55 protein-coding genes, 1 tRNA gene and 1 pseudogene (1 of these 57 cut by a window edge) are annotated in these 57,217 nt (G+C 52.4%); 43 read left to right on the top strand and 14 right to left on the bottom strand.

What is annotated here, in order from left to right; genetic code table 11:
• Positions 1–314, top strand: partial view of a DHA2 family efflux MFS transporter permease subunit gene (locus C812_RS09855; protein WP_016312505.1) — the final stretch only. Its footprint begins 1,207 nt before the window's first position; only the last 314 of its 1,521 coding nucleotides appear in the window; the start codon falls outside the window, past its left edge; it ends in the stop codon at positions 312–314.
• Between the two features lie 63 nt (positions 315–377).
• Here C812_RS09855 and C812_RS09850 read toward each other — a convergent pair whose 3' ends face one another.
• The 4 genes from C812_RS09850 to C812_RS09835 form a co-directional block, all read right to left on the bottom strand.
• Entirely contained in the window at positions 378–2,819 is a 2,442-nt protein-coding gene (locus tag C812_RS09850; protein ID WP_036625045.1) for a glycoside hydrolase family 94 protein, read from the bottom strand.
• 102 nt (positions 2,820–2,921) lie between these two features.
• Positions 2,922–3,974: a LacI family DNA-binding transcriptional regulator gene (locus C812_RS09845; protein ID WP_016312503.1), complete on the bottom strand. Its 1,053-nt coding sequence runs from the start codon at positions 3,972–3,974 to the stop codon at positions 2,922–2,924.
• Between the two features lie 100 nt (positions 3,975–4,074).
• Positions 4,075–4,992, bottom strand: coding sequence for a type 2 periplasmic-binding domain-containing protein (locus tag C812_RS09840; RefSeq protein WP_016312502.1), 918 nt, complete (start codon positions 4,990–4,992; stop codon positions 4,075–4,077).
• 172 nt (positions 4,993–5,164) lie between these two features.
• Entirely contained in the window at positions 5,165–5,926 is a 762-nt protein-coding gene (locus C812_RS09835) for a C40 family peptidase (RefSeq protein ID WP_244268300.1), read from the bottom strand.
• A gap of 231 nt (positions 5,927–6,157) precedes the next feature.
• On the opposite strand from C812_RS09835, the gene C812_RS09830 reads away from it, so the two are divergent.
• Positions 6,158–7,420: an MFS transporter gene (locus tag C812_RS09830; RefSeq protein ID WP_016312500.1), complete on the top strand. Its 1,263-nt coding sequence runs from the start codon at positions 6,158–6,160 to the stop codon at positions 7,418–7,420.
• A 122-nt stretch (positions 7,421–7,542) separates the two neighbouring features.
• Complete coding sequence (locus tag C812_RS09825) at positions 7,543–8,535, top strand: aldose 1-epimerase (protein WP_016312499.1); 993 nt, start codon at positions 7,543–7,545, stop codon at positions 8,533–8,535.
• Positions 8,536–8,629: 94 nt separating this feature from the next.
• On the opposite strand, the gene C812_RS09820 is transcribed toward C812_RS09825, so the two are convergent.
• A complete protein-coding gene (locus C812_RS09820) occupies positions 8,630–8,986 on the bottom strand; it encodes a LytTR family transcriptional regulator DNA-binding domain-containing protein (protein ID WP_036625041.1) in 357 nt (118 codons plus the stop codon).
• Between the two features lie 179 nt (positions 8,987–9,165).
• On the opposite strand from C812_RS09820, the gene C812_RS09815 reads away from it, so the two are divergent.
• Complete coding sequence (locus tag C812_RS09815) at positions 9,166–10,260, top strand: lactonase family protein (protein WP_084770678.1); 1,095 nt, start codon at positions 9,166–9,168, stop codon at positions 10,258–10,260.
• Between the two features lie 88 nt (positions 10,261–10,348).
• Complete coding sequence (locus C812_RS09810; protein ID WP_036625035.1) at positions 10,349–11,425, top strand: AI-2E family transporter; 1,077 nt, start codon at positions 10,349–10,351, stop codon at positions 11,423–11,425.
• An 87-nt stretch (positions 11,426–11,512) separates the two neighbouring features.
• On the opposite strand, the gene C812_RS21515 is transcribed toward C812_RS09810, so the two are convergent.
• Entirely contained in the window at positions 11,513–12,055 is a 543-nt protein-coding gene (locus C812_RS21515; RefSeq protein ID WP_016312495.1) for a hypothetical protein, read from the bottom strand.
• Between the two features lie 141 nt (positions 12,056–12,196).
• Between C812_RS21515 and C812_RS09800 the strand changes: the two genes are divergently transcribed.
• The 7 genes from C812_RS09800 (at position 12,197) to C812_RS09770 (ending at position 22,177) form a co-directional block, all read left to right on the top strand.
• Positions 12,197–13,225 (top strand): FUSC family protein, encoded by a 1,029-nt coding sequence (locus C812_RS09800; protein WP_036625033.1) that lies wholly within the window; start codon positions 12,197–12,199, stop codon positions 13,223–13,225.
• Positions 13,226–13,442: 217 nt separating this feature from the next.
• Positions 13,443–15,788 (top strand): RNA polymerase recycling motor HelD, encoded by a 2,346-nt coding sequence (gene helD / locus C812_RS09795; RefSeq protein ID WP_016312493.1) that lies wholly within the window; start codon positions 13,443–13,445, stop codon positions 15,786–15,788.
• A gap of 81 nt (positions 15,789–15,869) precedes the next feature.
• A complete protein-coding gene (gene bcbE, locus C812_RS09790; protein WP_016312492.1) occupies positions 15,870–17,135 on the top strand; it encodes a bacillibactin exporter BcbE in 1,266 nt (421 codons plus the stop codon).
• A 154-nt stretch (positions 17,136–17,289) separates the two neighbouring features.
• Positions 17,290–17,976, top strand: coding sequence for a ribose-5-phosphate isomerase RpiA (gene rpiA / locus C812_RS09785; protein ID WP_016312491.1), 687 nt, complete (start codon positions 17,290–17,292; stop codon positions 17,974–17,976).
• The gene (locus C812_RS09780; RefSeq protein ID WP_016312490.1) at positions 17,961–18,401 is read left to right on the top strand and encodes a GNAT family N-acetyltransferase; all 441 of its coding nucleotides are present in this window, start codon (positions 17,961–17,963) and stop codon (positions 18,399–18,401) included. Before rpiA ends, C812_RS09780 begins: the two co-directional genes overlap by 16 nt.
• 168 nt (positions 18,402–18,569) lie before the next feature.
• Positions 18,570–19,019, top strand: a complete 450-nt coding sequence (locus C812_RS09775) for a MarR family winged helix-turn-helix transcriptional regulator (protein ID WP_016312489.1) — start codon at positions 18,570–18,572, stop codon at positions 19,017–19,019.
• Positions 19,016–22,177, top strand: coding sequence for an MMPL family transporter (locus C812_RS09770; RefSeq protein WP_016312488.1), 3,162 nt, complete (start codon positions 19,016–19,018; stop codon positions 22,175–22,177). The genes C812_RS09775 and C812_RS09770 overlap by 4 nt, the downstream gene beginning before the upstream one ends.
• 79 nt (positions 22,178–22,256) lie before the next feature.
• Here the strand turns inward: C812_RS09770 and C812_RS09765 are convergent, their stop codons facing one another.
• Both C812_RS09765 and C812_RS22830 read right to left on the bottom strand, forming a co-directional pair.
• The gene (locus C812_RS09765; RefSeq protein WP_016312487.1) at positions 22,257–22,934 is read right to left on the bottom strand and encodes a tetratricopeptide repeat protein; all 678 of its coding nucleotides are present in this window, start codon (positions 22,932–22,934) and stop codon (positions 22,257–22,259) included.
• Between the two features lie 229 nt (positions 22,935–23,163).
• On the bottom strand, positions 23,164–23,721 hold the full coding sequence (locus tag C812_RS22830) for a hypothetical protein (protein ID WP_016312486.1): 558 nt from the start codon (positions 23,719–23,721) through the stop codon (positions 23,164–23,166).
• A 160-nt stretch (positions 23,722–23,881) separates the two neighbouring features.
• On the opposite strand from C812_RS22830, the gene C812_RS09755 reads away from it, so the two are divergent.
• From C812_RS09755 to coaD, 4 genes are all read left to right on the top strand, one after another.
• Positions 23,882–24,595: a glycoside hydrolase family 73 protein gene (locus tag C812_RS09755; RefSeq protein WP_036625030.1), complete on the top strand. Its 714-nt coding sequence runs from the start codon at positions 23,882–23,884 to the stop codon at positions 24,593–24,595.
• 129 nt (positions 24,596–24,724) lie between these two features.
• A complete protein-coding gene (locus C812_RS09750) occupies positions 24,725–25,180 on the top strand; it encodes a hypothetical protein (RefSeq protein ID WP_016312484.1) in 456 nt (151 codons plus the stop codon).
• 301 nt (positions 25,181–25,481) lie between these two features.
• Positions 25,482–26,084, top strand: coding sequence for a 16S rRNA (guanine(966)-N(2))-methyltransferase RsmD (gene rsmD / locus C812_RS09740; protein ID WP_009222955.1), 603 nt, complete (start codon positions 25,482–25,484; stop codon positions 26,082–26,084).
• Positions 26,077–26,589 (top strand): pantetheine-phosphate adenylyltransferase, encoded by a 513-nt coding sequence (coaD, locus tag C812_RS09735; protein WP_009222956.1) that lies wholly within the window; start codon positions 26,077–26,079, stop codon positions 26,587–26,589. The genes rsmD and coaD overlap by 8 nt, the downstream gene beginning before the upstream one ends.
• Before the next feature lie 15 nt (positions 26,590–26,604).
• Here coaD and C812_RS09730 read toward each other — a convergent pair whose 3' ends face one another.
• Positions 26,605–27,825, bottom strand: a complete 1,221-nt coding sequence (locus C812_RS09730; protein ID WP_016312483.1) for a nucleoside recognition domain-containing protein — start codon at positions 27,823–27,825, stop codon at positions 26,605–26,607.
• A 178-nt stretch (positions 27,826–28,003) separates the two neighbouring features.
• On the opposite strand from C812_RS09730, the gene C812_RS09725 reads away from it, so the two are divergent.
• Positions 28,004–29,032 carry a SepM family pheromone-processing serine protease gene (locus tag C812_RS09725; RefSeq protein WP_016312482.1) on the top strand — a complete coding sequence of 343 codons (1,029 nt, stop codon included), beginning with the start codon at positions 28,004–28,006 and terminating at the stop codon, positions 29,030–29,032.
• Between the two features lie 56 nt (positions 29,033–29,088).
• Here the strand turns inward: C812_RS09725 and C812_RS09720 are convergent, their stop codons facing one another.
• Positions 29,089–30,330, bottom strand: coding sequence for a nucleotidyltransferase (locus C812_RS09720; protein WP_016312481.1), 1,242 nt, complete (start codon positions 30,328–30,330; stop codon positions 29,089–29,091).
• A gap of 194 nt (positions 30,331–30,524) precedes the next feature.
• Here C812_RS09720 and C812_RS09715 point away from each other — a divergent pair, with 194 nt between their 5' ends.
• The 10 genes from C812_RS09715 (at position 30,525) to rnc (ending at position 38,390) form a co-directional block, all read left to right on the top strand.
• Positions 30,525–31,046, top strand: coding sequence for a YceD family protein (locus tag C812_RS09715; RefSeq protein ID WP_016312480.1), 522 nt, complete (start codon positions 30,525–30,527; stop codon positions 31,044–31,046).
• Positions 31,047–31,105: 59 nt separating this feature from the next.
• Positions 31,106–31,279, top strand: a complete 174-nt coding sequence (gene rpmF / locus C812_RS21845) for a 50S ribosomal protein L32 (protein WP_009222962.1) — start codon at positions 31,106–31,108, stop codon at positions 31,277–31,279.
• A gap of 257 nt (positions 31,280–31,536) precedes the next feature.
• Entirely contained in the window at positions 31,537–32,133 is a 597-nt protein-coding gene (gene fapR, locus C812_RS09710; RefSeq protein ID WP_028537792.1) for a transcription factor FapR, read from the top strand.
• Complete coding sequence (plsX, locus tag C812_RS09705; RefSeq protein ID WP_016312478.1) at positions 32,117–33,103, top strand: phosphate acyltransferase PlsX; 987 nt, start codon at positions 32,117–32,119, stop codon at positions 33,101–33,103. Before fapR ends, plsX begins: the two co-directional genes overlap by 17 nt.
• Positions 33,104–33,112: 9 nt before the next feature.
• A complete protein-coding gene (locus C812_RS09700) occupies positions 33,113–34,102 on the top strand; it encodes a beta-ketoacyl-ACP synthase III (RefSeq protein WP_016312477.1) in 990 nt (329 codons plus the stop codon).
• A gap of 73 nt (positions 34,103–34,175) precedes the next feature.
• The gene (gene fabD / locus C812_RS09695) at positions 34,176–35,114 is read left to right on the top strand and encodes an ACP S-malonyltransferase (protein WP_016312476.1); all 939 of its coding nucleotides are present in this window, start codon (positions 34,176–34,178) and stop codon (positions 35,112–35,114) included.
• A gap of 143 nt (positions 35,115–35,257) precedes the next feature.
• Positions 35,258–36,007, top strand: a complete 750-nt coding sequence (gene fabG / locus C812_RS09690; RefSeq protein WP_009222967.1) for a 3-oxoacyl-ACP reductase FabG — start codon at positions 35,258–35,260, stop codon at positions 36,005–36,007.
• A 71-nt stretch (positions 36,008–36,078) separates the two neighbouring features.
• Positions 36,079–36,312 carry an acyl carrier protein gene (acpP, locus tag C812_RS09685; protein WP_009222968.1) on the top strand — a complete coding sequence of 78 codons (234 nt, stop codon included), beginning with the start codon at positions 36,079–36,081 and terminating at the stop codon, positions 36,310–36,312.
• Positions 36,313–36,439: 127 nt separating this feature from the next.
• Positions 36,440–37,678: a beta-ketoacyl-ACP synthase II gene (gene fabF, locus C812_RS09680; protein WP_016312475.1), complete on the top strand. Its 1,239-nt coding sequence runs from the start codon at positions 36,440–36,442 to the stop codon at positions 37,676–37,678.
• Positions 37,679–37,691: 13 nt separating this feature from the next.
• On the top strand, positions 37,692–38,390 hold the full coding sequence (rnc, locus tag C812_RS09675) for a ribonuclease III (RefSeq protein WP_016312474.1): 699 nt from the start codon (positions 37,692–37,694) through the stop codon (positions 38,388–38,390).
• Positions 38,391–38,508: 118 nt separating this feature from the next.
• Here rnc and C812_RS09670 read toward each other — a convergent pair whose 3' ends face one another.
• The 3 genes from C812_RS09670 to C812_RS09660 form a co-directional block, all read right to left on the bottom strand.
• Positions 38,509–38,787, bottom strand: coding sequence for a hypothetical protein (locus tag C812_RS09670; protein ID WP_016312473.1), 279 nt, complete (start codon positions 38,785–38,787; stop codon positions 38,509–38,511).
• Between the two features lie 340 nt (positions 38,788–39,127).
• The gene (locus C812_RS09665) at positions 39,128–39,652 is read right to left on the bottom strand and encodes a hypothetical protein (RefSeq protein WP_016312472.1); all 525 of its coding nucleotides are present in this window, start codon (positions 39,650–39,652) and stop codon (positions 39,128–39,130) included.
• A 330-nt stretch (positions 39,653–39,982) separates the two neighbouring features.
• On the bottom strand, positions 39,983–41,395 hold the full coding sequence (locus C812_RS09660; protein ID WP_016312471.1) for a serine hydrolase domain-containing protein: 1,413 nt from the start codon (positions 41,393–41,395) through the stop codon (positions 39,983–39,985).
• Between the two features lie 178 nt (positions 41,396–41,573).
• Here C812_RS09660 and smc point away from each other — a divergent pair, with 178 nt between their 5' ends.
• From smc to trmD, 9 genes are all read left to right on the top strand, one after another.
• Entirely contained in the window at positions 41,574–45,146 is a 3,573-nt protein-coding gene (gene smc, locus C812_RS09655; RefSeq protein WP_009222972.1) for a chromosome segregation protein SMC, read from the top strand.
• 167 nt (positions 45,147–45,313) lie between these two features.
• Positions 45,314–46,321 carry a signal recognition particle-docking protein FtsY gene (ftsY, locus tag C812_RS09650; RefSeq protein ID WP_016312470.1) on the top strand — a complete coding sequence of 336 codons (1,008 nt, stop codon included), beginning with the start codon at positions 45,314–45,316 and terminating at the stop codon, positions 46,319–46,321.
• Between the two features lie 103 nt (positions 46,322–46,424).
• Positions 46,425–47,072, top strand: a complete 648-nt coding sequence (trhA, locus tag C812_RS09645; protein WP_009222974.1) for a PAQR family membrane homeostasis protein TrhA — start codon at positions 46,425–46,427, stop codon at positions 47,070–47,072.
• Positions 47,073–47,254: 182 nt separating this feature from the next.
• Entirely contained in the window at positions 47,255–47,608 is a 354-nt protein-coding gene (locus tag C812_RS09640; RefSeq protein ID WP_016312469.1) for a putative DNA-binding protein, read from the top strand.
• 50 nt (positions 47,609–47,658) lie between these two features.
• On the top strand, positions 47,659–49,035 hold the full coding sequence (ffh, locus tag C812_RS09635) for a signal recognition particle protein (protein WP_016312468.1): 1,377 nt from the start codon (positions 47,659–47,661) through the stop codon (positions 49,033–49,035).
• Positions 49,036–49,074: 39 nt separating this feature from the next.
• Positions 49,075–49,347 carry a 30S ribosomal protein S16 gene (gene rpsP, locus C812_RS09630; protein WP_009222977.1) on the top strand — a complete coding sequence of 91 codons (273 nt, stop codon included), beginning with the start codon at positions 49,075–49,077 and terminating at the stop codon, positions 49,345–49,347.
• Positions 49,348–49,369: 22 nt separating this feature from the next.
• On the top strand, positions 49,370–49,600 hold the full coding sequence (locus tag C812_RS09625; RefSeq protein ID WP_009222978.1) for a KH domain-containing protein: 231 nt from the start codon (positions 49,370–49,372) through the stop codon (positions 49,598–49,600).
• A 138-nt stretch (positions 49,601–49,738) separates the two neighbouring features.
• Positions 49,739–50,257, top strand: a complete 519-nt coding sequence (gene rimM, locus C812_RS09620; protein ID WP_016312467.1) for a ribosome maturation factor RimM — start codon at positions 49,739–49,741, stop codon at positions 50,255–50,257.
• A 1-nt stretch (position 50,258) separates the two neighbouring features.
• On the top strand, positions 50,259–51,083 hold the full coding sequence (trmD, locus tag C812_RS09615; RefSeq protein WP_016312466.1) for a tRNA (guanosine(37)-N1)-methyltransferase TrmD: 825 nt from the start codon (positions 50,259–50,261) through the stop codon (positions 51,081–51,083).
• Here trmD and C812_RS09610 read toward each other — a convergent pair.
• Positions 51,058–51,984 carry a polysaccharide deacetylase family protein gene (locus C812_RS09610; protein WP_016312465.1) on the bottom strand — a complete coding sequence of 309 codons (927 nt, stop codon included), beginning with the start codon at positions 51,982–51,984 and terminating at the stop codon, positions 51,058–51,060. The genes trmD and C812_RS09610 overlap by 26 nt on opposite strands.
• Before the next feature lie 304 nt (positions 51,985–52,288).
• On the opposite strand from C812_RS09610, the gene C812_RS09605 reads away from it, so the two are divergent.
• The 7 genes and pseudogenes from C812_RS09605 to C812_RS21840 all read left to right on the top strand — a co-directional run.
• Positions 52,289–52,362: transfer RNA gene (locus C812_RS09605), tRNA-Pro, on the top strand.
• A gap of 167 nt (positions 52,363–52,529) precedes the next feature.
• Positions 52,530–52,790, top strand: coding sequence for a hypothetical protein (locus C812_RS09600; protein WP_016312464.1), 261 nt, complete (start codon positions 52,530–52,532; stop codon positions 52,788–52,790).
• A 242-nt stretch (positions 52,791–53,032) separates the two neighbouring features.
• Positions 53,033–53,377: a 50S ribosomal protein L19 gene (gene rplS, locus C812_RS09595; RefSeq protein ID WP_009222984.1), complete on the top strand. Its 345-nt coding sequence runs from the start codon at positions 53,033–53,035 to the stop codon at positions 53,375–53,377.
• A gap of 119 nt (positions 53,378–53,496) precedes the next feature.
• A complete protein-coding gene (lepB, locus tag C812_RS09590; protein WP_016312463.1) occupies positions 53,497–54,165 on the top strand; it encodes a signal peptidase I in 669 nt (222 codons plus the stop codon).
• A gap of 68 nt (positions 54,166–54,233) precedes the next feature.
• Complete coding sequence (ylqF, locus tag C812_RS09585; protein WP_009222986.1) at positions 54,234–55,097, top strand: ribosome biogenesis GTPase YlqF; 864 nt, start codon at positions 54,234–54,236, stop codon at positions 55,095–55,097.
• A 246-nt stretch (positions 55,098–55,343) separates the two neighbouring features.
• On the top strand, positions 55,344–55,964 hold the full coding sequence (locus C812_RS09580; protein WP_016312462.1) for a ribonuclease HII: 621 nt from the start codon (positions 55,344–55,346) through the stop codon (positions 55,962–55,964).
• A 71-nt stretch (positions 55,965–56,035) separates the two neighbouring features.
• A pseudogene (locus C812_RS21840) lies at positions 56,036–57,217 on the top strand (flagellar hook-length control protein FliK); the annotation flags it as partial.

Raw genomic sequence — 57,217 nt, 5'->3', positions numbered from 1 at the left:
ATACGCTGCGGACCATCTCCGGCGCGCTCGGAACCGCGCTGCTCGTAACGATTATGTCCTCGCGTACCAAGGATAAGGTGGCTGAGATGATTCTCGCAGCTGGAATTAATCCGAAAGACCCGGCTAATGCGCAACAAGTCGCATTGATCACCCGGGATGCGACCATCAACGGGATTGATTTTGCCTTTGTCGTGGCGACAGGAATTACGCTGGTGGCTCTCATCTTATCGTTCTTTATCCGCAAAGTGCAGGTCAATAAAGAAGGTCAGGGTACAGGGAAAGAGGAAAACGGCATGAAGCCCGCGAAAGCTTAACTCCATAATGAGAAAAGGTACAACCGCTCGATTAGAGCAGTTGTACCTTTTTTATTTTTGTACTTAGCCAAGTACTACTTCGACTTGATGGACGCCGCCATCGCCAGCCGGCGGAATGATGTTGCCTTGAATTGGCTGGCCATCCACCGTAATGCTGGCCACTCCTTTTTCCACATGATTCGGATTGCTTACGCGGATGACGTACGTGTCTCCACGGAAAACGCGGGTGATTTCGAATCCGTCCCATGCCGATGGAATGCAAGGATCCACTTTCAGTCCCTTGAAGTCCGCTTGCACGCCAAGAATGGCTTGCGTGATCGCTACGTAGTTCCAGGCTGCTGTCCCGGTGAGCCAGGAGTTCTTCGCTTCGCCGTGACGTACTGCGTCTTTACCAGCAATCATCTGCGAGTATACATACGGCTCCATCCGGTGGATTTCGCTGATATCCTCAAGGTAGGCCGGGGCGATTTTTTTGTAGACTTCAAACGCCCGATCACCGTGGCCCAATACGGTTTCCGCAATCATAATCCACGGGTTGTTATGGCAGAAGATCCCAGCGTTCTCTTTATACCCTGGCGGGTAACTGGAGATTTCGCCCAGATTCAGATAATACTTCGAGTACGGCGGCTGCTGCAGCACGATCCCGTATTTCGTATCAAGGCGCTTCTCAACAGAAGCAAGCGCTTTGGCGGCCAGGCCCTCTTCAACGCCAATACCTGCCATGACGCACATGCCTTGCGGCTCAATGAAGATTTGGCCTTCAGCGTTTTCTTTGCTGCCGACCTTCTCGCCGTAATGATCGTAAGCGCGCAGGAACCAGTCGCCGTCAAAGCCGTGTTCCAGCGTCGTTTTACGCATTTTCTCCGTCCAATCCAGCGCTTCCTTCGCTTCGGATTCCAGCCCGCGGATCCGGCAGATTTCAGCGAAGTCTGGGCCAACGAAGACGAACAAGCCGGCGATAAATACGGACTCCGCGACGCGGCCTTCGATGTTCGCGGTCGTTTGGAACGATTCACCCGGCTCCTTGGAGAAGCAGTTCAGGTTGAGGCAATCGTTCCAGTCTGCGCGGCCGATGAGCGGCAAGCCATGCGGTCCCAGGTTGTGTACGACGTGGTAGAAGGAACGCTTCAAATGCTCGAACAGCGTTGCGGTATTGTCTGGATTGTTATCGAACGGTACCTGTTCATCCAGGATACTGATGTCGCCAGTCTCCTTGATGTAAGCCGCCGTCCCCAGAACGAGCCACAATGGGTCATCGTTGAAGCCGCTGCCGATTTCGTTATTTCCTTTCTTGGTCAGCGGTTGATATTGGTGGTACGCGCTGCCGTCCTCAAATTGCGTAGCAGCGATGTCGAGAATCCGTTCGCGAGCCCGTTCCGGGATTTGATGCACAAAGCCTAGCAGGTCCTGGTTGGAATCGCGGAAGCCCATCCCGCGGCCAATCCCAGATTCGAAATAGGAAGCCGAACGGGACATATTAAACGTCACCATACATTGATACGGATTCCAAATGTTGACCATGCGATTCAGTTTGTCGTCGCTGCTTTGGATTTGATACTTGGACAACAGGCCGTCCCAGTACGCAGCAAGATCAGCCAAAGCGCGGTCAACGTCGGCGTCTGTTGCGAACTTCTCGATCATCTCAAGCGCTGGTTTTTTGTTGATGACGCCAGGGGATTCCCATTTCTCTTCTTCCGGCACTTCTACGTAACCGAGTATAAAGATCAGGCTTTGCGTTTCGCCTGGAGCAAGCTTCAGCGTCACTTCATGCGAGCCGATCGGGGACCAACCGCTGGCGATGGAGTTGGAAGCTCTTCCGGCAACAACAACCTGCGGTTCGTGCAAGCCATTATACAGCCCTACAAACGATTCGCGGTCCGTATCAAAGCCATCGATGTCGCGGTTCACAGAATAGAAGGCATAGTGATTGCGGCGCTCACGGTATTCCGTTTTATGGTAGATGACGGAATCCAGCACTTCGACTTCGCCGGTGCTCAGGTTGCGTTGGAAGTTAGTCATGTCGTCCTGAGCGTTCCACAGGCAGAACTCGGCAAAAGAGAAGAGAGAGACCTTCTTCGTCTCGGTACTCGTATTTTTCACCGTTAAGCGATGTACTTCACCGTTGTAACCCAGCGGAATAAACGCCAGTTGCGTGACCGAAATGCCGCCGCGTTCTCCGGTGATCGACGTATAGCCCAAACCGTGCCGGCATTCGTAGAAATCCAGCTCGCGTTTGACCGGCATCCAGCCCGGTGTCCAGAAATCGCCGTTGTCATGGTCGCGGAGATAGTAGTAACGTCCACCGGTATCCAGCGGAATGTTGTTGTAGCGATAGCGGGTCAAACGACGCAGGCGCGCATCGCGATAGAACGTGTAACCGCCGGCCGTATTGGAGATCAGACCGAAAAATTGCTCATTTCCAAGGTAGTTAATCCACGGGTAAGGGGTTTGCGGCGTATGAATCACATACTCTTTACGCTGATCGTCAAATGCTCCAAATTTCATGAACAGGAACTCTCCCTTCGTTTGTGAACGCGCGTTTATTATCATGAGAAAAGGTTCCTCCGGCGATCCCTTGAAGATCGGGGAGGAGGGTAGGGTGTTTGGTTATTTCGCCGGGGGTTGACAGGAATCCCGGATCACCAGACGAGTTGGAAAGCTGACGGTGCTGAAGGTGGGCTGCTCTGCTTCGCATAGCTCGATCACTTTCAAAACGGCAGCCTTGGCCATCTCATCGATGGGCAGCCGAATGGTCGTCAGCTTCGGCGTTACCCGGGAAGCGATTTCGACATCGTCAAAGCCGATGATCGACACATGCTCCGGAACGCTGATCCCTTTTTCCGCAAACGCTTCCATTGCTGCGATGGCCATATCGTCGTTAGCGCAGAATATGGCGGTTGGCCAATTTCCTTGCTCGATCAGCCGATGAGTCTCGCGGTAGGCGCTATCCTTCAGAAATTCGCCTTCAAGGATATACGCTTCATTCAGCGGCAATCCGTGCTTCTTAAGCGTGTGCTCATAAGCTAAGTATCGCTCACGACCCGAGTAAGTATTCATGCTGCCTTTCAAAATGCCGATGTCACGATGCCCGAGCTCGATCAAATATTCAATCGCTTGGACCGTACCTTCGTAATCATTGGAGTTGATGACTGCCAGATGATTTTTGTTCAGGCGTTCGGTCATAATTTCTGCAATGTCATAATCGACGAGCACTAACGGCGCTTCCTGATCCACCATTTCCCGAACCAGCTCGATGTCCTTCTGCGTACCGACTAGAATTCCGCCATCAATCCGCTTCTGCAGGAACGCTTGCTTCACCTTTTGGAAGTCGCCCGGCGAATAAACGGTATGAATCAGTACATAAAATCCGCGGGCATTGGCCGTGTCGACGACCATGTCGACGATTGGGGCAAAATAGCTGTTCTGATAGATGCGGCTAGTATCTTCTTTCTCTGTCATGCTGATGGCGAACAGGCCGATCGTATCCGTCCGTTTGCCGGCGAGCGCCCGGGCAAAGCTGTTCGGTTCATAATGGTGCTGCTCAATGACGCGGAGCACCTTAGCCCTCGTTGCTTCCGGAACGTTCGGATAGTTGTTGATCACCCGTGAGACGGTGCTGCGGGACACCCCGGCCAGTTTGGCGATGTCTTCACTGCGCATAAAGGTTTGTCCCCACTTTCGTAAACGCGCGTTTATAGGGTTATTGTATAGCATCCCCTGCAATTAATCAATTATGAAAAATGCACGAAAAAAAAGGCGGCTATTCCGCCGCCTTCGGGACATTTTCCAAGTAAGTCTTGATCATTGTGATCGCTTTGTCTTTGTTCTTCGCGTCAACGCGGAGCGAAATAATTAAGTCTGTATAACCTAACGGCAGATCCTTGACGAGACGGCTGTTGGTAACTTTAATGCCGTACACATGCTCCGTATTGTCTTCATCGGACACATCCTTGACAAGGGAGTCCTCCGTCAGAAAATCCTTTAGTTCTCCGTTAACCAAATCGTCAAGGCTGAGGAAGGCGCCGCCATTTGATAACCACTCAAAGGTAGGTTCATCGGTAATATAAATATCCGGACTTGTAGAAGCGATCACGGCCATCGCCTTTTGCTGATAAGCGATATCTGCAGTCGTCAGGGCTTCTCCTTGCATGGGTAAGTACAGCATTTCAATTTCCACCCTTTGGAATCCGGGGATTTGTGCTGTCATCGCTTGCTCTAGAGCGTCGACACCGCCGTTCTGGTCATCGGTCATATAATTGCCCGCCATGATGATCGACAGATCGATCGGAGGCAGGGCGGCCAGCCGTCTTTGTTCCTCGAGATGATTAAGATAAGCGTTAGTCCCCCAAATAATTGCTGCGATAGCGATGATTCCAATAATCACATAATTGCGATAAAGCCGGAAAAAATCGTCAACCTTCTCAGCGGTCCCTGCAAACTTGCCCCACTTCTCATAACGCCTGCGGGTTAACTCCGCGAGCTTGCGCTGTTCCTCCGTCTCCACGATCTGCTTGTAAGCCTGGATCTTACGCTCAATTTCCTCGGCTTCGCCGGGATCGAGGTTGCGTGAACGGGATCTGCGCAGCAAAATGTCGAATTCTCTCTCCAGTTCTTCGCGGGAAGCGTTTTCGGGCAGTCCAAGCACCTCATAAGCCTGTTTCAGATTGTCGTTGTCCATCGTCTTTCTCCTCTAAATCCATCAGGTTTTAATGTATAAATTATTATATGGAAAGTGATGCCTACTTTCATTATACTTTGTATTTGTATCGAAGGGAAATCGCTGATTGGCAGGAAAAAAGCCGGGTGAACCTTACGGTTTCCCGACCTTAGCTTTAGGCTCTGGGGCAGAATTAACGAACCCGGCGCATGGAAAGAATCACCGTGCTCCAGTACCCGCTGTCCAGCGGGCTGATTTGAACTCCGGGTTCCCCCCAGGTATGAATAAACTTGCCGTCGCCGATATAGATGCCGACATGGCCTGGAATTTTGTCGGATTGAAATCGACCGGGGACTGTGAAGAAGATCAAATCTCCCACTTGCAGTTGATCCCGCGTCACCGGTACGCCTTCTTTGGCTTGATCCCGAGCCAGCCGCGGCAAATCTTGGCCAAACTTCTTAAAGACATGACGAGTGAAGGACGAACAATCGAACGCTTTGGACTGTTCGTAAGGTGCGGCGCCAAATTCATAAGGTACGCCCAAAAATTGCTTGGCATAAGCGACCATTTCATCCTGTTGATCGGCGACGCTTAGAACTCCGTATCGGCTCGTTCCTGTCTGCGGCGGCATGTTGCTGCCCGCCGGGGTGATGCGGTCAAAGCTAAGCTTCCCTGTGCGGGTATCCATCTTTGCTTTCGTTTGAAGCAAGGCGGATACGGCATCCATCGTCATATAGAGCTGGCCGTTCTCACGCACCGGCGCTTGGGGCAGTGCGATCGGCTGTCCGAAGGAGATCGCATGCCTTTGGCTGGGCTGAACGGTAAACATCACATCGCTATAACCGAGATTCGCGCTGTCCCTGTTCTCCTGCAGTCGCAAGCCAAGGCTCTGAGCCACCAGCTTTAACGGCACCCAAGTTGTGCCGTTGGATTCGGTGATCGCTTCTGTTTTCACGGGGGGATTGCCGGACGGAGGGACGGAATTTGTTCGGACTCGATCCTGCTGGCCGCAGGAAGTGATCATGGTCAGCGGCAGAGTCAGACTAACAAGGAGCATCCCAAACCTCAAGGGTATCCGCATACGTTCATTAGCACTCCATTCCTTCAGATTAACGAATCACTTGAAGTATGTAAAAAAAGAGACAGAACTATTCGGAGAGAGAAACCAAAGGAGTATCCAACAAACATGAAGAGCAGTATCATGCAAAAATCGTTGGTATCGCGAAAGCCGTCCCGCCAGCGCCGCAACTTGGCGATCGCGACCTGGGAGGGTGTTCCCTCCACGATCTTCCAAACGTTGCTTGGCGGTCAGTTTCTGACGGGATTCCTGCTGTACCTTGGGGCGAATTCAGCCCAAATTGGCTTTGTTTTAGCGATCACGACGTTCGTGAATATTGCCCAGATCGCTGTCGCTTATCTCATCCAGCGTTTAACCAGCCGCAAATGGGCTCTGGTGCTGTTCGTTGGTCTGCATCGTATTCTGTGGGGGGCAACGGGCCTTGTTCCGTTTGTTTTACCGCATCAGTATTGGGTAACCGGATTCATTGCTCTATATATCGCGGCGTTTATTTTTAATACGGTTGGAGCGATGTTGTGGAACTCGCTAATAAGCGATATCGTGCCAGCGCGCGTACGGGGAAGATATTTTGGCATCCGTAATACGTTTCTGAATGCGCTGAACACGTTGGTGATGTTTTTGGGCGGGATGGTGCTGGACCATTATCCGGAGGCGCAAGGGTTCTTCTACTTGTATATCGTGATTTGGATTTGTGCGATCGCCAACATTATTGTGTTTATGTTCTATCCCGATGCTGCTTTCGAGCGTTCCGCGGAAAGCAAGTTCATGCCGATGCTGCGCAAACCGCTCCAGGACGGAGCCTTTATGAAGGCTACGTTGTTTCTGGCCGGCTTCCTGCTGCTGCAAAACCTGGTCGTGCCGCTGTACTCGTATGTGATGCTGGAGCTGCTGAACATTAATTATCAGACCATTTCACTCTTAAATGTGACGCAGACGATCTTTATGATGGCAAGCTTTTACGTATGGGGAAATCTGAATGCGCGATACAGCAATCGTCGCTTGCTGTTCTGGACGCTGCCGATTATTGCACTGGCGATTTTGTGCTGGGGCGGACTGTCTATACTGCCTGTGTTGCCCGTGCTCTTCCTGGCTCATATGATCTTTGGGGTTGGTGTCGGCGGCTTTAACCAACTGGCCTTTAACTTTATGATTGGCGACACACCCAAATCGGAGCGTCCGATGTATATGGCGATGTATTCGGCGATCACGGGGGTAGCTTCATTCTTTGGTCCACTGATTGGCGGGCAGGTGCTGGAATGGATTGAATCCTGGCCGCTGTGGACGCAAATTTTTGGCATGCAACTGATCGTTGGAGCGTCCATGATCGTTTTGGCTGCAAGCTTCGGGCGCAAAATTTTGCGCGATGCATGATGTATGGCAGATGGAGGCAGAATGATCTGCAGCCTATGGTGTGATGGACAGGGGTGACTTTTGAAGGCGCTTTAAGGTATATTACAATATGAGCGCTAAGCAATGAAGGGAGATTATCATCCATGGCACAAAGAACGGCTTATGAAGGAACATATCAAGGAGAAAAGGCAGTTTGGCTCAAATCCGGGCGTTATGAGGCAGTATTGCTGCCGGAAATCGGCGGCAATTTGATCGCTTTCCGCGATGTCGAAAGCGGTTACCGTTTCTTGCGGGAGCCGGGCGAGCAGGAGATGGACGCATTCAAGAGCAATCCCGGCGTCCACGGGATCCCGGTGCTGTTCCCGCCCAACCGGTATGAAGACGGACAATTCCCTTGGAAAGGTGAAGTTCTTCAATTCCCGGTGAACGAGGCTGCAACCCACAACCATTTGCACGGATTTCTACATACGACGGCTTGGGAGGTTGAGGACTTCGGACAGACACCGGTGGAGAGCTATGTTTCCGTTAAAGTCTCAGTTGACGAGAACCACGAGGTGTATCGGTACCTTCCTTTTAAATTTACAATTCGACTCAGATATTCGTTGAGCGATGATGGCTTGGCTCAGCAAGTGTTCATTCGCAATGAAGGCGACAAAGAGATGCCATGCTTACTGGCCTTCCATACTGCCGTGAATGCACCGTTTGCACCAGAAAGTACGGCGAAGGATTACAAGGTTAAACTGACGATCGGGCAGCGTTGGCAAATGAGCGAGCGGATGCTCCCGACCGGATCCTTCCAACCGCTGACGGCTGAAGAGGAGCAGATGAAAGGGGAGGGCGTCTATCCGTTCTTCGCTTCGATGGATAACCATTATACGGCGGTGCCGCAAAACGGCAGAAATCGGATGGAGCTGACTGATACGAAGCTGGGCAAGACGCTTGTGTATGATGTGGGGACCTCCTACAAGCAATGGATGATTTGGAATAACGGGGCGACGGAAGGCTTCTTCTGTCCAGAGCCGCAGATCAATCTGGTGAATGCACCGAAGTCGAATTTACCGGCTGAGGAGATCGGTCTGTTTAGCTTGCTTCCCGGTGAGATTTGGGAAGAACGCGCCCGTCTCTACGTGAAATAATCAGGAATAACGGAAAAAGCAGCCGACCCGTCCGTCTTCCGACGGTGCGAGTCAGGCTGCTTTTTTGCCGTTGGCTGGGCAGGTCAGCGGAGGGTTAGTTCACTCCAGCAGTGACTTTGCCACGTTGAGACGGGATCAGCCGTTTCAATTGCTCCAGATTACGTCTGGGGACCGAAATCGTCTTAATCCCATGCCGTTCATCCCGGAACCAAACAACGTTATCGCGAATTTCCGAGACTTGGGTCAGGTTCACATAGCAGTTTGTGCTGATGCGGTAAAAGCGAGGGTCTGAGATCAACTTCGAGGTCTGTTCGGCGGATAATCTCTGTTTAATACTGTAATTCCGTCCATGGAAGCAAACCAGTCCGTGAGCTCCGATCTTGAAGAAATACGTCTCGTAAGGATTAAAATCCTCATAAACGCCTCTTTCTTCGAGTCCGACGTTCATCATTCCAAATCCCCCTTTAGAAGATGCTTTCGGAAGCGCTTACAGTATATCATATTTTAACTGTTTTGGGTAGCTGGCCTCATTTGAAGTTTCGATATTTCATTTTATCCCGGGTGAGACACTGGACTTTTTAGATGAATTACGGAAAAATATAGGGGACATCATTTAAACATGCTTCATCGATGAAGGAGGAATTTTACTTGTCAGTCTCACAACAACGATTGCTGATTTTTGTGGGATCGTATGCTGAAGCGAGCGATCCCGGAGTTTACACATATGAAATGAATTTGGATACAGGGGAGCTCCATTTACTGGATCAAGTGTCGGGATTAAAGAACCCTACATTTCTAGGCATCCGGCAAGATTCCCGGAAGGTGTACGCCATTTCCGAAACGACGCTGGAAGGGGAGCGGATCGGGGAGATTGTTGCATTTGATGTGGATTCAGGCGGCAAGCTTTCTGAATTAAACCGGGGAGTAACGATTCGCCCTTCTTCCTCGCACATTCAACTGGACCGCAGTGGCAAATTTGCCGCCGTATCGGGGTATCACGGCGGGAACGTAGGCCTTGTTGCGCTTCAGGCAGACGGAACAGCAGGCAAGTTGGTTGACGAGCGTCAGCATGAAGGTCACGGGGCTGATCCGGTGCGCCAAGATCGTCCGCATCCCCATTCCGTTACGTTCAGCCCGGATAACCGTTACGCGCTGGTCGCCGACTTGGGGTTGGATCGTATTTTCGTATACTCGTTTGAACCGGAGTCCGGAAAGTTGGTATATCAGAGTGAAGCGTCTACGCCGCCAGGAGCAGGTCCGCGACATCTTGCTTTCCATCCGAACGGGCAGTGGCTCTATTCCATCAATGAGGTGAACTCCTCGCTCTCTCTGTTCACTTATCACGCAGCAACGGGTGAATTGGCCTTGCAGGACACCGTCCCAACGCTTCCGCCTGATTACACGGGAGAGAACACCACCGCAGAGGTCGCCATTTCGGCAGATGGCCGTTACCTATACGGATCTAATCGCGGTCATGACAGCATCGTACAATATGCGATCGATCCTGAGAGTGGACGGCTCACTTTGGTTGAACATGTCTCTAGTGAAGGTGGTCATCCACGTCATTTTGCGCTGACTCCTGACGGTAAATATCTGATAGCGGCGAACCGGGATAACAACTTGTTGGCAGTCTTTACAGTGGATTCCGATAGCGGTCGCTTAATGTTTACGGGCCAGACCGCATCCGTATCCAAACCGGTTTGCGTTAAGCCGGTATGGTTCTAACTATTTTATTTGCAAAGTCTTAATGGCTCGCTTAAGATAAACGCAGGGGAATATCCTCCAGTAACTGTGAAGGGGCCGTTTGTGACTCATGACGTTTTTTAAGGAACTGTTTCAAATGGCGGGATTCCGCAGGGTGCTTGCCCTGCTGTTTGTCGTCCTCGTCTTGTATTTCGCCCGCAGTATGCTGAATATGCTGCTCATTACGTTTATTTTGACGTATTTAATCAATCGGCTGCACAACTTCATCAGCCGGAACGTAGCTAAGGTGATTCGCATCAATCGAACCATCACCGTGCTGTTTATTTACGTCTTGCTCATTTCCTTGCTTGGTTCGGCCGTCTACTACTATATGCCGGTGCTGCTTACCGAGCTGACCGACTTGGTCAACCAGGTGATCTCGTTCTATTCGAATCCACCGATGTTACCGGATAACCCGATCTTGAATTACATCGTGGAATATTTGAAGGATATCGATCTGTCGGCATATATTAACAACGGGTTTACCTTCTTGCTCAGCACGTTAACCGATATCGGCGAATGGAGCTTAAATCTGTTCATCGCGATCGTGCTCAGCTTGTTCTTCCTGCTGGAGAAAGAGAAGGTGACGAACTTTACCGTTCAGTTTCGAGAAAGCAAAATCGGGGGATTGTTCAAGGAACTGGAGTACTTCGGACGTAAATTCGTTCAGTCCTTCGGTAAAGTGATTGAAGTTCAATTTCTGATTGCAACGGTAAATGCAGTGTTATCGACGATTTTCCTATGGATTCTAGGGTTTCCGAATTTGATCGCTCTGGCGATAATGATCTTCTTGCTCGGGCTCGTTCCGGTCATGGGGGTTATCATTTCGCTGATTCCATTGTGTGCGATTGCTTTTAAAATTGGCGGATTGATCAAAATCGTTTATGTCCTGATCATGATTGCACTGGTTCATGCCGTTGAAACCTACTTCCTAAACCCGAAATTTATGTCCAATAAAACGCACTTGCCGATCTTTTTCACCTTCCTCATTCTGCTGGTCTCTGAGCATTTCCTAGGGGTCTGGGGACTGATCGTGGGTGTACCAATCTTCATCTTCCTGCTGGACATCGTTGAGGTTCCCGTAGGGGTGGTTCCGCATCAAACAACGGAAGCTGCAGTGGATACAGGATCGTCGGAAGAGAAATAATTCATTCGATAAATGCAAAACCGCTGAACGTGCCTTTTTGGCCGCCCAGCGGTTTTTTCACGGTTGTCTTGTCCGTGGTGTCCGTCATCAATGATACATATGGGTCCAGTTGACCTTGTTATTTTGGTAATCTGTTGCTGGCTGTCCCGGGATCCGGTCCTTCCAGTTGCGGTTGATGATTTTCTTCAGCTTGTCCGGAAGCTTGGACTTCATTTTGTCCGCTTTTTCCTGATCGATTTTGCCTTCAGCCAGCGCTTTGTCGATATTTTTGTTCGCCGATTCGGTCAGCTTCTTCAGATACTCCTCTTCGCTCCAGCTTTTTTCGGCTTGCACAACCTGAAGCAATGTTTTGCCTTGCTTCAGTTGGTCGACCAGAGCCTTGGGATCCATTCCCAGCATTTCGGCGGTAACTTTGACGATGTGCCCGCCGCGGAAATGGCCGTGGGGATGATGCTTAAGCGGCTTGCTTTCCGTCTGAGACGGATTTGGGCTCACCTGCGGTGTTTGATCCGCCGGAGCGCCGGCTTCCGCATACGCGGTTCCTGCCGAAGCAGCCGAACTGGCAGCCAGCAGGAGTGCAAGGGTCAATTTGCCAGCTATCGGTTTCAAGTTCTCCATAAACATGGACATTTTTCACCTCTTCGTATAGAATTATTTGGTCCTTGCCTTTATCAGTTTTGACCAAAAACAGGCAGGATATCTGAGTTGAACCTTAATATTAGTTAAAATTTTGCTTAAAATAATTGGAATGTGCTGGGGGACGTAGGGGGAATGGAAGTGACATTTGGCGCGAGAATGCTAAAGACGGGGGTTGCGGTAACACTGGCTTTATATGCCGGTACCTTACTCGGCTTATCTTCGCCGGTAATTGCGGCAATCGCTGCGATTTTTGCCATGCAACCAACCATTTATCGTTCCTGGCGTTACTTGATCGATCAACTGCAGACGAATACGTTGGGGGCTGTGTTAGCGATGCTGGGCGGCATGGTCTTCTCGAATGAACCCATCGCCGTAGGTTTGGTTTGCATTATAGTGATCATGATCTGTCTGCAGCTGAAAATGGGGGATACGATCGGTATTACACTGGTTACGGTCGTGTCCGTAATGGAAGCGTCGGGCCAGTGGGAATTTGCGTTAAACCGTTTTTTGCTTAGCTTAATTGGTATTTTTTCAGCGTTTATCATTAACATCGTCTTGTTCCCGCCTAAGCCGAAGGTACAGTTCGAGCAACAGGTTCGGCAGACGTTTGATCAGCTGTCGTTGCTGCTAAGAACGGCGATCTCCGATGAGATTAAAGAAGCGGTATTCCGGTCTGATAAGCGTAAACTTGAGGATACGATCACTCAATTAGCGGATAAGTATAAGCTGATGGAAGAAGATCAGAAGAAAATCAAAGCACCGAAATTTAGCGATCATCGTCAGCTGGTGGTGTATAAGCAAATGCTGCGTACGCTTCGTCAAGGACTTGAAGTGCTGAATGCGGTAGAGCAGCATTATTTCCAGGCCGCCCGTACACCGGAACTAAATCAGCAATTCGACGAGCATTTGGAGAAGTTGACCAAATTCCACGAACATGTCATGCTGAAGTTTGATGACAAGCTGAAGCCAGGCTATATTGAAGCGATGCAGTTTGAAACGGAGAATGACGAATTCCTGCGACGGATGCTGGACCGGTATGCGGCCGAGCGGACGGGGGTATTGCGCTTATCTATCGTGTCAGCCGAAATGTACGAATACGGCCACCAATTGGAGCGGCTTAACCGGTTGGCTGATCACTCCACAGCAGCAACCGGAGAGTAAAGGCAAATCAAAAAGTCCTGCCAACAAGGCAGGACTTTCATGTCGTTCATCGTGTAAACATAGATTGATAAGTAAAGTTTAACTTGGTACAATAAAAGATAGTCCATTAATCAACTTATGATCAGATTTCATCCGAATCAATCATATCATAATTCTTATCATTTGTCAAGATATAAGGTGCTGATAAAGTAGGATATTATTCAAGGGAGCGATTTCATTGGACCATACAGATCAAGCATGGCAGGAAGAACAACGCCGCGTGGAGTACGTGGCAGACCAAATCGACGCCAGAATCCGCAAGCTGGAGCGGGAGGTTGGCAGTGTACGCGGCGACGTCGTTGAGATGCGGAAGAACTTCTGGGACGAAGTAACGGTGAACTTTAGCGAAGCGGATGATGTCGGTGAAACGTCAACCAGCTTACGGCAGCAATCCCAGGTGCTTGCAGAACGGGAGAAAAGCCATCAGCATGCGTCTAAAGCGCTTGGGAAGCTGAAACGTTTGAAGCAATCGCCTTATTTCGGGCGCATTGATTTCGCGGAAGAAGGCGAGCCGGTAGAAGCCATCTATCTTGGGATTGCTTCCTTGCTCGAAGATGGGGATGAAACGTTCCTCGTCTATGATTGGCGGGCGCCGATTTCCAATCTTTATTATGACAGCGTTCCAGGACCGGCTTCCTATGAGACTCCGTCCGGCACAATCAAAGGAACGATGACGCTTAAGCGTCAGTTCGTGATTAACGGACGCCGCATCAAGGTGATGTTCGACACCGGTGTCACGATTGGCGACGAGCTGCTGCAGCAGGTGCTTAGCCGTACCTCCGATGCGCAAATGAAGAGCATTGTGGCTACGATTCAGCGCGAGCAAAATAAAATCATCCGTAACGATCGCAGTCGGATGCTCATCGTGCAAGGGGCTGCTGGCAGCGGCAAAACATCGGCGGCCTTACAGCGGGTCGCTTACTTGCTCTACAAGCACCGTGAGGTGCTGCAGGCAGATCAGATGATTTTGTTCTCCCCCAACCCGATGTTTAACAGTTATGTTTCAACGGTATTACCCGAGCTGGGCGAAGAAAATATGCTGCAAACAACGTTCCAGGAGTATCTGGAGCATCGGCTCGGGAGAGAATTCCAGCTTGAGGATCCGTTTGTACAAATTGAATATGTCCTTTCTGCTCCTGAGGATGAGGCTTATCAAGCTCGGGTCAGCGGAATCCGGTTTAAATCGTCAGTTCAATTTCTGCATGCAATCACACGGTATAAGGAATTGCTGGAGCAGAAAGGGATGATTTTTAAACCGCTTCGCTTTCAGGGCAAGGAGATTGTTGGCGTGGAGGAAATTGCCCGGCAATTTTATTCTTATGATCCGGCGATCCGGCTGGCCAACCGTTGTGAGCTGTTAAAAGATTGGCTGCTCAAGGCCATCGCCGCTTTTGCCAAGTCCGAATTGGATCAGCCTTGGGTAGAGGAACAAATTCAGCTGCTTGATGCGGAAGACTACCAGCGGGCTTACCAGCGCATGCGGCGCAAGCAACATGGCAAAACTCCTTCATTTACCGATTATGAGGATGAGAAGACGATTTTGGCCAAAATGGTAGTCAGCGATCGGCTTAAACCGCTTCGCAAATGGGTGAAATCGCTGCGTTTCGTTGATGTGACGCGGCTATACACCCAGCTGTTCAGCGACTTGGCGATCTTCCGAGAAGTTCATCAAGAAGAGCTTCCGGATCAGTGGGAAGAGATATGCGAGCAGACGCTGCAGAAAATTGCGGGAGGCGAGCTGTTCTATGAAGATATTACGCCTTTCCTCTATTTAAAAGAGCTGCTGCTGGGCTTCCGGTCCAACACCTCGATCCGTCACGTCATTATTGACGAAGCGCAGGACTATTCGCCGTTCCAGCTGTTTTTCTTGAAGCGTCTGTTCCCGCGGGCCAAAATGACAGCGCTGGGTGACTTGAACCAGGCGATATATGCGCATGCCTCGGTGCTTCAGCAGTCCTCTGTATTCAGCGATTTGTACGGTGCGGAGGAGAGCGAGTTGATTACACTGGAGCAAAGCTATCGTTCCACCCGCCAAATTGTGGAGTTCACCCGTGAGATGATCCCTGGCGGGGAGGCGATCGTTCCGTTTAACCGGGAAGGCGAGATGCCGGAGGTTCACCTGGTTGACGATGCAGATAAGCTCCACGCTTCGCTGGAGGCAACGATCGGTCAGCTGCGCGCGGACGGATATGAATCGATTGCCGTCATCTGTAAAACGGCGGAGGAAAGCAAGCAAGCCTACGATCGGCTTAGCGCTAAGCTGCCGGCCAAGCTGATCAAGAAGACGACGTTATCCTTTGAGAAAGGGGTTCATGTCATTCCGGCGTATTTGGCCAAAGGTGTGGAGTTCGATGCGGTACTGATTTACGACGGTTCCGACCGGAAGTACACGAGAGAAGCCGAACGGAAGCTGTTTTATACGGCCTGCACAAGAGCGATGCACTTGCTGCGCATTTACTCCGTAGGCGAACCTAGCCGGTTTATCCGGGAAGCTTCGAAATCAACCTATATTCTGGTTCCTTGACAGCGGTATAATTTCGGCTAAATGTATCACACTAACCGGGTCTGTTTAAACTTCATTCGTGAAGGGTGGCCTGATGGTTAGATGCTCGGCAAAAAAGGCGATTTGATTGCATTGGCCTCCATACCGCTTATTATGACGCTGGGAAATTCCATGCTGATTCCGATATTGCCACAGATTGCCCGTGAGCTTCATGTCAACTCCTTTCAGGTCAGTATGCTGATCACCGTGTATGCGGTGGTTGCGATCTTGCTGATTCCGATTGCCGGCTATCTTTCCGATAAATTCGGCCGTAAAGCGATCATTGTGCCCAGCTTGATTATCGCGGGAATCGGCGGCTTTATTTCTGGCGTGGCGGATTGGTTTGTGAACGGGCTAACCGTATACTGGATCATCTTAGGCGGGCGTTTCTTACAAGGCATCGGAGCAGCCGGCGCCTTTCCGATCGTATTGCCGCTGGTCGGTGATCTGTATGAAAGTGAGGAGGAAGTCAGCCGCAGTTTAGGCATCATCGAAACCTCCAATACCTTTGGCAAAGTGCTCAGCCCGATCTTAGGTGCACTGCTTGGCGCTTGGATCTGGTATGTACCGCTACTTTCCATTCCGGTCTTATGTTTGATTTCGTTGTTGCTGGTGGTGTTTCTGGTGCGGGAACCCAAAGACCGTGAAGCAGCCAAGCCGCTGGGTGAATTTATCTCTGCCGTCAAAAAGGTACTGAAGCAAAAAGGCCGCTGGCTCTACGCCATCTTTGCAATCGGCTGCATTTCGATGTTCCTGTTGTTTGGTGTGCTGTTTTATCTGTCGGAGCAATTGGAAGTCAAACACGGCCTGGACGGCGTGATGAAGGGATTGGTGCTGGCGATTCCATTAGCCGCTTTATGTCTGGCTTCTTACGTGACCGGGAAGAAAATCGGCGATGATAAAAAGCTGATGAAATGGTCTGGTGTCGCAGGCTTAATCCTATCCACGGGAGCCTTATTTGGCATCGGCTTTCTGAACAACATCTATTTCGTAATCGCTTGTCTGATCATCTGCGGCGCCGGCATCGGTATCGTCCTGCCCAGCTCTGATGCCTTGATCACCGAAGGTGTCGATAAGGTAATGCGCGGAACGATCACTTCGATCTACAGCAGCATGCGGTTTATCGGCGTATCGGCAGGGCCGCCGGTGATGTCGCTGTTGATGAAGGCTGGCCATATGACGATGTTTTTTGTTATTTCCGCTGTGTCCCTGGTGGCGGTCATCTTGCTGCTGATAATGGTTAAGCCGGAATCCGGTCCCGGTGGTGCGATCAAACCGAAGGAGCCTGAAAAACGTACGAAAACGGTACGAGCATTACACCACAGCTAGCTTGAGAGATGGTTTCTTAGAAGCAGCGGACCGAATCGGTTACGCTGCTGTTCTATTGTCCGGGCTTTTTTGGTATGATAGGAGCGATAGTGCCGCTGGAACAGCCTGTTCGAGCGGATAAAGGTACGAACACCAAGACTTTGGAGGGGTAGACATGAATGCCAAACAAGCAGCGGGTTACCGCGCTGCAGAATGGGTTAAGGACGGAATGACCATTGGTCTCGGAACGGGATCAACCGCTTATTATGCGATCGAGAAAATCGGCGAGATGGTGGGGAACGGGTTGCAAATTCGTGCCATTGCAACATCGAAGGCTTCGGAAGAACTGGCTGCGAAATACCGCATCCCGCTCATTGAGGCGAAGGATGTGGACCGATTGGATCTAGCCATTGACGGGGCCGATGAGGTAGATCCGCAAATGGCGTTGATCAAAGGCGGCGGGGGCGCGTTGCTTCGGGAGAAGCTCGTTGCGATCAACAGCGATCGATTTATCGTTATCGCCGATAACGGGAAGATGGTCTCTACATTAGGGCGTTTCAAACTGCCAATTGAGCTGGTTCCGTTTTGTTACGAATGGACGCTGCGGGAGTTGAAGAGCCGTTATGGTGTGCCGTTCGAGATGCGGATGCAAGGGGATCAGTTGTACGTGACGGATAACGGCAACTACATTGTCGATGCGGCCTTCGGACAGATAACCGACCCAGCCCGGTTAAGCGACGAGTTGAAGGCGATGACGGGCGTTGTTGAGCATGGATTGTTCGTGGGTATTGCACACACGGTTGTGATTGGTTACGAGGATGGGCGTACGGAAATCAAGGAGGCTTCATGTTCAAATCAATAAAAGCAAGAGTGGACGAGCCTGCCATTCGGGAGCTGCTGGAATATGCCGTGATGTTTGACCCGGATGCTCTGGAGGATGCGGCTCGTTTGTACCGGGAAGAGGATACATATCAGCTGTTTGGATATGAGGAAGAGGAAGCAGGGATTACCGGAATTATCGGCTATCGGGTTAATGCTTCGCAGACGCTTGAAATTATCCACCTGGCTGTCCATCCGGAGCAGCGAATGAAAGGGTATGGACGTGCCTTGGTGCTGCTCGCCCTCACGGAAGCATCTCCTGAGCGGATGGAGGCTATTACGGATGAGGCAGGAGCAGATTTCTTCCGGAACATTGGGTTTCAAATTACCGGGTTTTGGGATGAAGTTGCTGGGGAAGAACGGTTTCGTTGCATCTATGAAGTGGAAGAGAACGAAGAGGACGAGTAAGGTCTGGATGAAAGGCTGCGGGAAATCCGCGGCTTTTTTTGCTATTCATCGCAAGGATAAATTTGACTTTCAGGCGGCAATCGCCTATAGTTTCATTTGTAGTTTGATTATCGAACTATTCGACTATAGAACTAATTGGACAGGTTTGAGCTGGAGGGATGTAAGGCAGTGAATATTGAAACGATGCAGTTAATTGAACGTTATTTGGCCGCTTATTTCGAGGTCACGAAACGGTTGAACGGGCAAATCCGCGACATGATTCAAGAGGATGTCACCATGGAGCAATTTCAGATCTTGAAGTATATTGCCTCTCGCGGCCGGTGTACCTCTACGGAACTGGCAGACACGTTTGGCGTCGGCAAAAGCTCCATTACTGCGATGACCACGCGAATGGTTGATAAAGGGGTGTTACAGCGAACTCGGGATGAAGAGGACCGTCGGGTCGTATATTTAACGATGACGGAGCAGGGAGAGCGCAATTACGCAATCGTTCAAGAACAAATCATGAGCACGGTCTCCAAGTATTTGGTGCATTTTAGTGCGGAAGAGGTTGAAGGGGTTATCAGCGCTTTCGAAAAATTAGCCAGATTGATCAGCGAAGGGAGTTCAGAGAAATGAGATTCATACTGAAGGCAAGATGGTGGATATTGCTGCTGTGGATCGCTTTAGCAGCGGCATTGATGCTAACAGCGCCTTCCATGGCAGATTTAGTGCGGGAGAACGGGGAGATCACCGTTCCAGACGGGTATTCCTCCTCTGAAGCTTCTGCCATTCTGGCGGAGGCGGCTAAGCTGAAGGGAGGAGCGGCAGAGACACAAATCGCCCTCGTCTTTCATGATGAGCAAGGCATCGATGAGGCCGATCAGAAGGAGATTGAACAAGGCATCTCCGCGCTGCACGACAAGATGGAGGAGATCGGCATCGCTTCGATTACCGATCCGTACAGCACGCCGGAAGCGAAAGATAAATTAATCTCCAAGGACGGCAAAACGATATTAACCTCTTTGTCGGTACTTGATGAGCAGCGTCCGCTTAAGGACATCGAGCAAGATATCCATCAAACCCTTGATTCGCTGAAGGTTGAGCACTATTTGACCGGGCAAAAGCAAATTAACGAGGATATGATCGTCAGCTCGGAGCAGGGGCTGAAGAAATCGGAATATTTTACTGTCATCTTTATTCTGTTGATCCTGTTTGTAGTTTTCCGCTCGGTGGTGGCGCCGTTTATTCCTTTGCTGACGGTTGGGCTCAGCTATCTGGTGTCCCAATCCATCGTTGCGTTTCTGGTGGATACGGTGAACTTCCCGATTTCAACGTATACACAGATTTTTATGGTGGCGGTGATGTTTGGGATCGGGACAGACTATTGCATTCTGCTGATCAGCCGCTATAAGGAAGAACTGCAGCATACAGACGACCAATGGGAGGCGATTGTCCAGACGTACCGTAAAGCAGGGAAGACGGTGCTCTTCTCCGGACTGGCCGTCCTGGTCGGCTTCACGACAATTGGCTTATCGCAGTTTATGTTGTACCGTTCGGCGGTGGCGGTAGCGGTCGGCATCGCGGTGATGCTGATCGCCTTGGTAACGGTTGTACCGTTCTTTATGGCTGTGCTGGGCACAAAGTTGTTCTGGCCTGTCCGCGGTTCACTGGAACATAAGGAGAACCGCTTCTGGGGCGCCATCGGCCGCTTCTCCTTGAAGCGTCCCTGGGCAGCGCTGCTGATCGTTGCTGCGGTAACGGTACCTTTCGTAATTTCGTATACCGGCAATGTGTCCTTCAACAGCATGGAGGAAATCGGTGACGAATATGAATCGGTCAAAGCGTATAACATCATCTCCGAAAGCTTTGAACCCGGCGAGTCGTTGCCGTCCACCATCGTAATTAAAAATGACGAGCCCATGGATAATGCGGAATATATGGCGCTCGCTGAGAAGATCAGCCGTGAGGTTGAGAAGACGGACGGAGTAGCCAGCATTCGAGGGATGAGCCGCCCAACAGGGGAAGTGCTCAAGGATTTTGCATTAAGTAATCAGGTGAAGACCGTTGGTGAAGGATTAGGCGAAGGCGGCGAAGGGCTGGGCAAGATTCAAAACGGATTGGCGGAAGCCAGCCAGGCCCTGTCGGAAAACGCCCCTAAACTCAAGGAAGCAGCCGACAGCACCGGGCAGCTGGTGGACGGCACCGCGAAGCTGAAGGACGGGATCTCTCAGCTGTCTGGAGGTCTTGCCGCGATTGAGAAAGGGATTCGGGAAGGTTCGGTTGGGGCTGGCCAGTTGAAGCAAGGATTACAACAAGCGCAAAAAAGTGCTGAGGATTTGGCGAACGCCCATAATCAATTGCTTGCCTCGTATCAGCAGTTGGCTCAAGGGGCTTCCGGCTTGGGCAACGGCCTGACGCAAATCCGCGAACCTTTAGGCGCTGCATCGCAAGGGCTAGCCGCTTTGACGGGGCGATTTACTAGCCTGGAGGACAAATATCCGGATTTGGCGTCAGATCCAGATTATTTGACGATTCGCACGACGGTTATGGAAACCAGCAAAGGTCTGGAGCAACTGACGGCCGGACTTCAGCAGATCGAGGCTCAGCTGGAGCAAGTCGCGTCAGGATTGAACCAGGCGAACCAAGGCTACGCACAGGCGGCAGCCGGTGGGAAGCAGCTGGCCGATGGTTTGAACCAGATCATCGCAGGCCTGGCGAAATTACAATCGGGGTTGGATCAAGCTGCAAATGGCCAAGGAAAGATCGTGGGTCAGCTGCCCGAAGTCGAATCCGGCCTGGCCCAAATTCAATCCGGGCAACAGCAAATTCAAACCGGATTCAGCGAGTTTTCGGGTCAAATCACGCAGTTAACTGATGGGCTGAATCAAAGTGTTGACGGCCTGGAACAAGTGTCCGGCGGATTAACAACTGCCAAGGATTACTTGACTGAGGTTGGAAGCACGGACAACGGTCTGGATGGCTGGTACGTTCCGAAGGAAGCGTTGGAGAACGAGCAAATCCAGCAGGTGTTCGATACGTATCTATCCGCAGACCGCAAAGTGATGAAGCTTGAGGTTGTCTTCTCCAGCAATCCTTATGGACGGGAAGCGATTGACCAGATCGGTGCCGTGGAATCTGCGGTGCAAACGGCAGTGAAAGGGACGTCGCTGGAAAACGCCGACATCGCGATCGGCGGCGTATCGAGTACGTTTAACGACCTGAAGACGATTTCGGGGAACGACTATACGCGCACGGTGTTCTTAATGCTGGCTGGGATCTTCATTATCCTGGTGGTGCTGCTCCGTTCGTTGGTCATGCCGGTTTACATCATTTTGTCCCTGGTGTTGACGTTCTACGCTTCGATTGGGTTTACGGAATGGGTCTTCGTCGATATCTTTGGCTACTCCGGTGTCAGCTGGGCGACGCCATTCTTCGGCTTCGTTCTGTTGGTAGCGCTGGGCGTTGACTACAGCATCTTCCTGATGGACCGCTTTAACGAGAACAAAGAGTGGAACGTCAGCGACGCGATCTTGCATTCGATGCGCAATATGGGGACGGTGATTTTGTCCGCAGCGATCATTCTTGGCGGGACGATGGCCTCGATGTATCCGTCCGGCGTGCTGTCCATGCTGCAAATCGCCACGCTGGTGTTAACCGGCCTGGTGCTGTACTCCGTAGTCGTTTTGCCGTTCCTCATCCCGGTGATGGTGAAGCTTTTTGGGCAAGCGAACTGGTGGCCGTTTCACCGCCGCTTCGGCGAAGGGACGCAGCAAGAGAACAGTGTAAATTTGTAAACCGCAGGTGTACAAAAGCAACGCCGGCTTCTTCTCCAATTTGGAGGGAAGCCGGCGTTTTGTTGTGGATACCTTGACCTTAACCAAGCGTGCTGCGTTTGAGGAAGCTGCGCAGCGCCCATCCGCGCTCTTGACGCTTCTTATATTTCGGTAGAGAACGGTACACCTCAATCGACTCCTTGTAAGCGCGTTTTGCCTCTTCCTTGCTGCCCAGCGACTGATACAAGCAGCCAAGCAAATAATACGCTTCACTGGAGGAGGATTGGATTTCGCCAAACCGAGCGGCGTATTGCAGCGCTTTCTGCGGATCTCGCTCACGGAAGGCGGAGGCGAGGCGCAGGTAAGGTTGACCGTATTTCACCCGTTCGTTCAGGCTTAGGGCGTGCAAAATATGCGCTTCCCCTTCCTCGATCCGTCCCAGTCCTAAGCAGGCTGCCCCAAGGTCATCCCAAAACTCGGCAGATGACTCAGAGAAGTCCTTCGCCTCTTCGAGCAAGCGATGAGCTTCGGCATATTTCTTGCGTTCCAGCAGTAAGCGGGCAAGCTCGCGTTTGGCAGAGACGTCGAAGGGGCTTGCGGCCAACTGCTGCCGGAGACGACCTATATTGCGGCTGCGTTTGAAGGGCCTGCTCAGGCTCGGAAACAACCCTACATATCGGCGATCAATGAAGTAAAGAATGAGCAACAAGATGATGATGGCGAGGAAAGGATTGCCTAACAGCCAAGATAAGAGAAAAAACAGGAAAATCTTACTCATGATAAGTCCTCCGCAATCACATGATAATTTCCAATTATATCACAAGGGAAGGAGGACGAGGGAAAGTCTAGGCGTGTTTCCGCGATTCCTGCAAAAATACAGTTATTTTGAGGAGGAATCGCTGTTTTGCTGTGGACGATGCCAAGTGAAAAGGTCAGACATCTAGACCAACGGAGAATAACAAACGGCCATGGATAGAAGATCCCTGGCCGTTTATTTATACCTGTTATTATTGGAAGTTGCGCATCGAGCCTGTGGTTCCGATCGAGCCCGCGCCGGAGATGGAACCCGAGTAGTGCGATCCCGTGGAGTTCATGGAGCCTGCGGAACCCGTGGACCCGATAGAACTCATGGAGCTGGAGCCGATAGAGCTTATAGAACCGGTGTGCGTGGAGCTTGGCTGGTGACTGTTCATGGAAGAGCCGATGCTGCCACCGCTATAGCTGCTTTGACCGATTCCTTGCGTGCTGTAGGAGGTTTGACCGATGCCAGGCTGGGTATAACTCGTGCTGAATCCAGACATCGAGTGTACGCTGCTTTCCAGTTGATTCGCAAGTTGGGCTACGCGTTGATATTGTTGCATCGCTGTTTGATGTCCTTGGAGCGCGGATTGAATCACTTGCACGGCTCTACGCTCACGTTGAGCCAACTCTTCCAGCTGCATCGCGTTTTGTTGTTCCTGCTGCAGCATTTGCTGGTACATCATCGTAGCTTGGCGGGTTTGCTGTTCAAGTTGGCGCATCGATTGTTCGATCTCACGAAGTTGTTGACTGACATTGTTGTACATCTGCTTAAGTATCCTCCTCTAGTTAAGTTAGGTTGTGAAACCAACGTTAGGTTACCCCTCGAACTCTCCGCTATACATCGAACTAAGCGGACCTCCGAGCTCGTCAAGGTAAGGGTCCAAACCCTCGTCCAACCAAATTCATAAACTATACTGGAGGTGAATGCGATTGGACAAAAACGGGTTTATTCAGAAAATCGCCCCCCTTGCCGCTGCCAACTCGAAGGAAAGCGGGATACCGGCTTCATTGACGATCGCCCAAGCGATTTTGGAATCGAACTGGGGGACAAGTCGCTTAGCTGTTCAAGGCAATAATCTGTTTGGGCTAAAAGGCACCGGTCCAGCAGGCAGCTTGATTCTGCCCACAACCGAGTATCGGAGCGGCAAAGCGGTGGTGGTGAACGCGGCTTTCCGTAAATACCGTTCGTGGGCCGAGTCGATTACAGATCACGCCCGTTTATTATCGGCGCCGCGCTATGCCGGGGCGATTGGAAAGACAGGTCCGGAAGCGGCGCGGGCCGTTGCAGCGGCCGGATACGCGACGGATCCGCAATATGCCAACAAGCTGATCCAGTTGATGAATACCTACAGCTTGACGCAATATGATGCAACGAAGGGAGATGAACCGATGACTGCAGAGGAGAAAAAACAATTTGCTGCGCTTCAAGACCTCGTCCAAGCGCAGGCGAAGAAAATCGCCGAGTTGGAGAAATGGACAAAGCCGGGGATTCCCGCCTGGGCCAAGGAAGCGGTGGAGGCGGCGGTGAAATACAGCAAAGACGATCCGCTGTTGATGAACCCGGAGCAGGGCAGCGTGGATTTTTACCGAATCATTACCGTGATGCACCGTCGGGGCTTGTTTGACAAGGGGATATAAGCCAGGACTTAGACGGTTGTCATCAGCGTCCCCCGGTGGTACGATGGGTTGGAAGATTAAGGAACTGCCGCGAGGGAGGGAGTAACGATTCGCAAGCGATTATGGATATCCGCGGTTGCCGGATTGGTTTTGTTGCTGGCAATGTATACATGGTGGTATATCGAGAACGTATCTCCAGTGAAGGTGACGAAAACCTTTGACGGTGCGGCCTGGATGGAGGAGGACCCGACTTTTGCACCGCCGGTCCATCTTTCGTTAGACGGGTATTATGACAAACGAAACGCCCAATTTAAGGGTGCAGTAAAGATTAACGGACAGGTGTATGACAATTGCTTCCTCGTCAACGGGTCCGGACATCGTTATGAAGGCGCTAACTTGATTCGGCTTGGGGCAAGCTATTTCGATGCAGAGATGGTACGCATCGCGTGGTCCATTCCTCAGTCAGAGCTCCCTCCTGAGTTGACCCACCCGAAGTTCCCCGATGCGGAGATTTGGTTAATTAGCCCGGCTTCATCCGGTGAAGAGGCGAGCAACTTACGACAGGAGTTAGTAGATTGTTACTTCGCGAAGCTAAAGCTGAAATAAAAAAAGGACAAAAGCCCTCGTAGAATTCCTTGCTACAAGGGCTTTTGTCCGGGCATCCCTTGCGGGATGCCCATCATGGGAGAGGAGAAACCGGACGAAGAGCTTATGGGGAAACGTAAGTCTTCTCCGCGGTTGTCTACGACATTTGGTGATGTCGATACTCTAAGTGTGTCCGGGCAGAGGGGTTTTATACCTCCATTCGCAAAAAAGTTCGATGATTTTTTCATTTTTCATTCCAAGGCGGATTATGGTACGATATCGACAGGAATTTTCCAGGCATAAAAGGTGAGTGAACAAATCGATGAGAGTTATTTCGGGCCGAGCCCGGGGCAGGTCGCTCAAAGCCGTACCCGGCATGGGGACCAGGCCAACCACAGACAAAGTCAAAGAAGCGATATTCAGCATGATCGGTCCGTATTTCGACGGCGGCTCCGCGCTGGACTTGTTTGCCGGAACCGGCGGTCTCGGGATTGAGGCGTTAAGCCGCGGCATGGACAAGGCGGTGTTTATCGATAAAGATTTTAAGAGCATTGAGACGATCCGTCAGAATTTGAAGGCGACCGGATTCGAGACCATGGCTGAAGTCTACAAAAACGACGCTGAACGTGCGCTGAAAGCTCTGGCGAAACGGGAGGCGTCATTTGATCTGGTGTTCTTGGATCCGCCGTACCGCCTGAAACACGGGGATGCGCTGATGACCCAGATGGACGAGCTGCAGCTGCTCAAGCCGGAGGCAACGATCGTGCTCGAATACGAAGCCTCGTATGTTTATCCTGAGCGGTTTGGGCCTTTTGTGCAAATACGTAAAGCGGAATACGGGGAGACTTCCGTATCCATTTATACTTACGATACCGAGTTGAACACGGTTCAAACCGACGATCAGGAGGAAAAACAACATGAGTGAACAGCGGCAACCGCGAGTGGCGGTATATCCGGGCAGCTTTGATCCTGTAACGAAAGGGCATATGGACATCATCCAGCGGGCCTCGCGCCAGTTTGACAAGCTGATCGTGGCCGTGCTGAACAATTTGAGCAAGAAGCCGTTATTTACGGTCGATGAGCGCAAGGCCTTGCTCAGAGAGGTGACCGGGCATCTTCCTAATGTCGAAATTGACAGCTTCCGGGATCTGCTGGTCAATTACATGGACTACAAACAAGCCCATGTGATCGTCCGGGGCATTCGCTCCGTCACCGACTTTGAATATGAGCTGCAGCTGGCTTCTACGAATCATAAGCTGAACAGTGAGGTGGAGACGATCTTTATGATGACGCATCCCAAATATTCGTATTTGAGCTCCAGCGTCGTCAAGGAGATAGCCAGCTTCCACGGCGATGTCAGCGATCTCGTTCCGCCGGAGGTTGAGATGGCGTTGCGTGAGAAGTTCAAGGATAAGCTGGGGCCGAGCTAAGCAAGGCTCAGAGCTTTAAGGTTTCTCTTGTCGCCGCCACAGGAGCGCGATGGACAAGAAGCCAACCGTCAGCAATGTCAGCATCCACAGCTGCCATTCCATCACCCCGAACGCTTGCTGCCAGCTGGGCAGCTTGACGGCCGGGGTGTCGCTTCCTATTGGGGAGGCTTCGCTGCCGCCAAATGCGGGGAGAACGCTTGGCAGCCAGCGGGTGACCGGCTTCCACAGCAGCAGGGTCAGGACATAAGCATAAGCTGCATGGAGCAGACGGCTGAGCAGGAACGACCGTTCTCCGATGCCTGCGGGCCCGAGGATAGCTCGCACTTGCAGGTAAGCGCATAGGCCGCTCCACCCTAGCACCGCACCCAGTAACGAGGCGCTGAGGGCCGGAGGAAGGGAAGGGGCCAGCCCGGACAGGGCATAGGAGCCTAAATGGACCTCGAGAGCGCTTTTCACTGCAACGGCCATTGTTTGATTAGGGAACGCGAGCAGAATAACGTGAATCACGACTGCGAAAATAAGCATATATCCGCCGATAATCATCAGCGTTTGAACGCCCGAGGCGACCGCGTCGCCCAGCAGCTTGCCAAAGCTGCGGCCGTCTTCGCGGCGGGCCTCCTCCATCCGGCGCATGGCCAGGCGCAGGATGGATTCACGCGGCCTGGCTGCAGGCTTTACCGGCGGAGACACCGCTGATTTCGAGCGGTCTGGGAACACCAACTGCAGCGTAACGCCGGCGGCGAGGCCGGCAATCCAGTGCACGGCGAGCAAGAGCAAGCCGACCTCAGGGCGGCTTAAGAAGCCTGCGCCAATCACAACGACGAGCAGCATCGGGCTGCAGAAGTGAGCTGCCGCGGCGAGACGTTCGGCTTCACGAGCGGTGATCTTGCCCTGCTTATGCAGGGTTACCGCAGCTTCGGCTGCAGCAGGGAAGCCGGCCGTCATCCCCAGCGGCAGCACCCAGCCGAAGGAGCCGGGAAGACCCAGGGCGCGGCGGGTGAAAGGCTCGAGCAACGCGCCCAGACCATGGGCGAATCCTGAGGCGATCAGCATTTGCGACAGAACGATAAATGGCAGCAAGGCTGGGAATACGATGCGCCACCATATGGTCAAGCCTTCCCCCGAAGCTTTGAACGCTTCGCCGGGGGCGTAAACGACGCAGATCACGAGCAAAACGGCCAAAAATCCGGTTAACCATGTGGAGAGCGGGCTGGCAGCCAAACGTCGGAAATTCATATGTATAGATCCACCTTCTTTGTCTTTAGATAAAGATCGATAGCGAATATACGCATAGTACATGCTATGCATCAGCGGCGAAGGACAGACTACCGGTTTCGCATGGCAGGTGCAGGCAGAGGAGCGGCGGCTGAGAAGATGCGAAAGCGCCGCCACACAGGAAGGGAGGAGAAACGGGATGCGACCATCCAGAACCAAAGCGTTAAAATCGGGACTGTATGTGCTGATCCTTGCGGTGATCGTCTATGTTGTCGTCTATATGTCTACCCCGTATATGATCAATCAGCCGGGGACGGCAGAGGAAATCAAACCGATGGTTTCCATCCCGTCGGGAGATCCTGAGGAGAAGGGCACTTTTATGCTCACAACGGTTTCCGTCAGTTACGCCAACGTATGGATGCTGGCGACGGCTCGCTTCAACAAGCATGCCGAGATCGTGAAGAAGGAACCTGATCGCAATGACGAGGAATACGAAACGCAACAGCGATACTATATGAACAGCTCCCAATCCAATGCGATTATGGCGGCCTATAATAAAGCCGGCGTCAAGTACGGTATCGTCCCGGAGTACGTATTTATCATCGGCTTGTCTAAGGATAGCCCGCCCAAGGGAGATTTTCACTCCGGGGATATAATTCGAGCGGTGAAGGGACAGCCGGTCAATCGGTTTGAAGACCTTGGCGCCTTGCTGCAGGACAATCAACCGGGGGATGTGGTTGATGTCCGTCTGGAACGGGGAGGCAAATCGGTCGACCAGCAGGTGGAGCTGGTAGAGATTAAGGCGGCTGACGGCGCGCGCAAGGCTGGATTAGGTGTATCGGTAGGCGAACTGCGGAAGATACAGGCCGCGGATCAGGCTAAGGAAGTGAAGTTTGCCGACACGCGGATTGGCGGTCCGTCGGCCGGCTTAATGTTTGCGCTTGAGATTTATAATCAGCTGACACCAGGGGACTTAAGCAAAGGCTACCGGGTGGCTGGCACCGGCACGATCGCCGAGGACGGCACCGTAGGAGCGATCGGCGGCGTCCAGTTTAAGATTGTGGCGTCGGATCGGGAGAAGGCGGAAATATTTTTTGTTCCAGAGGCAAATTATAAGGTTGCGAAGGCCAAAGCAGAGGAAATCGGTTCGAAGATGAAGCTCGTTCCGGTGAAGACGCTGGACGATGCCTTGGATTATTTGGCTTCGTTGGAGCCGAAGGCGCCATAATCCAGGGCAAGCGATTCCAGGTTTGGCGGCGTGAGGCTTGGAGCGTAACGGCGCGATTAATCCGTCAGGCGAATAGGGGCTTGACGGTACTCGCGCAGCAGCTCCTCCGCGCTGCGCTTTGGCATAGCATTCGCATATACGGCAGCGGCCCGAATGTCGAGATTCAGCTGCGGGTGCTCCAATTCAGCAGCCCGGGTGATGATCGGCAGCCGGGCCGTTTGTTTCATCCGCTTTAGCAGCTGCTGCCCGGCCGCGCTAAAGCCAAGCACGCGCAGATACCCCGGGCCTTGAGCGAGCGCCTCTGGCGCCAGCAACTCGCGGGGATGCTGCAAGAGAATATGCAGCAGCGTGCGCTGCAGTTTCGTATGCGTGTAGCGTTTCGTCTTGAGCTGCGCGAGCAGCTCGGCGACGGTGGGCTCTGCCAAGCGGGGCAGCGTCTTTTTGATCCGGTATTCCAGCCCTTCGGTCACCTCGTGAAGGGCGGCCAGCTGCTCCGGTGACGCCAGGAGCAGCTGATGGAAGAGCGGCGCGGCCAAGCTCTCCCACGTCACGGGCCCGCGTCCCGCCGCGAACTCGCGGGCGAGGATGTCCACCGTGGACGGCGGGAGATACGGCGCGGCCGCGGCGAGGCCGCCGCCGGCGATCAGCCGCCGCACGGCGGTGGCGCTGGCGATGCTCGCGTCCGTCGGCGCGACATCGCCGTATCCCGCGGCCCGGCGCCGGACGGTGGCCGGCGCGATGCCGCTGCCCAGCCGCCGCAGCGCGATCAGGTAGTGCAGCCCCAAACTGTTGTTGGGCTGCTCCAAGAGCGCTCGCGCTGCGGCGGCATCAAGGGCGCTGCCGCCGAGCGTACGCGCGGCTGCGGCCGCATAGGCCGCGGGGTAGCTCGCCCCGGTGGCGAGCTCCTCCGCGAGGGCCGCCCGCAGCGCTTGCGGTTCGGCGGCCAGCCGCTCGGCCAGCGGCAGCAGCGCCGTCAGCGCGCCGGCTTCGCTGCCGAAGCACAGATGCGACGTGATTCCCGTCGCATCGAGCAAGGCCACGGCTCCGTAGGCGAACCACTCCGCCGGCTGGGCCGCGTAGGCGACCGGCAGCTCCAGTACGACGTCGACGCCGAGGCGGAGGGCCATCTCGGCCCGAGCCCATTTGTCGACAAGTGCCGGCTCGCCGCGCTGCAGGAAATCGCCGCTCATCACGGCGATGACCGCGTCCGCCTGCGTCAACCGTTTCGCCTCGGCGAAATGGTAAGCGTGACCGTTATGGAGCGGATTATATTCAACGATGATCCCTACAATCTTCAAAGGACTCGACTCCTTATTCTCCGGGGTGATAGTTTCAAATTTTCATTTATGAATATACCACAATATACCATGAAACCGGCGCGATACGGCAAGGATGAAGCGGACGATGGCTTTTCTTCGGGATCATCGCTTTATTGTTGACAAAACTTACTTAAAATCGGTATAATAACTTTTGTTTGTTTGGAGTGATGCTGATGATTATTCATTTACGTCAGGTGAACTCGTCCGGAGCTCCGGTGAAGATTCATCAAGCCTTGGACGTAAGCCATGTCGTTAAAGGTCGCAGGGACATTACCGCGATCAGTCCGCTTCAGGTCGATTTGCAGGCGGAAGCTGCCGGCGGAGACGTAGTCGATGTCAAGGGTCAGCTGACCGCAGAGCTCGATATGACCTGTTCCCGGTGTCTGAAGCCCTTGAAGCAGGTCGTGCAAGCGGAGTTTTCAGAGAGCTTCAAACAAGGCGACGATCCCGAGACAGACGTACAGGCGCAGGAAGAAGACGATGACTTGCATTATGTCGCCGACGACAAAGTCGATCTCGTGCCGTACGTGGAAGAGACGCTGTTGCTTCATCTTCCGTATGCCGCTCTGTGCGAGGAATCCTGCAAAGGGCTATGCCCGGTTTGCGGAACGGATCGGAACGAGCGGGATTGCGGCTGCAATACGGACAAGATCGATCCGCGACTCGCAGCGCTCGGCGATTTTTTCAAAAAATAAGCAAGTAAACAAGAAATAAAGCCCCGGTTAGGGTTGACTTGAATAAGGAGGTGGGAACCATGGCAGTACCTCAACGGAGAACGTCCAAAACGCGCCGCGACAAACGCCGCACGCATTTCAAATTGGCTGTGCCGGGCATGGTAAAATGTGAACAATGCGGAGAATTGAAGCTTGCTCACCACGTTTGCAAAGTTTGCGGAACTTACAAATCTAGAGAAATTATTGGCCAATAAGCTTTAAGCAACAACTCAAAGTAGTACTTCATTTCGATGAGGTGCTATTTTTTTTGTCTTTGTTGTTGCCGCCTCCCGTGCCGCCTCCCGTCAGGTTTATGGCAATTTCGCTTTTCTTTTGGGACGGGATGCTTTATACTACATTTTAGTACCAGGTTCTAAAGAATAGCTTCGCCAACTATTACATATAAGGGAACGTTGATATTATAGATAGACCATCATTGCTTGCTGAAGAGGGGGGGATACCCATCGAACGTTTGCCGAAGCGGGCGAGGCAGCAACAGCTCGTCCAAATGATAGAAGCTAACCCGTTTATTACGGACCAAGAGCTGACCCGTCAGCTGAAAGTCAGCATTCAGACAATCCGTCTTGACCGCATGGAGCTGGGCATCCCGGAGCTCCGGGAGCGGATGAAGCTGATGGCGGAACGGTCGTATGACCAGGTTCGTTCCTTGCCGCTGCATGAGGTCATCGGGGAGATCGTCGATCTGCAGCTGGACAAGAGTGGGATCTCCATCTTTGAAATCCGTGAGGAGCATGTGTTCTCCCGGACGGGGATCGCCCGTGGACATCATGTGTTTGCCCAGGCGAACTCCTTGGCGGTGGCTGTGATCAACGACGAAATCGCTTTGACATTCTCTGCAGACATCCGGTTTATCCGTTCGGTGCATCTCGGTGAGAAATGCATTGCGAAAGCTTATGTCAGACCCAATTCCGGCCAAAAAGGCAAAGCGAAGGTTGAGGTCTTTACTTACGTAGGCGAAGAAATGGTATTCCAAGGGAATTTCGTCATCTACCGGTCCACCGGAGAGGACACTTCAGAAGGAGGAAGTCAGCATGAGAATCGCCATTGATGCGATGGGCGGAGATCACGCGCCGCAGAGCACGGTCGAAGGTGCACTGGCCGCAGCCAAGGAATGGAGCGATACCGAAATCATTCTGGTTGGTAATGAGCAAGTGCTGAAGCCGATGCTGCAAGGAGCGCCGGCAAATTTACGAATTTATCACGCGTCCGAAGTGATCGAAGCGGAGGACGAGCCGGTTAAGGCGGTTCGCCGCAAAAAGGACTCTTCGATGGTTGTCGCCGGACGGCTTGTCCGCGAAGGGGAAGCGGAGGCGATGATCTCCGCCGGCAACACCGGTGCATTGATGACTACGGGACTGCTGGTGGTCGGGCGGATGGAAGGGATTGAGCGGCCCGCGCTTGCGCCGATGATCCCGACGGTGGATGAGCGCGGCGTGTTAGCGCTTGATCTTGGTGCCAATATGGATGCCAAGCCGGAGCATCTAGCCCAGTACGCCCTGATGGGAAGCATCTATCGCGAGAAGGTGCACGGCATTAGCAAGCCGCGGGTGGGTCTGCTGAATGTCGGCACCGAAGCGAAGAAGGGCAATGAGCTTACCAAATCGGCTTTCCCGCTGTTAGAGACGATGCCGATTAACTTTGTTGGGAACGTGGAAGCTAGGGATATTTTGACCGGTGCTTGCGATGTACTGGTGTGTGACGGCTTTGCGGGAAATATTTTGCTGAAATCGCTGGAAGGTACGGCGGGCACGATGTTCTCGATTCTGAAGAAGGAATTTTCAAAATCGTTAAAGAACAAGCTGGCTGCAGCCGTATTAATGCCGTCCCTGCGCGGATTGAAGAAGACGATGGACTACAAGGAGCATGGCGGAGCGCCGCTTCTTGGTTTAAGTGGTTTGGTCGTGAAGGGGCATGGATCCTCTGACGGAGGTGCCATTAAGAATGCTGTACGCCAAGCGCGTACGGCGTTGCAAAGCAAATTGACGGAAAGTATAGCACGTGAAATCAGCGGGGAGTGAATGAGGATCGTGACAAAATTACGTTCGGTTGGAATTATCGGGACCGGGAAGTACGTTCCGGAAAAGGTGCTGACGAATGCCGATTTGGAGAAAATCGTAGATACGAATGACGAATGGATCGTTTCGCGTACAGGAATTAAAGAACGGCATATCGCCGCACCGGACCAAGCGTCCTCCGACTTGGCTTATGAAGCGGCCGTTCGGGCGTTGGATTCCGCGGGTTTGAAAGCGGAAGAGCTGGATTTGATCATTGTGGCAACGATCACCCCGGACATGGCGTTTCCTTCGACCGCTTGCATTTTGCAGGACAAGCTCGGTGCGAAGAAAGCGGCTGCCTTTGATTTATCCGCCGCTTGTTCAGGGTTTGTTTACGGAATGGCCACGGCGAACGGATTTATTCAGACTGGAATGTACCGGAATGCACTGGTGATCGGTGTGGATACCTTGTCCCGCATCACGGACTATACGGACCGGAACACTTGTGTTCTGTTTGGGGATGGGGCCGGGGCTGTCGTGCTCGGCGAGGTGCCGGAAGGCCGCGGATTCTTGTCCTTTGATCTCGGCGCGGAAGGGGCCGGCGGCGAGTTGCTGAAGCTCGAAGCGGGCGGTTCTCGCCTTCCTGCTTCGGAGGCGACCGTGGCGGATCGCAAGCATTACATTTATATGAATGGCCGCGAGGTGTTCAAGTTTGCCGTACGCGTGATGGGAACGGCAACCGAAGAAGTGCTTCGCAAAGCAGGGAAGACCAAAGAGGACATCGATCTCTTCGTCCCTCACCAGGCGAATATCCGAATCATCCAATCGGCGAGAGAGCGTCTGAATTTGCCGGAAGAGAAGTGCGTGATCAATGTGGATAAATACGCCAACACTTCGGCGGCTTCGATTCCGCTGGCGCTGGTTGAAGCAGCAGAGGATGGACGCATGAAGGAAGGCGACACCATCCTGCTCGTTGGCTTCGGAGGCGGACTAACCTGGGGAGCATCCGTGCTCGTGTGGTGATCTAGGCGATCGCCAGCGGATACGCAAGGATGGATGTTCATTCACCGGACTTTTACGATAGGGAGTGCACAGGATGGGCAAAATCGCTTTTGTTTTTCCGGGACAGGGTTCCCAAAGCGTTGGAATGGGCAAGGATATATATGACGCGCTGCCGGAAGCACGGGCGCGGTTCGAAACTGCAGATGAGCAGCTGGGCTTCAAGCTCACCGATCTGATCTTCGGCGGACCGGACACGGAGCTGAAGCAGACGGCCAATACACAGCCGGCGCTCTTGACGACTAGCGTGGCGCTATATGAGGCATTTGCCGCCAAAGGCGTTCAACCGGATTATGTTGCCGGTCACAGTCTGGGCGAATACAGCGCGCTGACCGCAGCCGGTGTTCTTCACTTTGAAGATGCCGTGAAGCTTGTTCGGGCGCGCGGCGAATTTATGGAGCAAGCGGTGCCGGGCGGGCAAGGCGCGATGGCAGCCGTCCTTGGCGGCGAGCGTGACGCACTTGCTAAGCTGTGCGCCGACATTACTGCTGGCGGTGCGCTGGTTGAGCTGGCGAATGTGAACTGCCCTGGGCAGATTGTGGTCTCGGGAAGCCGAGAAGGGGTCGACCTTGTTATTGAACGGGTGAAGGAAATCGGAGCCAAACGGGCGATCCCGCTGGAAGTCAGCGGTCCGTTCCACTCTTCTTTGATGAAGACGGCTGCGGAACGGCTCGGCGAACGACTGGCTGCGGCTTCGTTTCAAGATGCCAAGGTGCCGGTGGTCGCGAACGTGACAGCTCGCCCCGTTCAAAACGGCGTAGAGATTGCCGAATTGCTGGTTCGTCAAGTGTATTCCCCAGTGCTTTGGGAGGACAGCGTGAGCTGGCTCCTGTCCCAAGGCGTGGATACCTTCGTAGAAATCGGCCCTGGCAGTGTCTTAACCGGTTTAATCAAGAAAATCGATAAATCGGCACGTCTGTTTAACGTCAGCGGATTGGACAGCCTGGAACAGACGGCTGCAGCTTTCGCTGAATAGGTAATAGCTCGATTTAACCTTCGGTTTTACCTCGCCGCAAAGGTGCCGCTTGGCGCAAAGAATGGCGATAGGATCATAGAGGCAAACTAGAGCTTTGATTTTTTAAATGCTTCGCATATGTTAGGCGAAAGGAGATGAACCGTATGAGCAAACCGCTGCAAGGGAAAACCGCTTTGGTCACGGGAGCTTCTCGTGGAATTGGCCGCAGTATTGCACTTGCTTTGGCTGAGGCGGGAGCTGATGTCGTTGTCAACTATGCGGGAAATGAAGAAGCCGCCGCCCGCGTCGTTTCTGAAATTGAGGCGCTTGGTGTGAAATCCTACGCGGTGAAAGCCCATGTAGGCAGCAGCGAGCAGTTCGAGGAAATGGTGAAATCCATGCTGGATGCGTGGGGCCGGATTGATATTCTCGTGAATAACGCAGGGATTACAAGAGATAATTTAATTATGCGTATGAAGGAAGAAGAGTTTGATCAAGTCATCGAGACGAATCTCAAAGGCGTATTTAACGGCATCAAAGCCGTAACCCGCCCGATGATGAAGCAGCGCTCGGGACGAATTATCAATATCTCTTCGGTGGTTGGCGTGCTCGGCAATGCGGGTCAAGCGAACTATGTCGCTGCCAAAGCCGGGGTGATTGGCTTGACCAAATCTTCGGCACGCGAGTTGGCTTCGCGCGGGATCACCGTGAATTGCGTCGCTCCCGGATTTATCGATACCGATATGACGGGCGAGCTTCCGGAGGAGTATCGCCAGAAGCTGCTGGCGGATATCCCATTGGCCCGCTTGGGACAACCTGAGGAGATCGCCAGCGTGGTTCTGTTCCTCGCCTCGGACAGCGCGGCATATATGACCGGTCAGACGCTGCACGTAGACGGCGGAATGTACATGTAAAAATCACGCCTTTCGCTTCTATGGCATTTTAACTTCAAATCTCTTATAATACCAAAGAGGAGGTGAACCGGATGTCCGATATCTTGGATCGCGTAAAACGCATTGTTGTGGATCGCCTCGGCGCTGATGAAGCCGAAGTGACACTGGAAGCGTCTTTCAAAGACGACTTGGGTGCGGATTCGCTTGACGTAGTTGAGTTGGTCATGGAATTGGAAGATGAATTCGATCTGGAAATTTCCGACGAAGATGCAGAGAAGATTACGACTGTAGGTGAAGTTGTAAACTACATACAATCTCATACCTAATGTCATCCCAAAGTCCCGTACCTCCTACATAGCAGGCGGGACTTCTCCTCATCTTCAGCTCTTCAAGCATTCGTGCTTAAGACTTAGAATGATTAGTACACATGAAGTCCATACGAGGTGAATGTGTTTGAAGCATAGAGTAGTAGTTACAGGAATGGGGGTCGTGACCGCGCTTGGACAAGACCTTGATACGCTGTGGAATAACCTTGTTCAGGGGAAGTCTGGCGTTTCAAGAATCGAAGCGTTTGATGTCAGCGAATACCCGACGCAAATTGCCGCCTCCGTGAAAGATTTTAATCCAGAGGATTATGTGGACCGGAAGGAAGCGCGGAAGATGGACCGCTTCGTGCAATTTGCCGCCGCTGCGGCGGTCAGCGCCATGAAAGACAGCGGCCTCACCATCGGTGAGACGGCCGATCCGGAACGGGTTGGCGTGATGATTGGTTCAGGGATCGGCGGTCTTGGAACTTGGGAAGACCAGCACAATATTTTGCTGGAGAAAGGTCCAAAACGCGTCAGCCCATTTTTTATTCCGATGATGATTGCGAATATGGCATCGGGCCATGTATCGATCATGTTTGGAGCGAAGGGTCCGAACACGACGGCGGTGACTGCGTGCGCGACCGGAACTCATTCCATCGGCGATTCGTACAAGCTGATCCAGCGGGGAGATGCCGATGTGATGATTTGCGGAGGCGCGGAAGCAACGATCCGTCCGACCGGTATGGCAGGGTTCTGCTCGATGCGGGCGATGTCGACCCGCAACGACGAACCGGAGAAGGCCAGCCGGCCGTTCGATCTGGAACGAGACGGTTTTGTCATGGGCGAAGGCGCCGGGATTCTGATTTTGGAATCGCTGGAGCATGCACAGAAGCGCGGTGCTAAAATCTACGGTGAAGTGATCGGCTACGGCTTGAGCGGAGATGCTCACCATATGACCGAGCCGGATCCGAACGGGCCGGAGCGCTGCATGAAGATGGCGATCCGTGATGCCGGGATTGCGCCGGAAGAAGTGGATTATATTAACGCCCACGGGACATCGACTCCGGTTGGTGATCGCTCGGAGACGATTGCGATCAAGCGGGCGTTTGGCGACCATGCTTATAAATTGGCGGTCAGCTCGACGAAATCGATGACCGGCCATTTGCTTGGGGCTGCCGGCGGGGTGGAAGGGGTCATTTGCGGGCTCACCTTGAAGCATGGCATCATTCCGCCAACGATCAACTTGGAGCATCCGGATCCAGAATGTGATCTGGACTACGTTCCGAACGAAGCCAGACGTGCGGATGTCCGCGTCGCGATGTCCAACTCGTTTGGATTCGGTGGACACAATGCCACGATCATCATGAAGAAATACGAAGCATAAGGGGTTAAGTCCGGTGAATGGAGATCTGAAGCAGTTACAGCAAAAACTTGAACTGGTATTCCAAAATCGGCAGCTTCTGAAACAAGCCTTCACTCATGCGTCATACGTGAATGAGCATCGCTTCAGTCAATATGAGGATAACGAACGGCTGGAGTTCTTGGGCGATGCCGTTCTCGAATTGACCGTTTCGGAGCATTTATATCGGTTATTCCCGGATCGTCCTGAAGGCGAGCTGACCAAATTGCGCGCCGCGATCGTCTGTGAACCGTCGCTTGTGAAATTCGCCGAAAACCTGGAGTTTGGCAAATACGTCCTGCTAGGCAAAGGCGAGGAATTGACGGGTGGGCGAACTCGTCCTGCTCTGCTCGCGGATGTGTTCGAATCCTTTATTGGCGCTTTGTACTTGGACCAGGGCCTGGAAGCAGTTACTGCGTTCCTTCATCGCCATGTATTCCCTAATTTGACCCTTGATGGCAAGCTGTCAACCGGCGACTTCAAAACGGAGCTGCAGGAGCTGACGCAGCATCATGGCATGGGCACATTGGAATACCGGATCATTGAAGAACGGGGACCGGCCCATGAGCGCGAATTCGTTGCGGAGGTCCGCATGGATGGGCGTCCACTTGGCCAGGGTACTGGCAGATCCAAGAAGGAAGCCGAGCAGCAGGCCGCCGCCGTGGCGCTGGAGTTGCTTAAGAGCTCTGAGCTTTGAACATTGCATGAGAAGTGAATATGGAAGAGAAGAAGGCATCCCAAGATTGATCAGGGAGGCCTTCTTCTCTTAGATCAGACCGATCGTGCTGTTAGTTACTTTAAACCACTGGAGATATTCAATCCTTATCGGTTTTATTTTGTTCTGAGTGATTTATTTTTGAGGTACAACATTGAGTATCTACTGTGGGGATCCCACTTAATGGGTCAAATTGATACAGGGAAATATAAAGTCTCCGTAATTCTTGTAACTGCACGGCTAGCTCCAATCCGAACTTAAAAAAAATTTCCTTTTCCTTTTCAGAAATATCTTCACAGACACAGTTGGCATAAGAAATTACGGCGCCGTGAACCGCCTGAATGCTTTTTAATAGTTTATGTCTACATAAACTTGACATAGAAATGTTCTCCTTTAAGATGATTTTGAAATAGAATATAATGTTACGTAATAAAAAAATAAAACGGATAAGACATCATACTACTATTTTGAAGTTCATTCATTACAAGAGGAACCTGAACAACAGCTTTTCTTAGGAAAGCGTATTGCTCAGGTTCTGTTCAAAAGAGGTGAAAGAGAGTGAATAAGTTTGTTTATGATAACGATTTGGACTTTATAAATGCTAAATATACTCTGTTTTGTTTTTTGTCATTTATTACAATGCGAAAGATTTTACGTTTAGAAGAAAAAAAGCGCCAACTGAAGCAAAGAATAGAAGAAGCTAAAAATATAAATTAGTATTATGTGGGTATCCCGCCGTCAATAGGAAAGCAATCTGTTTCACACGTTTTAATATTATTGGTGCACATATTGATACACAAGCTAGGTTTTATTTTAGCTGCAGCGCATGCAATAAGACAAAATTCATTTAGCTCAGGTACATATTTACAGTTGTATTCCCTCCATTCTTGGCCAGGAGGACAAGATGAGGCTGTATTTGCAGCAGGAGTGAAGTTGTTTTGCTTATTATCATCTACCGCTAATTTTTTTTCTTTGCCTGTGAAGTGATTTTCTATTACATTCCCCGATTGATTCAGAAGTGTACTTTTCGTTGTTACTTCCACTAGTTCATCATTTTCGTTATAAGACAGGACAAAAAGTTCAGGTTTACTTTTAGCAGATAAGATTAAATACTTAGTATTTTTATATTTGTAAAGTTGAGGACTATTTAGTTCGAGTGAAACCCCCTTGTCTTGTAAAAAGTTAGTTGCGCTTTTTATTCTTGGTTCTTCAACTTGCAGTTTAATTAACTTATTGTTTTCCATCCTAAATCCCACCTATTGATTATTGCAGGTGAGCTTTCCCTAGGATATAAATCCAAGATAACTGTATCCCGCAGTTTCCAGATTTAAGAGAAATTCATCTGCAAGATTAATATATTGATATACTTAACATCGTGTTACAAACGAAAACGAAAATGAAAATGAACACTATGTCTAGTTGATCTTACTACTAAGTATGAAGAAGGGGATTATAAGTATTGAGAAAAATTCAATGTTCTGTTTGACTTTGATCTAAAAGATTAAATTGTAACATTCTAAAATAGAAGAAATTCCTAAGCTTAGTTATGTTTCGTTCAGAGGCTCTGTTAAGATTTACGGCAACTGCATCCTGAGCTCGGTCATCAGCGTCAACGTATCCATGCCGGCGTGGTTGCCGAGCAGGATGATCGTATACCCGCCGCCGAGCTCCCGGGACATGCCGGTGGCGTAGCCGGTACCGCTGCCATTGTGGAAGACGCGTGTTGTCCCGTTTTCCTGCTGAATCATCCAGCCGTAGCCGTAATTTTTCTCAGAATATGGGGTGAACATTTGGTCGATTGACGCTTGGCTAAGTACGCGTTCCGTTTCAAATGAGGCGATCCACGTCAACATGTCGTTGGCAGTGGAGTATAACGTGCCGGTCCCGGATTGTGAGATATAAGGGCCGGCCGGCGCCCAGAGTTGGTCCCCGGCACTAACGTAGCCCTGAAGGACCGGAATCGAGGGCTTCGCTTCGCCGGTGTCTTTTAAACCCAGCGGCTCCCAAATGCTCTGCTTCAGATATTCCCCATAACTCATCCCCGAGGCTTTCTCGATGATCCCTGCCAGCACGACATAACCGCTGTTGCTGTACATAAATTTGCTGCCCGGTTCACTTAGCAGCGGTTTGGAGCGGATCGCTTCGATGGTCTCCTGTAAGGACATGCCCGCAACCCGTGGAAAGTTGGGATTGATCCCGCTCAGGTGGGACAGCAGCATATGAATAGTAATCTGGTCCCCGCTAGGAAAACCGGGCAAATACGATTCTAATGAATCGTCGAGGCGAAGCTTTCCTTGCTCCACCAGCTTCATGATGGCCGATGCTGTAAACGATTTGGTCAGCGATCCGATGCGTGACTTCTTATCGGCCTGGACCAGCTGGTTATCGCCGTCAAATCCGTAACCTTTGCGCAGCAGAATCTGGTCACCTTTCGCAATAAGTGCAATGCCGGAATACTTCTGGGCTTGTAGATAGCGGTCAGCTGCTTCGGCTGCGGATGAGATGATCGTCGCAGCGTCCGGAGTGATGGCAACATATGTCGTTCCAGCCACGGCCATGGCATCTACTTTAGCCTTCATCACTTCGGCTAAAGCCCGCAACGGTACAAAGGTAACGCCGCCGAGATCTAGTGATTTTACGCCGATATGAAGCGGGTTACCGTTAATGCTAAACAGATCCGTACCTGAACGGTGCAGGATCATGTCTCCGTGTACCCGGAGCTCGGCAGCCCGTTTGGCGGTATTCCATCGCACTTCTGCGCCCAGATGCTCCGCTGCTTCACGCAGTGGGACATAGGTGACGCCGCGATAAACGAGAGGCTTGGTTGTCCAGTTTACCGATTGGCCTTCTACAGTCACGTTTACGGATTTTGCCGTCTGCGCCTGAGAAGCGGCAGCTACGGTCAGTCCCGGGGATGCGAGGGAAGCGGTGCCCAGGCAGAGGGAGATCATCAAGCCGGCCAGACGGGAAAGTTTTTTTGTGCTCATCAATGTTGCTCCTTTTACCGATATAAGAGGTTGGATTTTTTCTATCACACTAGCAAAAAGTTCCTTCAATTTCAAGCGAATGAGAGAAGTGTTATACCGCGCAATCTTCCGCGACGGATAGCCTGTCCGCCAGGGCTTGGGGTATGTTACAATAGTCGGTAGAGGTGATCGTGAACGTATGTTTTTGAAACGGATAGAGTTAGCGGGCTTCAAATCGTTCGCCGATAAGACGGAGATGGAATTCGTCCGCGGAATTACCGCCGTGGTTGGACCTAACGGCAGCGGTAAGAGTAACATCTCCGACGGGATCCGCTGGGTGCTCGGGGAGCAAAGCGCCAAGTCGCTGCGCGGCGGGAAGATGGAAGATATCATTTTTGCCGGCAGTGACGCGCGCAAGGCCGTGAATTACAGTGAGGTATCGCTGACGTTGGACAACACCGATCAAGCGTTGCCGCTTGACTTCAGCGAAGTGACGGTGACCCGGCGAGTCCATCGCAGCGGCGACAGTGAATACTTCATCAACAAGCAGCCCTGCAGGCTGAAGGATATCACCGAGCTGTTTATGGACACGGGGATCGGGAAGGAAGCGTACTCTATCATCGGGCAGGGCCGGATTGAGGAAATTTTGAGCACACGCTCGGAGGACCGCCGCGGCATTTTTGAAGAGGCTTCGGGGATTGTGAAATACAAGAGCCGCAAACGCGACGCCCGCCGCAAGCTGGATGAAACCGAGCAGAACCTGCTTCGCATCAACGACTTGGTGTCCGAGCTGGAGGATCAGATCGAGCCGCTGAAGGAGCAGTCGGAGAAAGCCCTGAAGTACAAGGAATTGCGTGAGCAATTAAAAAATAAAGAAATTTCGCTATATGTGCATCAGATCGAGCAAATCCATGAATCGTGGAGCGAGGCCAACGCCAAGCTGGCCAAGCTGCAGGAGGAGCAGCTGGCGCTGTCGACCGTTGTTTCCGCGCATGATGCCAAATTGGAGAGCGACCGGCTGGCCCTTCGTCAGGTTGAGGATCAAATCGAACTGCTGCAAAGTCAGCTGCTCGAATACAGCGAAAGCTACGAGAAAAGCGAAGGCTACGGCGAAGTGCTGAAGGAACGCGCTAAAAATCTGACTCAAAATCGCGAGCAGCTGCTTCAATCGCTGGAGATTAGTGAAGAGCGGTTCGCCCAGCGGCAGCAGGAAAAGGAGCAGCTGGCAGCCAAATTCGCCGCAGCGGAGCAGCAGCTTCATGAACTGCGTAATGAGCTGGCGGCCGAAGAGGCGAAGCTGATCGGGGTGACCGGCGGCATCAGCCAAGCGCAGGAGGACGGCCTGAAAGGCCAACTGCTGGACATCATGAACCAGATGGCGCAAGCGCGCAACGAGATCCATTATGCTGAACAGCAGAAGGAAAGCGTGAAACGCCGGATGGAACGCGCGGAAGAGGAAGGCGTCAAATGGACGGAGGAGCTGGAACGGCTCAAAGCGCGCAAGGCTGAACTGGAGAAGGTGCTAGACAAGCTGGGCAAAGAGATTGCCGATTTGCGCGGACAGTACATCCAGGAAAGCGAACGGGTGAATTCGCTGCAGAAGCTTGTGGAAGAAAGCCAAAGCAACATCCGCAAGTGGGAACAGAAGCGCGAAGCGTTGGTTTCCCGCCGCGACACGATGAAGGAGATGGAGGACGACTACGACGGGTTTGTCTTGGGCGTTAAGGAAGTGCTCAAGGCGGCCAAACGGTCGACGTTGTCCGGTGTCCACGGTGCTGTCGCGGAGCTGATTCGGGTGCCGGAGAAGCTTGAAGTCGCCGTAGAGACGGCGCTAGGCGCTGCGATGCAGCATATCGTCATGGAGAACGAAGCGGTGTCGCGGCAAGCGATCGCCTTTCTGAAGCAGCGGCAGCTGGGCCGAGCGACCTTCCTTCCGCTCGACGTAATTCGTCCGCGCCAGATTTCCGCAGCGGACAAACGTCTACTGGAGGAAGCGGACGGATTCATCGGCATTGGAGCCGATCTGGTGGGCTACGAGCCGAGGTATGAGAACATTGTCGGCAGCTTGCTCGGTAATGTCGTCTTTGCCAGCGATCTGGAGCGGGCGAACAAAATGGCCGCACGGCTGCAATACCGCTTCCGGATCGTGACGCTGGAAGGCGATGTCGTGAATGCCGGCGGTTCGATGACCGGGGGCAGCCAGCATCGCAAGAACAGCAACCTGCTGGGGCGTAAACGCCAGCTCGACCAGCTTGCCGGCGATATTCGCGAAAGCGAGGAAATGCTGGACAAGCTGCGCAAAGGGTTGGCAGACGTACGCAGTCAGCTGGCCAAGGCCGAAAGCGAGTTAACGCGACTGCGGGAAGCCGGCGATGCCAAACGGGTAGAGGAGCAAGAATGCGCCGGTGATTTGAAACAGATCGACCACGAATGGCGCCGTGTCTCCGAGCAGTTTGAGCTCTATGGCCAGGAGAAAGGCCACTACCTGAAAGAGCTCGAGGAGCTTGAAGCGACAAAGACCGCGGCGGAAGCGCGACTCGTTGAGCTGGAGAAAGAAGAGCAAACGGTGCAGCAGTCGATCCGGGCAGCCGAGTTCGCGCGTAAAGCTAGCGAATCGGCCAAGGAGGAGCTGCAGGATTTGCTGACCGGGCTCAAGGTCCGGGAAGGCAAGCTGGATCAGGAATGCCAGTCGCTGCGTGAGCAGCTGCGCCGCGCGGAGGAAGAGTTCAAGGTGCAGGAGCGTGAGCTGGGGCAGACCCGCACGATCCTGCAGTCGATTGAAGCGGACCTGAAGCAAAACGAGGAGCAGACCGTGAAGCAACGGGAAGAGCTCAACGACTTTAAGCTGAAGAAGGAACGGGCCAGCGAACAGCTGGAGCTGGAACGCGCTTCGCGCGCCGTGCTTGTGAAGAAGCTGGAGGAAGGCGAAAGCGAAACGAAAGAGCAGCGGCTTGGGCTCAAGGCCGTAGAGGAGCAGCTGCGCCAGACAGAAATCCAGGCGAACCGCCTCGACGTGGAGCTGGATAACATTCTGCGCAAGCTGTCTGAGGATTACGAGCTGAGCTACGAGCTGGCGAAGCAGCGTTACGCCGTGCCGGAGGATGTGCCGCAGACCCAGGCCGACGTGAAGGAGCTGAAGCGGCAGATCACGTTGCTTGGGGAAGTGAATCTCGGCGCGATCGAGGAATACAATCGCGTATCGGAACGTTATCAGTTCCTCAGCGAGCAGAAGAATGATCTCGTCGAAGCGAAAACGACGTTGTACCAGGTAATCCGCGAAATGGACGAGGAGATGTCCAAACGCTTCAAAACGACGTTTGACGCCATTCGCCGCGAATTTGTGATCGTCTTCTCGAAGCTGTTCGGCGGCGGGCGGGCGGATTTGATCTTGGTCGATCCGGACAACCTGCTGGACACAGGGATCGATGTGGTGGCTCAGCCGCCGGGCAAGAAGCTGCAAAACCTGCAGCTGCTCTCCGGCGGGGAGCGGGCATTAACAGCGATGGCGCTGCTGTTTGCGATTTTGCAGGTGAAGCCGGTGCCGTTCTGCGTGCTCGACGAGGTCGAGGCGGCGCTGGACGAAGCCAACGTGGTCCGTTTTGCCCAGTACTTGCGCGAATTTTCGGAGCAAACCCAGTTTATCGTGGTGACTCACCGCAAAGGCACGATGGAAGAAGCCGACGTGCTGTACGGGGTGACCATGGAGGAAGGCGGCGTGTCCAAGCTCGTTTCGGTGAAGCTGGAGGACGAAGATACGGTCGAAATCGCTTAAGCCAACAGAACATTCTCAAATACAATTTACGGTGGCTTGGGGGTCAAGACGACAGCTTGGCTCTCCTGCCACGTTTTTGTGTTTACGCGGTCTGGGGCGGAAAATTGCTTAGGCCCCCTGCGGTATGAGATAATTGAGTTCGAAGTGATGAAGGAGGATATATTCCTATGAGTTTCTTTAAGAAACTGAAAGAGAGCATTGCATCTAAAACGGAATCCGTAACGAAACAGTTCCGGGACGGGCTGGAGAAAAGCCGGAAAGGCTTTGTTGAAAAAGTGACCGAGCTCGTAACCCGGCGCAAAAAAATCGATGAGGAATTTTTTGAAGAGTTGGAGGAAATTTTGATTGGCGCCGACGTTGGCGTGAACACGGTCATGAAGCTGATCGATGATCTTCGCGCCGAAGTGAAGCAGCGCCGGATCGAAGACGCTTCGGAGCTGCAGCCGCTGCTCTCCGAGAAGCTGGTCGAGCTGCTGCGCGGGGACGAGGACAGCGAAATGCATTTGAACCCGGACGGGATCAGCGTCATTTTGTTCGTAGGCGTTAACGGCGTTGGTAAAACGACGACGATTGGCAAGCTGGCCCATTATTATAAACTGCAGGGCAAAAAGGTGATTCTCGCCGCAGGTGATACCTTCCGTGCAGGGGCGATTGAGCAGCTCGAGGTTTGGGGCAAGCGCGTTGGAGTTGATGTCATCAAGCAACAAGCTGGTTCGGATCCGGCAGCGGTGATGTTCGACGCGGTTCAAGCCGCCAAGCAGCGCGGGGCCGATATTTTGCTGTGCGATACAGCGGGACGCCTGCAAAACAAGTCGAACCTGATGGAAGAGCTGAACAAGATTTACCGCGTGATTCAGCGCGAAATCCCCGGCGCTCCCCATGAGGTGCTGATGGTGCTTGATGCCACCACAGGACAAAACGCGCTTAGCCAAGCCAAGCTGTTTGGTGAGAAAAGCGGCGTGACTGGTCTCGTGCTCACGAAGCTGGACGGAACGGCCAAAGGCGGCATTGTCATCGCCATCCGTCAAGAGCTCAGCCTTCCGGTGAAATTCGTTGGACTAGGCGAGAAGATGGAAGATCTCCAAAAATTCGATTCCGAGCAATTCGTGCATGGGTTGTTTGCCGGCTTGATTGCTGAGGAGGAAGAAGCTGAAGGGGAACCCAATGAGGCTTAATTGGGCAAGTCCCAGTAACACATTGCGGGGTTCCTTCGTATGATGCTCATAGGCAAACGCCCGGCAAGACAAACTAATCAAGAGAATTTTAGGAGGTGACAGGATGGCCAATACACATACGTATGACCGCCGTGAGGAAATTGCCAACGCGATCACTCACGGCATCGGCGCCTTGCTCAGTGTGGCAGGATTAGTGCTGTTGATCGTTTTTTCCAGCATGAAGGGCACAGCTTGGCACGTTGTCAGCTTTACAATATATGGTGCAAGCATGCTGCTGTTATACCTGTGCTCGACCCTCGTGCACAGCTTCAAGGAAGGGAAACTGAAGGATTTGTTCGAATTTTTCGACCATTCCTCGATTTACATTTACATCGCGGGGACGTATACCCCGTTTCTGCTGGTAGCCGTTAGGGGACCGCTCGGCTGGAGCCTGTTTGGCACCGTCTGGGGGATCGCGCTGCTTGGCGTTGTGTTTAAAGCCTTTTTCGTCAAAAGATTCCTGTTCCTATCGACGTTTTTCTACTTGATTATGGGCTGGTTAATCGTGATTGCCTGGGGACCGCTGACCGCGGCGATGCCGCATCAAGGGATCGTCCTGCTGGTTGCAGGCGGGCTGGCGTATACGCTGGGAACGATATTTTATGTCTGGCGCGGATTTCCTTATCACCATGCGATCTGGCATCTGTTCGTCCTCGGCGGCAGCGTAACGCATTTCTTTGCGATCTTGCTGTATCTCTTGCCAAATCATTAAGAAGCTGAAGCGTCAAGCCGCTTTCCGAAGCATCGGGAGCGGCTTTTTTGCATCAAAATGCGTCTCTAGCTATGTTCAAAACTGATGTTAAGGAAAAGTGCTTGACATCCATCTCGGCATTCGGTATCATAGGAAAAGTTGATGCCTGTAAAGTGTTTTTCCTTGACGGAGGGGGTGCCCAGATGAGTCAGGAGAATAGGCTGGAGAAGACAAACCGGATCAACCTTTTGTTTGACTTCTATGAAGCGCTGCTGACGGAGAAGCAGCAGACGTTCTTGAAATATTATTTTCTCGATGATTTCTCGCTGGGCGAAATTGCAGCTGAGTTCGAGATCAGCCGTCAGGCGGTATATGAACATATTAAACGGGCGGAAGGCATGCTGGAGACGTACGAGGAGAAGCTGGGCCTGCTGAAGAAGCACGAAGCGCGGAGCCACGTGTTGTCCCAATTAGGGCAGCTGCTCGAAGCCAGCGACATGTCCCCGTTACATAAAGAAACGGCAAGAAATTTGCTTCGCGAGGCGGAGCAATTGTAAGATGACTATAGGAATACGGAACGATCTTATAGAGATGGAGGTGACGAGGTATGGCATTTGAAGGTTTGACAAGCCGTTTGCAGAGCGTATTCAGTAAGCTTCGCGGTAAAGGGAAAGTGTCCGAGGACGATGTAAACGAAGCGATGCGTGAGGTTCGACTCGCTTTGCTGGAAGCGGACGTCAACTTTAAAGTCGTCAAGGAATTCATCGCGAAGGTGAAGGAGAAGGCGATCGGCAAAGAGGTCATGGACAGCTTTACGCCGGGCATGGTCATCATCGATATCGTCAACAAAGAGCTGACCGAGCTGATGGGCGGAAGCCAAGCTAAGCTGGCTCGCAGCAATCGGCCGCCAACAGTCGTGATGATGGCGGGTCTGCAAGGGGCTGGTAAGACAACAACATCGGCGAAGCTGGCCAAGCTGCTGCTGAAGGAAAATCACCGGCCGCTGTTGGTCGCAGGGGACATTTACCGTCCGGCGGCAATCAAGCAGCTGCAGGTGCTCGGCGAGCAGATTAAAGTGCCGGTGTTTACGTTGCCAGAGGGCAACAGCCCGGTTGAAATTGCCCGTCAGGCGTTGCAGCATGCGAAGGATAACGGCAACGACTATGTCTTGATCGATACCGCAGGCCGGCTGCATGTGGACGAAGAACTGATGGAGGAGCTGCGGCAAATCCATGAGGTGACGAACCCGGACGAGGTCTTGCTCGTGGTGGATGCCATGACAGGTCAGGACGCGGTTAACGTTGCGGAGAGCTTCAATCAGCAGCTGACGCTCACCGGGGTCGTGTTGACTAAGCTTGACGGCGATACCCGCGGCGGTGCAGCGTTGTCGGTTAAGGCGGTCACCGGCTGCCCGATCAAGTTCGCTGCGCTGGGCGAGAAGATCGATGCGCTGGAGCCGTTCCATCCGGAACGGATGGCGTCGCGGATTCTGGGCATGGGCGACATGCTGTCGTTGATTGAGAAAGCTCAGGCCAACATTGACGCGGAAAAAGCGAAGGAAATGGAACGGAAAATGCGCAATGCAGAGTTTACGTTCGAGGATTTCCTGGAGCAAATGGAGCAAGTGAAGAAGCTGGGCCCGCTGGATCAGCTTATGGACATGATTCCTGGCATGGGCAAGATGAAGCAGATGCAGAACGTCAAGGTGGACGAGAAGCAAATGAGCCGGGTTGAGGCCATCGTGCATTCGATGACCAAAGAGGAGAAGCAAAATCCCGATATGATCAATCACAGCCGGCGCAAGCGGATCGCCGCAGGCAGCGGAACCACACTCGCCGACGTCAATCGCTTGATCAAGCAATTTGACGAGATGCGCCGTGTGATGAAGCAGTTCTCCGACATGATGGGGCCGAAAGGCAAAGGCAACAAAATGTTGAAGCAATTAAGCAAGGCCGGTAAAGGGATGAGATTCCCTTTCCGTTAATCTAAATGCAAGGTTCATTCTTAAAAGGAGGTGAATTTCGTGGCAGTTCGTATTCGTTTGAAACGTATTGGTGCTCATAAAGCTCCTTTCTACCGTATCGTGGTTTCGAATTCCCGTTCCCCGCGTGACGGTCGTTTTATCGAGGAGATTGGTTACTACAATCCGGTTGCAGAGCCGGCTGTAGTTAACATCGATGAAGAGAAAGCGTTGAAATGGCTCCAAGACGGTGCACAAGCATCCGATACCGTTCGCAATCTGCTGAGCAAAGCAGGCGTTATGAAGAAATTCCATGAGCTTAGACAGCAGAAATAATTGCTGATTCGGAGGGTCGTAAATGGAACAATTAGTCGGCGTTATTGCGAAGGCTCTTGTTGATCATCCGGACGACGTGCGCGTAGATGTCGTGGAGAAGGACCATCTGATTGTGTATGAGCTTTCCGTACATCCCGACGATGTAGGGAAGGTCATTGGCAAGCAGGGGAGAATCGCCAAGGCGCTGCGCACCGTCGTAGCATCGGCAGCGGTCAAGATGGATAAGCGGGTCACCGTGGATATCATGTCTTGAACGTTAACTTCATAATGATAGACGAAACCGGGTTAGGATGTTTGTCCTAGCCCTTTTTCGTACATGCTGAAGCAGAAGGATCCTGGCAGTTGGGACAAGCTGCGAGTATGATGAGGAGATAGCACTTGGGAGGTTAATATGTCGGATTCATTGTTATCGGTAGGCAAAATCGTAAATACGCACGGGATACGTGGGGAGCTTCGCGTGCTGCTGCAGACGGACTTTCCGGAGGTGCGCTTCGCACCGAAGAGCCGGCTTCTGATTGTTCATCCCGAAACGGGGGAACGGCTGGAGGTCACCGTGCAATCGGCGCGGCCGTACAAACAGATGTATATTGTTAAATTTGCCGAATTCTCCAATATCAACGATGTGGAACGGTTTAAAGGCCGCGACTTGAAGGTGAGCAAGGCGGAATCGGTTGAGCTTCCGGAGAACGAATATTATTTCCATGAAATCATCGGCTGCAGCGTGGTTTCCGATGAGGGGGAAGAGTTGGGTGAAATCGTGGAGATTCTGCGGCCCGGCGCGAATGATGTATGGGTTGCCAAGCTGCCAAATGGCAAGCAGCTGCTGCTTCCGGTCATTGATGACGTGGTGTTGGACGTCAATGTGAAGGAGAAAATCGTTACTGTGCATTTGATGGAAGGACTGTTGTAGGATGCGCGTCGATGTGTTGACCTTGTTTCCTGAAATGTTCGCCGGCGTATTTGGCAGCAGCATCCTCGGCAAAGCTCAGGACAAGGGGATTGTGTCCTTCAACGCCATTAACTTCCGGGACTATGCAGGCAATAAACATGGAACCGTTGATGATACGCCTTATGGCGGCGGCGGGGGCATGGTGCTGAAACCGGAGCCGATTTTTCGTGCGGTTGAAGATTTGCTTGGACGGCAGGTTGATGGGGATACCGGAGATTCGGCGGAACATCCGGCAGTTGCCGCAGAACCTGACCTGGCGGCTAACCCTTCCGTTCGCCCGCCCCGCATTATCTTGATGTGTCCGCAAGGCGAGACGTTTACGCAGAAGAAGGCGGAAGAATTAGCCCAGGAAGATCACTTGATTTTTATTTGCGGGCATTATGAAGGTTACGATGAACGGATTCGCCAACACTTGGTCACCGACGAGTTATCGATTGGCGATTATGTACTGACCGGGGGCGAGCTGCCAGCGATGGTGGTCATCGACAGCGTGACGCGCCTGTTGCCTGGGGTGTTAGGCAATGAAACAAGCGCGATCACCGATTCGTTTAGCACCGGGTTGCTGGAATATCCGCATTACACACGCCCGGTTGAGTTTCGCGGATGGAGAGTGCCAGATATTCTGCTCAGTGGACATCATGCCAATGTCGATGAATGGCGGCGCAAGGAAGCGTTACGGCGGACGTGGGAACGACGGCCCGATCTGCTCGAAAAGGTGGAGTTATCTCCCAAGGACTTGCGTTGGCTCGAAGAAATCAAAGCTAGTCATCCGAAAGAGAAGGAGTAAGTAACTTCTCCATGTCTGTGTCCGATGTGACCGTCAAGCGGTTCAAAGCCATTAGCCGGTCACCGGGCTTGACAAAGCCTTGGCGAACGGTGAAAGCCATGCGGTAGCCGTTCTCCTGCAGCTCATAGATCATCTGCCGGGATTTCTCGCCATACGGGTATGCAAAGTACGGAGAGTCAACCCCGGTTTCTTTCATCTTGTCGATATCGGCCTGAATTAACTTAGAGTCTAGCCCTGCGGATGACGGAACTCCGCATTTTTGGAAGCCTTTGTAATGCAAATTATACGTGTGGCTGTGGAACTCGAATACATCGCGTGCCGCGTGGATTTCTTCTTTTGAAAGATATGTTTTCTTCGTAGGATCGAAGGTTTGAGTTTCTGCTTCGATTTTACTGCCGATGACAAAGATAGCTGCTTTGAATCCATAGTTTTTGAGAATGGGATAAGCATAAATATAGTTATTTTGATAGCCGTCATCGAAGGTAATGACCACGCTTTTGGCCGGCAGGGAGATCTGCCCTCTGACGTATTGTTCAAGTTCGCTTAAAGAGGCTGTATAATACCCTTGCTCATGCAGATAGGCCATCTCAGCTTCAAAAGCCTCAAGATTGATAATCGACTTGTTGCCAGGCTCTTGATTGTATTGCTTTGGAGTGATGTAATGATACATCAGTACGGGCACTTGCTCGGCGGTGCCTGGGGCAACCGCAAAGTCCATCGGCAGGGTTGGATATTCCTCATGCTTCGTATGGCTTGAAGTAAACACCTTCGTTTTCACCATATCCCATGAGGTGCAAGCCTTACGGGCCAAAACCGTATTCGGGTGGGTCACTGCGGCCGAATACACTAGAATCGAAATTGCTGCGAAAAATAGTACATACCTCGCTAATCTTCTGCTCATTTCTCCACAAGCTCCTATTTTCTCTAATAGATCTATTTTATTTGCTCTCTCTAAAAAAGTGGTTACGATTTGTTATCCATAGGTACAAACGAAAAACCCCCCGGTAGAGTTACGATATAGGATTTGTGGGTTATTTTACGGGGAGGTATCAGACGAAGGGACTAGACCCTAATAGAGCGAGATTAGGTCTTATCCTTGCGTCTAAACTCTTGCGAGCGTGCGCGGCTATCGCTTATAATGGTAGTACGCGATTGACATCCGGTTAACGTTGAACGGTAAATCGTTAACCCCCATTTGTGATTATCGGGGTATGGCGCAGTCAGGTAGCGCGCACCCTTGGGGTGGGTGAGGCCGTGGGTTCGAATCCCGCTACTCCGATCTTTAGCAAACCGAAGGAACAGGCAAATTTCTATTGAATTTTGCCTGTTCCTTTTTTATACCGCGCAAGCTATCAAGACAGTTGCCTCAAACCGTTAGTCGCCCATACCGTTCGTCCACTGTTCTCATACTATGCATTAGCTTGCATAAGGAAGGGGAACAAGGGAATGGAAGAGATATATTATAATTGCTTACGATGCATGGGGAAGCGTGTTCGGATTTTAACCCGTGATGGGGCTGTACACGAAGGCACGATTGTGAAGGTTGACCGGAACAACGTATATTTAAAAAGATCGGGGAAAGGCCGGGCTCGAATCTCGGCATTTTATCCGCCCTACTATGGTGGCTACGGGTACGGTCCTTATGGAGCGGCCGACGAAATTTTGACGCTGAGCCTGTTCACGCTCTTGGCGATTGCTTTAATTTAAGGTTAAAACGTTCGCCTCCAAGGGATTGGAGGCATTTTTTTGTTCAAAATCGGATAGGATAAATTTAAGGATATCCCCTGATAACCCTTGCCTTGTTAACCTTATATTTTTCTTGCGAAGCCTATGAGATTATGGTACAATTCAATTTGTTGTGAATTCGGTGGTCCGCTGCGGATGATGAAGAAGAACAAGAGGTTCTTTGGAAGAGGCATGAACACCTGAGTGGAAGGAGGGAGTCCTAGATGAATATCGTACAAGCGATTACGCAAGAACAGCTTCGCAAGGATATTCCGAGCTTTCGTCCTGGTGACACTTTGAAAGTGTACGTTAAGGTTATCGAGGGATCTCGTGAACGTGTCCAATTGTTCGAAGGTGTTGTGATTAAGCGTCGTGGCGGCGGAATTAGCGAAACTTTTACGGTTCGTAAAATTTCGAACGGTGTAGGCGTGGAAAGAACTTTCCCGCTTCATTCCCCGAAAATCGATAAAATCGAAGTGGCTCGCCGTGGTAAAGTGCGTCGTGCGAAGTTGTATTATCTTCGTGAACTTCGCGGTAAAGCAGCGAGAATTAAAGAAGTACGTCGTTAATTTTCCGTTAACGAAGAGGGGGCTTGTATCCAATCAAGCCCCTTTGCTTTTTCTTCGGGAAGTTTCGAGAATCACTACCTCCAGTACATATTTTATGAGATAAGGAGAGGTCACGATCCATGGAGAAGCATGAACGTCAGGGTTATCCGGAGGTTTCGCCGTCTTCCGGACGGGTGGAGCAGTCGCCAGACGGGCCAGGAGCGGTGCAAACGCCGCCTGCGGGCAAGAAGGAAAAAAGCGAGGCGTTGGAGTGGCTGAAAGCTATCGCCATCGCCATTGTGTTGGTTCTCCTGATTCGTTGGCTTTTCTTTGCTCCGTTTATTGTCGACGGCCCGTCGATGCAACCAAACTTTCATACGGGGGAACGGATCATCGTGAACAAGATCATTTACGATATCCGCGCTCCAAAACACGGTGAAGTCATTGTTTTCCACGTTCCGTCGGAAGGCCGGGATTTCATCAAACGGGTCATCGGCGTCCCTGGAGATACCGTCCAAGTGGAAGGGGATACGGTGACGGTCAACGGGAAGGTTGTAGATGAAACATACATTAAAGATGTTGTGATAGAGAAGCATAATAATAACGAGCTGTACAATACGGAGGCGAATTTTCCGAACGAGCTGGTTCCGGATGGAACGGTGCCGGAAGGATACGTATTTGTACTGGGGGATAACCGCTCGAATAGTACGGACAGTAGGCGGATCGGTTACGTACCATATAAAGACATCGTAGGTCGGGCAGATTTGGTGTTCTGGCCGCTGTCGGACCTGGAGTTGATCCGGCACTAGATGCTGCGAAAGTAGAATGGGAGAAACGTGAGTGAAGGCGCGTTCTTGGGACAGTGAGGTGAAGGTATATGACAATTCAATGGTTTCCCGGCCACATGACCAAGGCACGCCGGCAAATCCAAGAGAAGCTGAAGCTGATCGATGTGGTCATCGAGCTCCTTGACGCGAGGTTGCCTCTGTCGAGCCGCAATCCGATGATCGATGAGATTTTGCAAGGCAAGCCGCGCTTGATTGTTTTAAATAAATCCGATTTGGCCGACCCTGCGGTGACGCGGCAATGGATCGCTTATTTTAAGGAAGAAGGGCATCTGGCCGTTGAAGCCGACGCGGCAAGCGGACAAGGCCTAAAGGAAATTCCCCGCTTGGCCAAGGAGCTGCTGAAGGAGCGGATCGAGAAGCAAATCGCCAAAGGTATCAAACCTCGGGCAGTTCGCGCGTTAATTGTCGGAATCCCGAATGTCGGGAAATCCACGCTGATTAATGGCTTGGCGGGTCGTAAAATTGCGGCGACCGGCGACAGACCCGGCGTCACCAAAGGTCAGCAATGGATTAAGGTAGGCACGGAGATGGAGTTACTCGACACGCCGGGTATTTTATGGCCGAAGTTTGAGGATCAGAACGTCGGCTACCGACTGGCCGTAACCGGTGCGATCCGCGAAGAGATTTTGAATGTGGAAGACATCGCTTTTTTTGCCGTAAAATATTTGGTCCGGTATTACTGGGAGCCGTTCAAAGAGCGGTTTGAGCTGGATCAACCGCCGCGAGACTTCGATGATCCGGATGAAATCGTTGCGATCATGGAAGCGGTGGGGCGGAAACGCGGTTGCCTCATCAGCGGCGGACGCGTGGATTTGGAGAAGGCATCGGGGATATTGCTTCGCGAATTAAGAGCTGGCAAGCTGGGGAGATATTCGTTAGAATCCCCCTATTAATAAATGAATGCCGCTGGCAGTTTGAAGTTTCTACTTCAGATTGCCGGCGGCTTGTTTTTTTAGCGAAAGGCTGTAGAATCGAAAGAGGATTGCCGATAAAATAAGGGAAGCATCGTAAAACATAGATGAAACCGATAGGATGATGGATGCGCTCCAGGCGTGGAACCCTCATTTTCGCATCTAGAGAAAGAGAACAACATAGAACAGCTAACCACGGGGGAAGTTTCGCGAGTAAAGGGAGGCATTATGGACGATTTATTAAAATATGAGCGCGAGTACTGGCAAGCCGGATATTCACATATTGCGGGGATCGATGAAGTGGGCAGAGGCTGCTTGTTTGGAGATGTGGTTGCCGCTGCGGTCATTTTGCCGCAAGGACTCGTGCTGGAAGATGTGAACGATTCGAAGAAATTAAGCGCCAAGAAGCGGGAGAAGCTATATGATCTCATCATGGAACAGGCGATTGCCGTGGGGATCGGATCCGTGGATGCGGCGACCATTGACCAAATCAATATTAAGCAGGCGACAAGGCGGGCGATGAAGCAGGCGGTAGAGCAACTGTCGATTCAGCCGGAATATCTGCTCATCGATGCGGAGAAGGTGGATGTGCCCATTCCTCAACTTTCAGTGATCAAAGGGGATGCTACCAGCCAGTCGATCGCGGCCGCTTCGATCGTTGCCAAGGTGACACGTGACCGTTTGTGCCAAGGCGAATGGGATGCACGATATCCGGAATACGGAATCGCCGTACATAAAGGATATGCAACCAAGCTGCACCGTGAACAGCTTCTGGCATTGGGGCCAACGCCCATGCATCGCAAGAGCTTTATGCGCAATTTGTTCGTTGAAGAACAAACGTTGTTTTAACAGGCCTTTCTTACCCGCTCTCGATGGAGGCGGGTTTTCCATATCTACAATCCAGTCTAAGGGGGGAGCTTATGAATATCGGACCGCTGCTGCGCAGTTTGATGGGGGACGTTCGTTCCGGGGAGCCGAAATCGCTGGAACTCAAGACGGGGCAGGTGGTCCGCGGCACGGTCTTGTCCGTCTCTGACGATGGGCAAGTGGCCGTCATTCAGGTCCAGGGCGTGAAGCTTCACGCTGCCTTAGAGACGCCGATGCGCCCGGGGGAAACAACGCTTCTGCAGGTGCAGCCGGAATCGAAGGACGGTTTAGCGGTCTTGAAGCCAATTTCCTCGGACCCGGGGACCGTCCTGTCTCCCGCTTCTCTTGCTAAGGCGCTCGAATCGCTGGGACTTGAGAATACGCCGGCGAACCGGGAATTCCTGCAGATGATGCAGAAAAGCGGAATTCCGTTAACGCGGGAAAATTTGTCGCTCCTGCAGCAGGTCTCCGGGCTAAAGCCGGCTGGAGTGCCGCTGTCGGAGTGGATTCAGGCGGCCGGCATTGCTTTTGGACGGGGGCTTCCGATCACCGGTGAAACGGTAGCGGGGTTGCACCAAGCTGTTTTTGGACCTCCGCTGCACGTCCTGCTGTCCTCGCTGGAGGAGCAGATCGCCGGCTTTTTGCGCCAAGCGGGGCCGGACATGACCGGAAACGGAGGACATACCGGCTCAGGCTCGGCGGCTGGCTCATCGGCTCAGACGGGGCAAACGGCATCCCCCTTGCTTGCGGGGGGCACCGCTTCTCCAGCGCCCGGGTCGAATGCCGGGACGGCCGCCTGGGGAGCAGCACAAGCAGGGACGCTGCCGAGCGGCGGAGGAGCCCAGCCAAATCAGGCAGCTGGGTTGGTGCAGTTAGCCCGGCAGGGCGCTTTTGCGGTTGCCTCGGGCGGGCCGCAATCCCCGCAGCCGGGGCTGCAGGGACAGCAAGCCGCAAGTGCACCGGGCGGAGCGCTGGTCGCGAAGCTGCAAGCGGTGCTGGCGGAGCTGCAATCGTCCGTGCTTCCGGAGGGCACGGACCTGCCGGGCCGTGCGATGGCCGGCCCGGCAGGGGGCGCCGCCGCCGATGGCAAGGGCCCGGCGGCGGCCGCGCCGCAAGGCGAAGGGCCCGCAGGGCCTTCGCCGGCGGGCACGCGCCCCACGCTCGCGGCGGAGCCGTGGGTGGGGCGCGTGCTGAAGCTGCTCGGTGCGGAGCACGAGCAGCAGGCGCTGCGCGCG

The organism is Paenibacillus barengoltzii G22 (assembly GCF_000403375.2).
Lineage (GTDB): Bacteria > Bacillota > Bacilli > Paenibacillales > Paenibacillaceae > Fontibacillus > Fontibacillus barengoltzii.
The sequence above is the reverse complement of the archived record's forward strand: the minus strand, read 5'-3'. Positions and strand labels throughout refer to the sequence as shown.

Excerpts from the sequence above, each read along its gene's own strand:
- smc (WP_009222972.1), top strand. The coding sequence starts at position 41,574 with ATGTTTTTGAAACGGATAGAGTTAGCGGGCTTCAAATCGTTCGCCGAT.
- C812_RS09625 (WP_009222978.1), top strand. The coding sequence starts at position 49,370 with ATGGAACAATTAGTCGGCGTTATTGCGAAGGCTCTTGTTGATCATCCG.
- C812_RS09660 (WP_016312471.1), bottom strand. The coding sequence starts at position 41,395 with ATGAGCACAAAAAAACTTTCCCGTCTGGCCGGCTTGATGATCTCCCTC.
- C812_RS09825 (WP_016312499.1), top strand. The coding sequence starts at position 7,543 with ATGGCACAAAGAACGGCTTATGAAGGAACATATCAAGGAGAAAAGGCA.
- C812_RS09820 (WP_036625041.1), bottom strand. The coding sequence starts at position 8,986 with ATGATGAACGTCGGACTCGAAGAAAGAGGCGTTTATGAGGATTTTAAT.
- C812_RS22830 (WP_016312486.1), bottom strand. The coding sequence starts at position 23,721 with ATGTACAACAATGTCAGTCAACAACTTCGTGAGATCGAACAATCGATG.
- ftsY (WP_016312470.1), top strand. The coding sequence starts at position 45,314 with ATGAGTTTCTTTAAGAAACTGAAAGAGAGCATTGCATCTAAAACGGAA.
- C812_RS09715 (WP_016312480.1), top strand. The coding sequence starts at position 30,525 with ATGATTATTCATTTACGTCAGGTGAACTCGTCCGGAGCTCCGGTGAAG.
- acpP (WP_009222968.1), top strand. The coding sequence starts at position 36,079 with ATGTCCGATATCTTGGATCGCGTAAAACGCATTGTTGTGGATCGCCTC.
- C812_RS09815 (WP_084770678.1), top strand. The coding sequence starts at position 9,166 with ATGAAGGAGGAATTTTACTTGTCAGTCTCACAACAACGATTGCTGATT.
- lepB (WP_016312463.1), top strand. The coding sequence starts at position 53,497 with ATGGAGAAGCATGAACGTCAGGGTTATCCGGAGGTTTCGCCGTCTTCC.
- C812_RS09665 (WP_016312472.1), bottom strand. The coding sequence starts at position 39,652 with ATGGAAAACAATAAGTTAATTAAACTGCAAGTTGAAGAACCAAGAATA.
- C812_RS09640 (WP_016312469.1), top strand. The coding sequence starts at position 47,255 with ATGAGTCAGGAGAATAGGCTGGAGAAGACAAACCGGATCAACCTTTTG.
- ylqF (WP_009222986.1), top strand. The coding sequence starts at position 54,234 with ATGACAATTCAATGGTTTCCCGGCCACATGACCAAGGCACGCCGGCAA.
- C812_RS09670 (WP_016312473.1), bottom strand. The coding sequence starts at position 38,787 with ATGTCAAGTTTATGTAGACATAAACTATTAAAAAGCATTCAGGCGGTT.
- C812_RS21515 (WP_016312495.1), bottom strand. The coding sequence starts at position 12,055 with ATGTCCATGTTTATGGAGAACTTGAAACCGATAGCTGGCAAATTGACC.
- rpmF (WP_009222962.1), top strand. The coding sequence starts at position 31,106 with ATGGCAGTACCTCAACGGAGAACGTCCAAAACGCGCCGCGACAAACGC.
- C812_RS09770 (WP_016312488.1), top strand. The coding sequence starts at position 19,016 with ATGAGATTCATACTGAAGGCAAGATGGTGGATATTGCTGCTGTGGATC.
- C812_RS09580 (WP_016312462.1), top strand. The coding sequence starts at position 55,344 with ATGGACGATTTATTAAAATATGAGCGCGAGTACTGGCAAGCCGGATAT.
- coaD (WP_009222956.1), top strand. The coding sequence starts at position 26,077 with ATGAGTGAACAGCGGCAACCGCGAGTGGCGGTATATCCGGGCAGCTTT.
- C812_RS09725 (WP_016312482.1), top strand. The coding sequence starts at position 28,004 with ATGCGACCATCCAGAACCAAAGCGTTAAAATCGGGACTGTATGTGCTG.
- C812_RS09730 (WP_016312483.1), bottom strand. The coding sequence starts at position 27,825 with ATGAATTTCCGACGTTTGGCTGCCAGCCCGCTCTCCACATGGTTAACC.
- fabG (WP_009222967.1), top strand. The coding sequence starts at position 35,258 with ATGAGCAAACCGCTGCAAGGGAAAACCGCTTTGGTCACGGGAGCTTCT.
- bcbE (WP_016312492.1), top strand. The coding sequence starts at position 15,870 with ATGCTCGGCAAAAAAGGCGATTTGATTGCATTGGCCTCCATACCGCTT.
- C812_RS09610 (WP_016312465.1), bottom strand. The coding sequence starts at position 51,984 with ATGAGCAGAAGATTAGCGAGGTATGTACTATTTTTCGCAGCAATTTCG.
- C812_RS09780 (WP_016312490.1), top strand. The coding sequence starts at position 17,961 with ATGTTCAAATCAATAAAAGCAAGAGTGGACGAGCCTGCCATTCGGGAG.
- C812_RS09840 (WP_016312502.1), bottom strand. The coding sequence starts at position 4,992 with ATGGACAACGACAATCTGAAACAGGCTTATGAGGTGCTTGGACTGCCC.
- C812_RS09850 (WP_036625045.1), bottom strand. The coding sequence starts at position 2,819 with ATGAAATTTGGAGCATTTGACGATCAGCGTAAAGAGTATGTGATTCAT.
- rsmD (WP_009222955.1), top strand. The coding sequence starts at position 25,482 with ATGAGAGTTATTTCGGGCCGAGCCCGGGGCAGGTCGCTCAAAGCCGTA.
- rpiA (WP_016312491.1), top strand. The coding sequence starts at position 17,290 with ATGAATGCCAAACAAGCAGCGGGTTACCGCGCTGCAGAATGGGTTAAG.
- C812_RS09765 (WP_016312487.1), bottom strand. The coding sequence starts at position 22,934 with ATGAGTAAGATTTTCCTGTTTTTTCTCTTATCTTGGCTGTTAGGCAAT.
- trmD (WP_016312466.1), top strand. The coding sequence starts at position 50,259 with ATGCGCGTCGATGTGTTGACCTTGTTTCCTGAAATGTTCGCCGGCGTA.
- rimM (WP_016312467.1), top strand. The coding sequence starts at position 49,739 with ATGTCGGATTCATTGTTATCGGTAGGCAAAATCGTAAATACGCACGGG.
- C812_RS09810 (WP_036625035.1), top strand. The coding sequence starts at position 10,349 with ATGACGTTTTTTAAGGAACTGTTTCAAATGGCGGGATTCCGCAGGGTG.
- plsX (WP_016312478.1), top strand. The coding sequence starts at position 32,117 with ATGAGAATCGCCATTGATGCGATGGGCGGAGATCACGCGCCGCAGAGC.
- C812_RS09600 (WP_016312464.1), top strand. The coding sequence starts at position 52,530 with ATGGAAGAGATATATTATAATTGCTTACGATGCATGGGGAAGCGTGTT.
- rplS (WP_009222984.1), top strand. The coding sequence starts at position 53,033 with ATGAATATCGTACAAGCGATTACGCAAGAACAGCTTCGCAAGGATATT.
- fabD (WP_016312476.1), top strand. The coding sequence starts at position 34,176 with ATGGGCAAAATCGCTTTTGTTTTTCCGGGACAGGGTTCCCAAAGCGTT.
- C812_RS09830 (WP_016312500.1), top strand. The coding sequence starts at position 6,158 with ATGAAGAGCAGTATCATGCAAAAATCGTTGGTATCGCGAAAGCCGTCC.
- C812_RS09800 (WP_036625033.1), top strand. The coding sequence starts at position 12,197 with ATGGAAGTGACATTTGGCGCGAGAATGCTAAAGACGGGGGTTGCGGTA.
- ffh (WP_016312468.1), top strand. The coding sequence starts at position 47,659 with ATGGCATTTGAAGGTTTGACAAGCCGTTTGCAGAGCGTATTCAGTAAG.
- C812_RS09755 (WP_036625030.1), top strand. The coding sequence starts at position 23,882 with ATGCGATTGGACAAAAACGGGTTTATTCAGAAAATCGCCCCCCTTGCC.
- trhA (WP_009222974.1), top strand. The coding sequence starts at position 46,425 with ATGGCCAATACACATACGTATGACCGCCGTGAGGAAATTGCCAACGCG.
- C812_RS09845 (WP_016312503.1), bottom strand. The coding sequence starts at position 3,974 with ATGCGCAGTGAAGACATCGCCAAACTGGCCGGGGTGTCCCGCAGCACC.